General features: G+C 64.9%; 47 protein-coding genes, 2 tRNA genes and 1 pseudogene (1 of these 50 only partly in view). 14 read left to right on the forward strand and 36 right to left on the reverse strand.

Annotated features, from left to right (window positions below):
• Positions 1-317: 317 nt before the first annotated feature.
• Complete coding sequence (queC, locus tag ACFFWD_RS30105) at positions 318-1031, reverse strand: 7-cyano-7-deazaguanine synthase QueC (protein WP_376971531.1); 714 nt, start codon at positions 1029-1031, stop codon at positions 318-320.
• Positions 1032-1216: 185 nt separating this feature from the next.
• Here queC and ACFFWD_RS30110 point away from each other — a divergent pair.
• A pseudogene (locus ACFFWD_RS30110) lies at positions 1217-1300 on the forward strand (nucleoside triphosphate pyrophosphohydrolase); the annotation flags it as partial.
• 103 nt (positions 1301-1403) lie between these two features.
• Here the strand turns inward: ACFFWD_RS30110 and ACFFWD_RS30115 are convergent.
• The gene (locus ACFFWD_RS30115) at positions 1404-1691 is read right to left on the reverse strand and encodes a hypothetical protein (RefSeq protein ID WP_376971533.1); all 288 of its coding nucleotides are present in this window, start codon (positions 1689-1691) and stop codon (positions 1404-1406) included.
• Positions 1692-1810: 119 nt separating this feature from the next.
• On the opposite strand from ACFFWD_RS30115, the gene mazG reads away from it, so the two are divergent.
• Positions 1811-2656, forward strand: a complete 846-nt coding sequence (mazG, locus tag ACFFWD_RS30120) for a nucleoside triphosphate pyrophosphohydrolase (RefSeq protein WP_376971535.1) — start codon at positions 1811-1813, stop codon at positions 2654-2656.
• 214 nt (positions 2657-2870) lie between these two features.
• Here the strand turns inward: mazG and mgtE are convergent, their stop codons facing one another.
• Together mgtE and ACFFWD_RS30130 are read right to left on the reverse strand one after the other, a co-directional pair.
• A complete protein-coding gene (mgtE, locus tag ACFFWD_RS30125; protein WP_376971537.1) occupies positions 2871-4241 on the reverse strand; it encodes a magnesium transporter in 1371 nt (456 codons plus the stop codon).
• A 145-nt stretch (positions 4242-4386) separates the two neighbouring features.
• The gene (locus ACFFWD_RS30130; RefSeq protein ID WP_376971539.1) at positions 4387-5376 is read right to left on the reverse strand and encodes an SMP-30/gluconolactonase/LRE family protein; all 990 of its coding nucleotides are present in this window, start codon (positions 5374-5376) and stop codon (positions 4387-4389) included.
• Between the two features lie 110 nt (positions 5377-5486).
• On the opposite strand from ACFFWD_RS30130, the gene ACFFWD_RS30135 reads away from it, so the two are divergent.
• A complete protein-coding gene (locus tag ACFFWD_RS30135; protein ID WP_376971541.1) occupies positions 5487-6374 on the forward strand; it encodes a LysR substrate-binding domain-containing protein in 888 nt (295 codons plus the stop codon).
• Here ACFFWD_RS30135 and hflX read toward each other — a convergent pair.
• The 7 genes from hflX to dusB form a co-directional block, all read right to left on the reverse strand.
• The gene (gene hflX, locus ACFFWD_RS30140; protein WP_376971543.1) at positions 6364-7773 is read right to left on the reverse strand and encodes a GTPase HflX; all 1410 of its coding nucleotides are present in this window, start codon (positions 7771-7773) and stop codon (positions 6364-6366) included. The two genes, ACFFWD_RS30135 and hflX, sit on opposite strands and share 11 nt — an antisense overlap.
• A gap of 11 nt (positions 7774-7784) precedes the next feature.
• Positions 7785-8033, reverse strand: coding sequence for an RNA chaperone Hfq (gene hfq / locus ACFFWD_RS30145; RefSeq protein WP_006020546.1), 249 nt, complete (start codon positions 8031-8033; stop codon positions 7785-7787).
• 259 nt (positions 8034-8292) lie between these two features.
• Positions 8293-9663 carry a nitrogen assimilation response regulator NtrX gene (gene ntrX / locus ACFFWD_RS30150; protein ID WP_376971548.1) on the reverse strand — a complete coding sequence of 457 codons (1371 nt, stop codon included), beginning with the start codon at positions 9661-9663 and terminating at the stop codon, positions 8293-8295.
• Between the two features lie 17 nt (positions 9664-9680).
• A complete protein-coding gene (locus tag ACFFWD_RS30155) occupies positions 9681-12047 on the reverse strand; it encodes a sensor histidine kinase NtrY-like (protein WP_376971550.1) in 2367 nt (788 codons plus the stop codon).
• A 180-nt stretch (positions 12048-12227) separates the two neighbouring features.
• Complete coding sequence (gene ntrC / locus ACFFWD_RS30160; RefSeq protein ID WP_376971552.1) at positions 12228-13670, reverse strand: nitrogen regulation protein NR(I); 1443 nt, start codon at positions 13668-13670, stop codon at positions 12228-12230.
• A 9-nt stretch (positions 13671-13679) separates the two neighbouring features.
• Positions 13680-14855: a two-component system sensor histidine kinase NtrB gene (locus tag ACFFWD_RS30165; RefSeq protein ID WP_376971554.1), complete on the reverse strand. Its 1176-nt coding sequence runs from the start codon at positions 14853-14855 to the stop codon at positions 13680-13682.
• Positions 14852-15853: a tRNA dihydrouridine synthase DusB gene (dusB, locus tag ACFFWD_RS30170; protein WP_376971647.1), complete on the reverse strand. Its 1002-nt coding sequence runs from the start codon at positions 15851-15853 to the stop codon at positions 14852-14854. Before dusB ends, ACFFWD_RS30165 begins: the two co-directional genes overlap by 4 nt.
• A gap of 286 nt (positions 15854-16139) precedes the next feature.
• On the opposite strand from dusB, the gene ACFFWD_RS30175 reads away from it, so the two are divergent.
• Both ACFFWD_RS30175 and ACFFWD_RS30180 read left to right on the forward strand, forming a co-directional pair.
• Positions 16140-17336 carry a bifunctional 2-C-methyl-D-erythritol 4-phosphate cytidylyltransferase/2-C-methyl-D-erythritol 2,4-cyclodiphosphate synthase gene (locus tag ACFFWD_RS30175; RefSeq protein WP_376971556.1) on the forward strand — a complete coding sequence of 399 codons (1197 nt, stop codon included), beginning with the start codon at positions 16140-16142 and terminating at the stop codon, positions 17334-17336.
• A 1-nt stretch (position 17337) separates the two neighbouring features.
• Complete coding sequence (locus ACFFWD_RS30180) at positions 17338-17940, forward strand: CinA family protein (RefSeq protein WP_376971558.1); 603 nt, start codon at positions 17338-17340, stop codon at positions 17938-17940.
• A 172-nt stretch (positions 17941-18112) separates the two neighbouring features.
• Here the strand turns inward: ACFFWD_RS30180 and ACFFWD_RS30185 are convergent, their stop codons facing one another.
• Positions 18113-19957: a phospholipase C gene (locus ACFFWD_RS30185; protein ID WP_376971563.1), complete on the reverse strand. Its 1845-nt coding sequence runs from the start codon at positions 19955-19957 to the stop codon at positions 18113-18115.
• Positions 19958-20290: 333 nt separating this feature from the next.
• On the opposite strand from ACFFWD_RS30185, the gene ACFFWD_RS30190 reads away from it, so the two are divergent.
• Complete coding sequence (locus ACFFWD_RS30190) at positions 20291-20722, forward strand: hypothetical protein (protein WP_376971565.1); 432 nt, start codon at positions 20291-20293, stop codon at positions 20720-20722.
• A gap of 15 nt (positions 20723-20737) precedes the next feature.
• Here ACFFWD_RS30190 and ACFFWD_RS30195 read toward each other — a convergent pair whose 3' ends face one another.
• Genes ACFFWD_RS30195 through lipA form a run of 3 tightly spaced genes read right to left on the reverse strand, consistent with a single transcriptional unit; the run spans position 20738 to position 22718 of the window.
• Positions 20738-21205, reverse strand: coding sequence for a type II toxin-antitoxin system RatA family toxin (locus ACFFWD_RS30195; RefSeq protein ID WP_376971567.1), 468 nt, complete (start codon positions 21203-21205; stop codon positions 20738-20740).
• On the reverse strand, positions 21205-21744 hold the full coding sequence (locus tag ACFFWD_RS30200; protein ID WP_376971569.1) for a P-loop NTPase family protein: 540 nt from the start codon (positions 21742-21744) through the stop codon (positions 21205-21207). Before ACFFWD_RS30200 ends, ACFFWD_RS30195 begins: the two co-directional genes overlap by 1 nt.
• Before the next feature lie 14 nt (positions 21745-21758).
• Complete coding sequence (lipA, locus tag ACFFWD_RS30205) at positions 21759-22718, reverse strand: lipoyl synthase (RefSeq protein WP_376971571.1); 960 nt, start codon at positions 22716-22718, stop codon at positions 21759-21761.
• A gap of 187 nt (positions 22719-22905) precedes the next feature.
• Here lipA and ACFFWD_RS30210 point away from each other — a divergent pair, with 187 nt between their 5' ends.
• Positions 22906-23511, forward strand: coding sequence for a DNA-3-methyladenine glycosylase (locus ACFFWD_RS30210; RefSeq protein WP_376971573.1), 606 nt, complete (start codon positions 22906-22908; stop codon positions 23509-23511).
• Here the strand turns inward: ACFFWD_RS30210 and ACFFWD_RS30215 are convergent.
• The 9 genes from ACFFWD_RS30215 to ACFFWD_RS30255 form a co-directional block, all read right to left on the reverse strand.
• Positions 23508-23894: a VOC family protein gene (locus ACFFWD_RS30215; RefSeq protein WP_376971575.1), complete on the reverse strand. Its 387-nt coding sequence runs from the start codon at positions 23892-23894 to the stop codon at positions 23508-23510. The genes ACFFWD_RS30210 and ACFFWD_RS30215 overlap by 4 nt on opposite strands.
• A 14-nt stretch (positions 23895-23908) precedes the next feature.
• On the reverse strand, positions 23909-26776 hold the full coding sequence (locus tag ACFFWD_RS30220; RefSeq protein WP_376971577.1) for a valine--tRNA ligase: 2868 nt from the start codon (positions 26774-26776) through the stop codon (positions 23909-23911).
• Between the two features lie 146 nt (positions 26777-26922).
• A complete protein-coding gene (locus ACFFWD_RS30225) occupies positions 26923-27591 on the reverse strand; it encodes a PopZ family protein (RefSeq protein WP_376971579.1) in 669 nt (222 codons plus the stop codon).
• A 321-nt stretch (positions 27592-27912) separates the two neighbouring features.
• On the reverse strand, positions 27913-29295 hold the full coding sequence (locus ACFFWD_RS30230; RefSeq protein ID WP_376971581.1) for a TolC family outer membrane protein: 1383 nt from the start codon (positions 29293-29295) through the stop codon (positions 27913-27915).
• 211 nt (positions 29296-29506) lie between these two features.
• On the reverse strand, positions 29507-30172 hold the full coding sequence (locus ACFFWD_RS30235) for a protein-L-isoaspartate O-methyltransferase family protein (RefSeq protein ID WP_376971583.1): 666 nt from the start codon (positions 30170-30172) through the stop codon (positions 29507-29509).
• 163 nt (positions 30173-30335) lie between these two features.
• The gene (locus ACFFWD_RS30240; protein ID WP_376971585.1) at positions 30336-30530 is read right to left on the reverse strand and encodes a hypothetical protein; all 195 of its coding nucleotides are present in this window, start codon (positions 30528-30530) and stop codon (positions 30336-30338) included.
• Between the two features lie 137 nt (positions 30531-30667).
• A tRNA-Asn gene (locus tag ACFFWD_RS30245) sits at positions 30668-30742 on the reverse strand.
• Positions 30733-31545 (reverse strand): anthrone oxygenase family protein, encoded by an 813-nt coding sequence (locus ACFFWD_RS30250; protein WP_376971587.1) that lies wholly within the window; start codon positions 31543-31545, stop codon positions 30733-30735. Before ACFFWD_RS30250 ends, ACFFWD_RS30245 begins: the two co-directional genes overlap by 10 nt.
• A 5-nt stretch (positions 31546-31550) precedes the next feature.
• Complete coding sequence (locus ACFFWD_RS30255) at positions 31551-32573, reverse strand: hypothetical protein (RefSeq protein ID WP_376971589.1); 1023 nt, start codon at positions 32571-32573, stop codon at positions 31551-31553.
• Positions 32574-33522: 949 nt separating this feature from the next.
• Between ACFFWD_RS30255 and ACFFWD_RS30260 the strand changes: the two genes are divergently transcribed.
• On the forward strand, positions 33523-33705 hold the full coding sequence (locus tag ACFFWD_RS30260) for a hypothetical protein (RefSeq protein WP_376971591.1): 183 nt from the start codon (positions 33523-33525) through the stop codon (positions 33703-33705).
• A 43-nt stretch (positions 33706-33748) separates the two neighbouring features.
• Here ACFFWD_RS30260 and ACFFWD_RS30265 read toward each other — a convergent pair.
• From ACFFWD_RS30265 to ACFFWD_RS30295, 7 genes are all read right to left on the reverse strand, one after another.
• Positions 33749-33822 (reverse strand) — tRNA-Cys (locus ACFFWD_RS30265).
• 54 nt (positions 33823-33876) lie between these two features.
• The gene (locus ACFFWD_RS30270) at positions 33877-34620 is read right to left on the reverse strand and encodes a tRNA-uridine aminocarboxypropyltransferase (protein WP_376971593.1); all 744 of its coding nucleotides are present in this window, start codon (positions 34618-34620) and stop codon (positions 33877-33879) included.
• 35 nt (positions 34621-34655) lie between these two features.
• Positions 34656-37760: an efflux RND transporter permease subunit gene (locus tag ACFFWD_RS30275; RefSeq protein ID WP_376971595.1), complete on the reverse strand. Its 3105-nt coding sequence runs from the start codon at positions 37758-37760 to the stop codon at positions 34656-34658.
• Positions 37757-40885, reverse strand: coding sequence for an efflux RND transporter permease subunit (locus ACFFWD_RS30280; protein ID WP_376971597.1), 3129 nt, complete (start codon positions 40883-40885; stop codon positions 37757-37759). Before ACFFWD_RS30280 ends, ACFFWD_RS30275 begins: the two co-directional genes overlap by 4 nt.
• A gap of 49 nt (positions 40886-40934) precedes the next feature.
• Positions 40935-42338 carry an efflux RND transporter periplasmic adaptor subunit gene (locus ACFFWD_RS30285; protein ID WP_376971599.1) on the reverse strand — a complete coding sequence of 468 codons (1404 nt, stop codon included), beginning with the start codon at positions 42336-42338 and terminating at the stop codon, positions 40935-40937.
• Positions 42328-43794 carry an efflux transporter outer membrane subunit gene (locus ACFFWD_RS30290; RefSeq protein ID WP_376971649.1) on the reverse strand — a complete coding sequence of 489 codons (1467 nt, stop codon included), beginning with the start codon at positions 43792-43794 and terminating at the stop codon, positions 42328-42330. The genes ACFFWD_RS30285 and ACFFWD_RS30290 overlap by 11 nt, the downstream gene beginning before the upstream one ends.
• Before the next feature lie 406 nt (positions 43795-44200).
• On the reverse strand, positions 44201-44434 hold the full coding sequence (locus ACFFWD_RS30295) for a hypothetical protein (RefSeq protein ID WP_376971601.1): 234 nt from the start codon (positions 44432-44434) through the stop codon (positions 44201-44203).
• A gap of 135 nt (positions 44435-44569) precedes the next feature.
• Between ACFFWD_RS30295 and ACFFWD_RS30300 the strand changes: the two genes are divergently transcribed.
• The gene (locus ACFFWD_RS30300; RefSeq protein WP_376971603.1) at positions 44570-45610 is read left to right on the forward strand and encodes a cysteine synthase A; all 1041 of its coding nucleotides are present in this window, start codon (positions 44570-44572) and stop codon (positions 45608-45610) included.
• Positions 45611-45707: 97 nt separating this feature from the next.
• On the opposite strand, the gene ACFFWD_RS30305 is transcribed toward ACFFWD_RS30300, so the two are convergent.
• The 4 genes from ACFFWD_RS30305 to ACFFWD_RS30320 are packed head-to-tail and all read right to left on the reverse strand — an operon-like array spanning position 45708 to position 50231.
• The gene (locus tag ACFFWD_RS30305) at positions 45708-46448 is read right to left on the reverse strand and encodes an amino acid ABC transporter ATP-binding protein (RefSeq protein WP_376971605.1); all 741 of its coding nucleotides are present in this window, start codon (positions 46446-46448) and stop codon (positions 45708-45710) included.
• A gap of 11 nt (positions 46449-46459) precedes the next feature.
• Complete coding sequence (locus ACFFWD_RS30310; protein WP_376971607.1) at positions 46460-47989, reverse strand: amino acid ABC transporter permease; 1530 nt, start codon at positions 47987-47989, stop codon at positions 46460-46462.
• Positions 47989-49191 carry an amino acid ABC transporter permease gene (locus ACFFWD_RS30315; RefSeq protein WP_376971609.1) on the reverse strand — a complete coding sequence of 401 codons (1203 nt, stop codon included), beginning with the start codon at positions 49189-49191 and terminating at the stop codon, positions 47989-47991. The genes ACFFWD_RS30310 and ACFFWD_RS30315 overlap by 1 nt, the downstream gene beginning before the upstream one ends.
• A 23-nt stretch (positions 49192-49214) precedes the next feature.
• Positions 49215-50231, reverse strand: coding sequence for an amino acid ABC transporter substrate-binding protein (locus ACFFWD_RS30320; protein ID WP_376971611.1), 1017 nt, complete (start codon positions 50229-50231; stop codon positions 49215-49217).
• A gap of 312 nt (positions 50232-50543) precedes the next feature.
• Between ACFFWD_RS30320 and metC the strand changes: the two genes are divergently transcribed.
• The 5 genes from metC (at position 50544) to ACFFWD_RS30345 (ending at position 56341) form a co-directional block, all read left to right on the forward strand.
• A complete protein-coding gene (metC, locus tag ACFFWD_RS30325; protein ID WP_376971613.1) occupies positions 50544-51740 on the forward strand; it encodes a cystathionine beta-lyase in 1197 nt (398 codons plus the stop codon).
• Positions 51741-52004: 264 nt separating this feature from the next.
• Positions 52005-52808: a Flp pilus assembly protein CpaB gene (gene cpaB / locus ACFFWD_RS30330; protein WP_376971615.1), complete on the forward strand. Its 804-nt coding sequence runs from the start codon at positions 52005-52007 to the stop codon at positions 52806-52808.
• Positions 52809-52825: 17 nt separating this feature from the next.
• The gene (locus tag ACFFWD_RS30335; RefSeq protein WP_376971617.1) at positions 52826-54301 is read left to right on the forward strand and encodes a type II and III secretion system protein family protein; all 1476 of its coding nucleotides are present in this window, start codon (positions 52826-52828) and stop codon (positions 54299-54301) included.
• Positions 54302-54332: 31 nt separating this feature from the next.
• Positions 54333-55073, forward strand: a complete 741-nt coding sequence (locus ACFFWD_RS30340; RefSeq protein WP_376971619.1) for a CpaD family pilus assembly protein — start codon at positions 54333-54335, stop codon at positions 55071-55073.
• Positions 55070-56341, forward strand: a complete 1272-nt coding sequence (locus tag ACFFWD_RS30345; protein WP_376971621.1) for a CpaE/TadZ family protein — start codon at positions 55070-55072, stop codon at positions 56339-56341. Before ACFFWD_RS30340 ends, ACFFWD_RS30345 begins: the two co-directional genes overlap by 4 nt.
• Before the next feature lie 83 nt (positions 56342-56424).
• On the opposite strand, the gene ACFFWD_RS30350 is transcribed toward ACFFWD_RS30345, so the two are convergent.
• Positions 56425-56658 carry the 3' end of a tetratricopeptide repeat protein gene (locus ACFFWD_RS30350; RefSeq protein ID WP_376971623.1) on the reverse strand. It continues 594 nt past the right edge of the window, so only the last 234 of its 828 coding nucleotides appear in the window; its start codon lies beyond the right edge, outside the window; it ends in the stop codon at positions 56425-56427.

The following is a 56658-nucleotide window of genomic DNA, read 5'->3' on the forward strand; positions in this document are numbered from 1 at the left end:
AACAAAGATGTGTGCATTAGATAGCCGGCGAGACCGGGCTTGTTTGTCACCGTCATCCGCAAGACGCGTTAGCCTCTTGCGGGGAGACACCTGCCACTGGGGCGTCAGGACCACACGATTTCACCGTCCGCTTCACGCGTGCTCGTCAGTCACGCACTTGGCGTCCACCGCATCTCGACCCAACACTCGTGACGATCGCGAAGCGCCCCTCAGGCGGGTGAGACGGGTCGATCTATACACTGATTTGCGATTCCGAAAAACCGAAATATTTTTGCGCCGGGGACTTGCGCCGTCGGGCAAATCAGTGCTTGGGGCGTTCACGTGCTGGCCGCATACTCCCGCCAGCCCTTGGCACGCAGGCTGCACGCCGGGCATTCTCCACAACCGTAGCCCCAGTCGTGCTGCGCGCCGCGTTCGCCGAGATAGCAGGTGTGGGAATGCTCGCGGATCAGGTCGACCAGCCCTACCCCGCCGAGCTCATGCGCGAGCCGCCAGGTCGCGGCCTTGTCGAGCCACATCAGCGGCGTGTGCAATTCGAAGGTCCTAGCCATGCCGAGGCTAACCGCCGACTGCAACGCCTTGATGGTCTCGTCGCGACAATCCGGATAACCGGAGTAATCGGTCTCGCACATGCCGCCGATGATGTGGCGGATGCCGCGACGGTAGGCCAGCGCCGCCGCGAAGGTGAGGAACACCAGGTTGCGGCCGGGCACGAAGGTGTTCGGCAGCCCGTCCTCGCCCATCGCGATCGCGACGTCGCGGGTCAACGCGGTGTCTGAAATCTCCGACAGCGTCGGGATCGCAAGCGTGTGGCTGTCACCGAGCTTGGCCGCCCATTCAGGCCGCAGCGACTTGATACCGGACAACAGGCGATCGCGGCAGTCGAGCTCGATCGCGTGGCGCTGGCCGTAGGAGAAGCCGAGCATCTCGACGCGGGCAAAGCGCGACAATGCCCAGGCAAGGCATGTCGTGGAATCCTGGCCGCCGGAGAACAGCACCAGTGCGGTATCGGAATTGGTCTGATTGCTCATGGAACGCGCTTATAGCGTTTTCGAGCGAAGTGGGCACCGGTTCGCGTGAAGAAAACGCGCCAAATAAGACTCACTTCGGAACGCCACGGCCAATCGGTGGACAGTGCCGCGATTCCGGCGTGTTTTGCTGGGATCGGCGGGGGCGTTTTGGCATAACAGCCCGGTCCCTCACGCGTCGGTGCCTCATGACCCCTTCCCGCGATGTTTCCCGCCTGATCGAGATCATGGCCGCCCTGCGAACGCCGGTGACCGGCTGCCCCTGGGAAGTCTAATCTACATTTTGAGGCTCAATCCGGACCAAAGAAAAAGCCGCCCGGAGGCGGCTGTCATCTGGACGATCAACTCCTCACGCCACTTTCGACCACGAGTGTCCTAAGTTGAATTCGGGAGTGTCCTGATCTGTTGACGAAGCCACGGTATGCCATCGAACGCGGCTTGCTCCGCCTCGCGGGCGGATGCGAAAAGGCCGGATCTCTCGGTCGGCGACCAGTAGACGCCTTCGTATTCGTCCCCCTGAATCTCAGCCTCGCCTCTGTATTCGTAAAACCCATCATGACGTGCAAGGATATAGACCTTCGCCTTGCCATCGGCTCGGTCAATCACCTTGATGCTTTTTGCATGCGTCCACATTGGCTTCCGGAAAGTTGGCGGCTTCTTCATATCATGCCACGCCTGCATGTATGCTGTTTTAGTCCGTCCATAGCCTCCCATTAGCGGCAGTGCATACGCTTGCGATTGAGTTTCGCTATCGGATCAACTAGTTGGATCGAATTACATACATGAAGCCCTCCCGAGACATCTCCCGCCTCATCGAGATCATGGCCGCTTTGCGGGCGCCCGAAGGCGGCTGTCCGTGGGATCTCGAGCAGAACTTTGCGACGATCGCGCCTTATACGATCGAGGAGGCCTATGAGGTCGCGGATGCGATCACGCGCGGCGATTTCGACGACCTACGCGATGAGCTCGGCGATCTCCTGCTGCAGGTCGTCTATCACGCCCGCATGGCGGAGGAGCAGAACGCCTTCGCCTTCGGCGACGTGGTCGAGGCGATCACGACCAAGATGATCCGCCGGCATCCGCATGTGTTTGCCGACGAGGACGGCAACATCCAGCCCGCCGGCGTCAAGAGCGCGTGGGAACGCATCAAGGCCGAGGAGAAGGCCGAACGCGCGGCGCGGCGGCTGCCGGAAGAAACCGCGCACAAATCCCTGCTGGCGAGCGTCAAGGCCGGTCTCCCCGCACTGACGCGCGCGATGGAGCTGCAACGCAAGGCCTCGACCGTCGGCTTCGACTGGAACGACCCGCGCGCGGTTCTGAACAAGATCCGCGAGGAGGCAGACGAGATCGAGGCCGCTCTCGACGGCAAGGACAAGGAGGAGCTTGCGGCAGAGACCGGCGACCTGATGTTCGCCGTCGTCAACCTCGCGCGCCATGTCGGCGCCGATCCGGAGACCGCGTTGCGCGCGACGAATGCGAAATTCGAGCGGCGGTTTGCCTATATCGAGCGGGCCCTGGCGGCGCGCGGCCGTTTGCTTGAGGACGCGACGCTGGAGGAGATGGACGCGCTGTGGAATGAGGCCAAGGCCGCTGTCGTCCCGGCGAAGGCCGGGACCCATACCGCGTGATCCATCGATTGGACGACGTTGCGAGTAACGCGCGCATGACGCCGGCCCTGCGCCAAAGGCGAGCGAGGACGGAACTGCGAGCTTGCGTAACCATGAAGGCCGGTGGTTATGGGTCCCGCCCCCGTGCGCAATTGCGCACTAGGCAGGGACGACGGCGAGTTTGTGGACGCAGCGAGAGCGGGTGGCAGCGGCTTGCCTCCCCCGCTGCCACCCCTCACAGGAGCGTGCCGCGAAGGATGACGGCCGCGACCCCGAAATAGATCACGAGGCCGGTGACGTCGACCAGCGTGGCGACGAAGGGGGCGGACGCGCTGGCGGGATCGAACCCGATGCGCTTGAGGATGAACGGTAGCATCGATCCAGACAGCGACCCGAAGGTCACGATGCCGACCAGCGCGGCGCCGACGGTTGCCGCCACCAGGCCCCAATGGGGGCCGTAGTCGAAGATGCCGAGCGTCTGCCAGAGCGTGATCCGCGTCATGCCGATCACGCCGAGGATGGCGCCGAGCGCGAGCCCGGTCGGCAGCTCGCGCAGGGCGACCCGCCACCAGTCGCGCAGCCGCAGCTCGTGCAGCGCCAGCGCGCGGATCAAAAGCGACGTCGCCTGCGAGCCGGAATTGCCGCCCGAGCTCATAATCAGCGGGATGAACAGCGTCAGGACGATCGCCTTCTCCAGTTCGCTCTGGTAGGTCTGCATGGCGCTGGCGGTCAGCATTTCCGATAGGAACAGCGCACACAGCCAGCCGCCGCGCTTCCTGATCATCTCGGCGAAGCTGATCCGCAAATAAGGCTCGTCGAGCGCTTCCATGCCGCCGAACTTCTGGGCGTCCTCGGTCGATTCCTCGACGATGGTGTCGATGACGTCGTCGACCGTGACGATGCCGAGGATACGGCCCGGACCGTCGACGACCGCGACCGCGAGCAGGTCGTAGCGGGAAATCAGCCGCGCCGCCTCCATGCGGTCGGCTTCCGGCGAGATCATCAGCGGCCGCCGCGCCGGTGCGGCGGTCAGGACATTGGCATGCGGATCGCCCGAGATCAGGCGACGCAGCGGCACCGCCTGGATCAGGGTCTTCTTGACCGGATCGACCACGAAGATCGAGTAGACGGTTTCCCGCGTGCGCTCGACCATGCGGATGTGGTGCAGGACCTCGGCGATGGTCCAGGTCGACGGCACGCTGACGAACTCGGTCGTCATGATGCTGCCGGCCGAACGCTCGGGATAGGCCAATAGCCCCGAGATGACGGCGCGCGTCTCCGGATTGAGCCCGTTGAGCAGCGTGGTCCGTAGCGGCTCGACCAGTTCCTTGAAGATGTCGGCGGCGCGGTCGTCGGAGACGCCGGACAGCAGGGTGACGGCGGTTTGTGTCGGCAGCGCCGAAATGATGTCGCAGGTGTTGGCAAGGCCCGGCAGATCGAGCACCTCGATCGCCTTCTCGGCCGGCAACGACTGCAACATCGCGGCCGCTGCCAAGGGCTCCTGCGTATTCAGCGCCTCGACGATATCGGGCGCCCGCTCGTGAGCAAGGTCCCCGTTTACGTTCGCGGGCTTCTCACCCGCCACGACTTCGCCGGAATTCTGCATCGATCGGCCTCGCCTTTGCGTCCAGCAGCGCAATGGACCAAGGCGATGCGGATTTCAAACAGAAAGTGCGGCGGCTGGTCGCAGGCCGGCGACGTCACGGCGTTGTCATATTTCCGAGTGTGCGGCTGCCGAGGCGCCCAGCCGCTCAGATGGCCGGCGCAAAAATCCCGATCCGCTCCCCGGTGAAACTTCCGACCCATATCTGCTCTCCCACCATCAGCGCTCCCGTCGCGCCGCCGAAACCGCTTGCCGTCGCATCGGCCTCGTCCATGACAATCAGCGGCTCGATTGCAAGGCTCACGGGATCGACCCGCGCGACCTTGAACGCCAGCGGGCAGCGCTCGCCCCTCGCCTCGCAGCCGAACACCGCTTCAGGCCGATCGGCCTGGCCCGCGAGCAGAAGATATCCATCGGAGGTCCAGCGCAGATTGTCCGGCAAGAAGTCGGTCTCCGCGCTCGAGACCGGGCGGCCGTGTTCATCGAGCCGCCACACCCGGCGTGCCGCCCACTCGCAGCCGATGACGGATCGTCCGTCACCCGACACAGCGATCCCATTGGCCCCCGACATCTGAAGGTCGCCGAAGCGGCTCCAGCCCGTCGAAGGCGACCAGCGCCAGACCTGCCCGGTCGCTTCAGCACGCGCGAAACGGGAGAGCTTGTCGTTGTCGGCGGGGTCGAACATGCTGGTCATGACAAAGCCCCCGTCGGGCAGATGAGCGACGGCATTTGCCGACGTCTGGGGCGGTTGCTCGACACGGTCCCCCTCCACAACGACCGGCCCCTCCTGGCGGAGTTCAAGCACCAGCCGATCGATCGCCTCGCCGCCGCCATGGTCGACGACCAGGAGCTCAAAGCGGCCGTCCGCGAGGAGCCGCGCCGCGATCCCGTGCGGATCGAAAATGTGAGGCCCGAGCCGGGCTTTTTCGCCGGCTGTTTCCCAGCGCAATTCGCTTGCGCGTGACGGCCGAGCGGTGTCGACCTTGAACAGGCAACCGGCGTGGCGCGCCGAGCGCATGCCGCTCACGATGACCCACGAGGTGCCCGGAAGCTCGACCAGGTCTTCCGGATTCCAAACGCCTTCGACGAATCCGGTCAGTTCATAGCGCGGGCGGTCAGTGCAGGTCTTGCGGGTCATCGTTCACACCTCGATTTGTTCCGGTCGGATCGAGGATAGAAAGGACATCGCCCGGCATCATCGGGCAGAAACTCGCGACATCAGCGAACAGAATTCGCTAATCTGTATCAATGGAAAGCCCCCCATCGCTGCACACCTTTGTCGCGGTTGCCGAGACCCTGAGCTTTGCGGCTGCCGCGCGAAAGCTCGGCCTGTCACCGTCTGCCACCGGAAAGGCCATCGGCGCGCTGGAAGCGCAGCTCGGCGTCCGCCTGTTCACGCGCACCACGCGACGCGTCTGCCTCACGCCTGAAGGCGAGCTGCTGCTTGGCCGTGCGCGGCGGCTGCAGGATGACTGGCGCGAGACCACCGCGCTGCTGTCGGAATCGACGGGCGAACCGCAGGGATTGCTGCGGATCAGCCTTCCGGCCGTGGGTTATCACCTGCTGGCACCGCATCTTGCGGAGTTCACGCAGGCATATCCGAAGATTCGTCTCGATCTGGATTTTGACGACCGGATGCGGGATTTGGTCGCAGATGGCTTCGATCTCGCGATCCGAAGCGGCGAATTGCCCGATTCGAGCCTGACGTCGCGCAAGCTCGGCACGTTTCGCTTCATCCTGTGCGCCGCGCCCTCTTATCTCGCCGAACACGGAGAACCCCGCGATGCCGCCGAACTGACGAACCATCGCCAGATCCGCTTCCGACACCCCGACACTGACGTGATGCAGGTCTGGCGGATCGCCGGCGGATCGCGCGCGGCTGTCGAGGAGGCAACGCCCTTTGTGGTCTGCTCGAACATGGAGGCCGTGCGTGCGGCCGCGCTCGCGGGGCTCGGACTTGCCTGGTCGCCCGACTTTCTGGTGCGCGATCTCGTTGCCTCCGGAACGCTACGAATTGTGCTGGATGCCGAGGCCGTCGAAGGCGTGTTCTGGCTGCTGTGGCCGTCCGGCAGATACGGTTCGGCGCGACTCCGCGCCTTCCTCGATTTCGCTATCAGCCGGCTGCTTACCGCCTGACGCGCTGCCGCTCAGTTGCGGCTTGATGCGGCACGGCATCGAACCGCGACATCACGATGTCGCGCTTGGTCTCGTCGACGCGGACCGTCATGTCGAAGCGCTCGCCGTGCAGCTCCTTGTTGAGCACCTCGGCATTGCGGTGCAGCCAGCTGATGCCGGCGCCGTCGGAGGCGTCAATCGAGAGATTTAGCGTCATGCGCTTCTTGGCGAGGCGGTCCTCGATCGCGGTCAGGAGCTCGTCGATCCCCTCGCCGGTCGCGGCCGAAACCAGGAAGCACGGCCGCTCCGGCGGGCGGCGCGCGGCGATGTTGCGCAGGTTGTCGCGCTCCTCGGCGTCGAAACGGTCGATCTTGTTCCAGACCTCGATGATGCGCTGGCCGCCATCGGCGTCCGGATCAATGCCGAGCTGGCGCAGCACGGCCTCGACGTCGCGCTCCTGCGCTTCGGCGTCCTCATGCGAGATGTCGCGGACATGCAGGATGATGTCGGCCTCCAGCACCTCCTCCAGCGTGGCGCGGAAGGCGGCGACGAGCTGGGTCGGCAGGTTGGAGATGAAGCCGACGGTATCCGACAGCATCGCCTTGCCGCCATACGGCAGGTGCAGCGCGCGCAAGGTCGGGTCCAGCGTGGCAAACAGCATGTCGGCGGCCTGCACATCCGCCCGCGTCAGTCGGTTGAACAGCGTCGACTTGCCGGCGTTGGTGTAGCCGACCAGCGCAACGACGCGATACGGCACGCGCTGGCGGCCGGCGCGATGCAGCCGCCGCGTCGCCTGCACCTTCTTCAATTCTCCCTCGAGCTTGGTGATGCGCTCGCTGATCAGCCGCCGGTCGGCCTCGATCTGGGTTTCACCGGGACCGCCCATGAAGCCGAAGCCGCCACGCTGGCGCTCGAGATGGGTCCATGACCGCACCAGGCGGCTGCGCTGGTAGTTGAGATGGGCGAGCTCGACCTGCAGCGCGCCCTCCTTGGTCTTGGCGCGGCGGCCGAAGATTTCCAGGATCAGGCCGGTGCGGTCGAGCACCTTGGTGGTCCAGGCCTTCTCGAGGTTGCGCTGCTGGATCGGCGACAGCGCGCAATCCATCACCACGAGCTCGACATGATTGCCGGCAACGAGGCCGGTGATCTCCTCGACCTTGCCCTTGCCGAGATAGGTGGCGGGACGGATCTGGCTGATCGGCGCGACCACCGCCTCGACGACGGCGAGGTCGATGGCGCGCGCAAGACCGGCGGCTTCCTCGATCCGCGCTTCGTAGTCGCGAACAGATGAATCCGTCTGCGCATCGCCGTCGCCGCGGCGCGCACGCAAGTACGGGCCGATGACGATCACCCGCCCGGTGTTGCTGCTCCCCGCCGACCGCGGACGGTCGGCGCCCCCTTCACGGTTGAAGGGTTCCAATCAGTTCACTCTCAAGCCGGCGCATCCTCGCCGCCTTCGAACAGCTGGATCGGAGCGCCCGGCATGATGGTCGAGATCGCATGCTTGTAGACCAGCTGCGAGTGACCGTCGCGCCGCAGCAGCAGACAGAAATTGTCGAACCAGGTGACAATGCCCTGCAGCTTCACTCCGTTGACCAGAAATATCGTCAGTGGCGTTTTGGTTTTACGAACGTGGTTCAGGAAGGTGTCTTGTAGGTTTTGTGCGCGGTCTGCCGCCATTTGTTTTTGTCCCGCAATCTTGTGTTTCTTTTTATTGAACCGGTTGTTGCTCTCTCACGGAGCCTGCCCCGGCTGCCCACCTGCCCTGAGATCCCCCTCCGACAGGCGTAGCGTTAGGATTAGAGGCTACGCGCGCATCTTAGGCAAGCCAGTTCGCGCGCCACTCCGTAGGAACACGGTGGCAATTCTAAGAAAGCACGTGGAAAGAGACGAATATTCTCATTCAAGTGGATGAATTGCCGCCGTCCGGGTCGGCCGCCTAGCCGACCCCGAGTGCCTTCAGCTTGCGATGCAGCGCCGAGCGCTCCATGCCGACGAACTCCGCAGTGCGCGAGATATTGCCGGAGAAGCGGCTGATCTGCGCGATCAGGTAGTCGCGCTCGAACACCTCCCGCGCCTCGCGCAGCGGTAGCCCCATGATGTGCTCGCCATTGTTGGAGGTCGGCATCGCCGGCACCATTGAGCCAACGTCCTGCGGCAGCATGTCGGCGGTGATGATCGCCTCCGGCCCGCCGCCGGCGAGAATCATCACGCGCTCGACGTTGTTGCGGAGCTGGCGGACGTTGCCGGGCCAGACATGCGATTGCAGCACCGCCATCGCATCCTGCCCGATCTGCCGCTTCGGCAGGCCGGTCGCGACCGAGATCTGGTCCATGAAGTAGTCGATCAGCTCCGGAATGTCCTCGCGCCGCTCCGACAGCGGCGGGACGCGGATCGGGACCACGGACAGACGGTGGTAGAGGTCCTCGCGGAAATGACCGGCCGCGATCTCCTCCTCCAGGTTGCGCGCGGTGGAGGAAATGATGCGGACGTCGACATGGACCTTGGTGGTGCCGCCCTGGCGCTGGAAGGTCTGGTCGACCAGCACGCGCAGGATCTTGTTCTGGGTCTCGCGCGGCATGTCGGCGATCTCGTCGATGAACAGCGTGCCGCCATGGGCCTCTTCGAGCGCGCCCGGCTTGCGCTGCTGTTCGCCGTTCGAGCCTTCGATGCCGAACAGCTCGACCTCCATGCGCTCCGGCGTGATCGCCGCCGCGTTGATGACGACGAACGGCCCCTCGGCGCGGGTGGAGGCATTGTGCAGGGTGCGCGCGGCGAGCTCCTTGCCGGCGCCGGAGGGCCCGACGATCAGGATGCGGCTGTTGGCTTTGGCGGCGCGGTCGATGGTCTGGCGGAGCTGGTTCATGCAGGCCGAGCGGCCGGTCAAAACGCTAGCCGCCGGAGCGAGTTGCTTCAATTCCTTCACTTCGCGCTTGAGCCGCGAGGTCTCCAGCGCCCGGGTGGCGACCAGGATCAGCCGGTCGGATTTGAAGGGTTTTTCGATGAAATCATAGGCGCCCCGCTTGATCGCGGCGACGGCGGTCTCGATGTTGCCGTGGCCGGAGATCATCACGACAGGCAGATCGGCATTGTCCTTCTTGATCTGCTCGAGCAGCTGCAGCCCGTCGAGCTTGGAGCCCTGCAGCCAGATGTCGAGAAACACCAGATGCGGGCGGCGGTTGGCGATCTCGGCGAGCGCCGAATCGCTGTCGCGCGCGGTTCGTGTGGAAAATCCCTCATCGTCGAGGATGCCCGCAACGAGATCGCGAATGTCTGCTTCGTCGTCGACAATCAGAATGTCACTTGCCATGGGTTACACCTGCCTTGTCAGTCGCCCGTCGCGGCTTTGATTTTTGGTTCATTGTTGGTCGCTTGTGCCGGGTCGCTGGTCGGCTCCCTCGGCGAGTTTTTTTCAGTGCCCTGTTCGGTCGATTCCGGTTTCGCGTCGGATCCTTGCTCCTTGTGCTCCGGCTTGGCCGCCTGCCCCGACACGGCGAAGCGCAGCCGCATCCAAGCGCCGCGCTGGCCCTCGCGGAAATCAGACGCGTCCTTGAGCTCGATGCGGCCGCCATGGTCTTCCAGCACGCGGCCGACGATCGCAAGCCCAAGGCCGGTGCCCTTCTGCCGCGTCGTCACATAGGGCTCGAGCAGCCGGGCGCGCGCCACCTTGGGCAGGCCGATCCCGTTGTCGACGACGTCGATGATGATGTCGTCCTTCTCGCGCTGGGCGACGACGTCGATGCGTCCCTTGCCGAGCTCCTCGGGCGGGACCTGCTCGATCGCCTCGGTGGCGTTCTTGATGATGTTGGTCAGCGCCTGCGAGATCAGCCGGCGGTCGAACTGCGCAGGCAGCGGGGCCTGCTTGATGTCGGCCTCGATGTCGAGGTCGGGGTGGCCGACCTTCATCAGGAACACCGCCTGCCGCACCACGTCGGCGACATCCTCGCCTTCCATCACGGGCTTCGGCATCCGCGCAAAGCGGGAGAATTCGTCGACCATCCGCCTGATATCGTCGACCTGGCGCACGATGGTGTCGGTGCACTGCTCGAAGATCGACTTGTCCTTCTCCTGGGTGATGGTCTTGCCGAACTTGCGGCGGATGCGCTCGGCGGAGAGCTGGATCGGGGTCAGCGGGTTCTTGATCTCGTGGGCGATGCGGCGGGCGACGTCGCCCCAGGCCGAGGTGCGCTGCGCCGACACCAGCTCGGTGATGTCGTCGAGCGTAATGATGTAGCTGTCGCGCGAGTGGCTGGTCTGCTCGGCCGAAATGCGCACTGACAGGTTCCGCTCATGGCCGTCGCGGCTGATGGTGATCTGGCCCTGCACCAGCCGCTGGGTCCCTTCCCGCGCCGTCTTCATCATGTCGTCGAGCTCGGGCAGCACGTCCGACAGCGGATGGTCGAGCGTCTCGGATTCGGCATGCCCGATCAGCTTCTCGGCCGAGCGGTTGAGGATGCCAACGCTGCCCGAGGCGTCGACGCCGATGATGCCGGCGCTGGCGGAGGACAGCACCGCCTCGATGAACCGGCGGCGGCTATCGATCAGCTCGCTGGCATTGACGAGCTCGTCGCGCTGGGTGCGCAGCTCCTGCGTCATGTTGTTGAAGGTCTGGCCGAGCTGGGCGAGATCGCCCTCGGATTTGACCACCGGCACCTGCACGTGCAGGTCGCCGGTCGAGACCTGGTTGGCCGCGCTCATGATGTTGCGGATCGGCTCGACCAGCCAGTTGGCGAAATTCAGCCCGATCAGCACCGAGGCCATCAGGATGGTCAGCGCGATCACCGCAAACATCAGCGCGAAGGTGACCTGGATGCCGAGCCGGCGCGATTCGATCTGGGCATATTCGGCGACGCTTGCCTCGGTCTGCTTCAATTGGCCGACCACGCGCGGGTCGAGCAGCCGCGCCACGTAGAGAAAGGTGTCGGTATAGGCGCGCAGGCGGATCACCGCGGCGACGTAATTGGCCTCCGGGAACACCGCGATCTGCGGCTCGTTCTCGTCGACATTGGTGAGGAAGTCCGCCGGCGGGCTGGTGAAATCCTGCCTGATGCCGGTCTGCGCCGTCATCAGGACGTTGCCGTCCTTGTCGATCAGCATGGCGCCCGGCAAGTTGCGCGACGCCGCGTTCGCCGTCAGCAATTCGAGGAACGACTTGCGGTCCTGGTCATAGAGCGGCCGGGCATGGGACATGTCGTTGGCCATGCCGAGAATGTCGCCGCGGATCAGCTGGGCGTGCTCGTAGGTGTAGGCGCGCGCCACGATCAGCGAGTTCTGGATCACCTCGCGGGTCGGCCCCGAAAACAGCCGGTCGAGGCCGCGGTCGATGGTCACGTTGGCGACGATGGCGACCAGCACCGCCGGCAGCACCGCGATGATCGAAAACAGGCTGACGATCTGGACGTGCAGCCTTGCCGCCGCCCGGCCACGGCGCCGGGCCTGGATCACCTTCCAAACCTCGCGGACGATGATCCCGACCAGCAGCAAGATGCTGGCGGCATTGATAAGCAGGAAGGAATAGACGACATGCTTGGTCGGCTCGATCGGGGTCAGGCCGCTCAGCACCACGAAGGTCAGAAACGCCGACAGCAGCGCGGTGAAGGCGGCGAACGGCGCCAGCCACCGCCGTAGGGCAAAGCCCTTGGGCGCGGCAAGCGACGTGTCTAGCGTTGAAGCCGTGGTCTCTGCGCTCGTCATTCCGGCAATGGCTAAGGTGAGGGCCTTCCGTCCGTGGGATTTCGGACTGATGCAATCATACCACAATGTTGCCGAATTGCGACATTTCCGCGGCGCCAACTGCGCCGAAGATCGCTCTCCCCAGCGCCATTGCGCCTCATCCGTGAGGAGACCGGACAGATCCGGCCCGGTCGTCGCCCCCTAGCTGCCGCTGCGGTAGACCTGAATATCGAGGTCGCGGATCTTCTTGCGCAGCGTATTCCGGTTGAGCCCAAGCAGATCGGCGGCCCGGATCTGATTGCCGCGGGTGGCGGCCAGCGCCGCGGTGAGCAGCGGCACCTCGATCTCCTTGAGGATGCGGTGATAGAGGCCGGGCGGCGGCACCCCGTTCGGGAAGCCCGAGAAGTGCGAGGACAAATAGGCCTCGACCGCGCCGCCGAGATTGTCGACGCCGACGGTGGCGTTGCCGCCCTGCGCGACGGCCGGCGGCGCCAGCTCGCCGTCGATCACCGACGAGGTGATGACGTCCTGCGGATAGAGCGCGGCGAGCCGCCGGGCGAGGTTTTCCAGCTCGCGGACGTTGCCCGGCCAGCGGTGCTGCTTGAGCCGCTCCAGCGCCTGGGCGTCGAGTTTCTTCGGCGGCAGGCCATCCTTCTCGGCAAGCGAGAAGAAGTGCCGGATCAAGTCAGGCAGATCCTCGATCCGCTCGCGCAACGGCGGCAGCCGCAGCGGCACCACGTTGAGGCGGAAGAACAAATCTTCACGGAACAGCCCCTGCTGGATCAGGATGCGCAGGTCCTTGTTCGAGGCGGCGACGATGCGCACGTCGGTCTTGATCGGGGTGCGACCGCCGACGGTGGTGTATTCGCCCTGCTGCAGCACGCGGAGCAGACGGGTCTGCGCCTCCATCGGCATGTCGCCGATTTCGTCGAGGAACAGCGTGCCGCCTTCGGCCTGCTCGAAGCGGCCGGAGGCGCGGGTGTTGGCGCCGGTGAAGGCGCCGCGCTCATGGCCGAACAGCTCCGACTCGATGAGGTCGCGCGGGATTGCCGCCATGTTGACCGCGACGAACGGGCCGTTGCGGCGCTTGCCATAGTCGTGCAGCGCGCGGGCGACCAGCTCCTTGCCGGTGCCGGATTCACCCGAGATCATCACCGTGAGGTCGGTCTGCATCAGCCGCGCCAGCACGCGGTAGATTTCCTGCATCGCCGGCGACCGGCCAACCAGCGGGATCGAGTCGAATTCGGAATCATCGGCCGGGTTGGCAGCCCGCTCCTTCGGTTCGGCCAGCGCACGGCCGACGATGGTGATCAATTCCTTCAGGTCGAACGGCTTCGGCAGGTACTCATACGCGCCGCGCTCGGAGGCGCGGATCGCGGTCATGAAGGTGTTTTGCGCGCTCATGACGATGACCGGCAGGTTCGGCCGCATCTTCTTGATCCGCGGCAGCAGGTCGAACGCGTTCTCGTCCGGCATCACCACGTCGGTGATGACGAGGTCGCCCTCGCCCTGGCTCACCCAGCGCCACAGCGTTGCGGCATTGCCGGTCAGGCGCACCTCGTAGCCGGCGCGCGAGAGCGCCTGGTTCAGGACAGTCCGGATGGCGGTGTCGTCGTCGGCGACAAGTATGCTACCTGCAGGCATTGGAAATCCTCATCGTGCATCCTGAGAGGCAGGCGACGGCGTACCCGGAACGTCATCGCGGTTGCTTTGGTCGTGTTGCTTGGCGGCGCTGTACATCGGCATCAGCACGCGGAACGTGGTCTTGCGCGGCTGCGACTCGCATTCGATGATGCCGCCGTGATCGCCGACGATCTTGGCGACCAGCGCAAGGCCTAGGCCGCTGCCGGTCTGCTTGGTCGTGACAAAGGGATCGAACAGGTTCGGCAGCAAATCTTCCGGCACGCCGCTGCCATTGTCCTTGACGCAGAACTCCAGCGGCAGCGACACCCGCGACTTCTTGCCCGGGACCGACAGCCGCACGCCCGGCCGGAACGCCGTGGTGAGCTGGATCTCCGCATCGGTGCCGAGATCGGCAACCGCCTCGGCGGCGTTCTTCACCAGGTTGAGGAACACCTGGATCAACTGATCCTGATTGGCCAGCACCGGCGGCAGCGACGGATCGTAGTCCTCGATGAAGCGAACGTTGCGCGCAAAGCCCGATTGCGCGAGCCGCTTTACATGGTCAAGCACGGAATGGATGTTGACCGGCCCGCGCGCCACCGGCCGGTCGTCGCCGAACACCTCCATGCGGTCGACCAGCGTGACGATGCGGTCCGCCTCGTCGCAGATCAGCCGGGTCAGCAGCCGGTCCTCGGAGGAGGCCTGCTGCTCCAGGAGCTGTGCCGCGCCGCGGATGCCCGACAGCGGATTCTTGATCTCATGGGCAAGCATCGCCGCGAGCGCGATCACCGAGCGCGCGGCGCTGCGGTGGGTGAGCTGGCGGTCCATCTTGTCGGCGATGGTGCGCTCCTGCAGCATCACAACGATGTGGCCCGGCCGTTCGGTCAAGGGCGCGACGTGGAGGTCGACCTGGCGGTCGCCGCCGATCCGGGGCGTCCCGAGATCGACCTTGTATTCGTTGACCGGCGAGCCGCTGCTGCGCACCTGCTCGATCAGCGCCAGCAGCGGGCTGCCGAACGGCACGAGCTCCTTGAGCGATTGGCGGCGCAGGAACTGGGTCGAAATCTCGAAGAAGGATTCGGCGGCGATGTTGGCGTCGACGATCCGCCCGTCCGGCGCCACCAGCAGCACGGGATTGGGCAACGCGTTGAGGATCGCCTCGCCGTCGGTCGGCACCGGCCTGCGATGTTCAGCGGCTGACGTCATGCGGCAGCACTCCAGGCAAAATCGTCATAGGCGTGTTCGAGCGCGCGATGCACGGTGGACGGTTCGTCCGAGGTCAGGATCTTCTGCCGCCAGCCTTTCAACGTCGCGGCCGGCGCGCGGCTACAGCCGGCGGCGATCTCGAGCGCCCAGCCGAGATGCTTGCGCGCATGCTTCAGCCCGACGCGGACGCCGTAATGGCTGCAAACCTCGTCGTAGAGCGCGCGGATGTGCTTGAGCTGCTCGGCCAGCGGCGGCGCGACCTCGGTGACGCCGGTCTCGAGCCGGCGGCCGATCTGGCCGGGCAGCCAGGGCTGCCCCTGTGCGCCGCGGCCGATCATGACCGCGTCGGCGCCCGACATCTCGAGCGCCGAGACTGCCTTCTCGAACGAGGTGATGTCGCCGTTGACGACCACGGGGATGGCAACCGCGTCCTTCACCGCACGCACGGCCTTCCAGTCCGCCTCGCCCTTGTAGAACTGGCAGCGGGTGCGGCCGTGCACGGTGATCATCTGGACGCCGGTGGCTTCCGCCCGGCGCGCCAGCTCCGGCGCGTTCAGCGCGCGGTCGTCCCAGCCAAGCCGCATCTTCAAGGTCACCGGCACCTTCACCGCTGATATCGTCGCGTCGATCAGCGTCACCGCATGATCGAGGTCGCGCATCAGCGCCGAACCGGACTGGCCGCCGGTCACGTGACGGGCGGGGCAGCCCATGTTGATGTCGATGATGTCGGCGCCGGCGGCCTCCGCGATCCGGGCCCCCTCCGCCATCCAATGGGTTTCGCAGCCGGCCAGTTGGACGACATGGGGGCCGATTCCTGCCGCTTCGCAGCGCAGTTTGGACATCGGCTTGCCGTTCACGAGATCATCGCTGGCGGTCATCTCGGAGACCACGAGCCCGGCGCCAAGGGCCGCGGCGAGTCGCCGAAAGGGCGCGTCGGTGATCCCCGACATGGGCGCGAGGAGAACCCGGTTGGCGACAGCAATATCGCCTATTGTCAACGGGTTACGAGCTACACTTTGCACGCCGGTCACGGCCGTCTCGTCGTTCTGTCGACCACGTCATTGCAGCCGATGTCGGGTATTCTGAGCACAAATCTTGTGCAGTCAAGCGTCATGCCTACAGTTTAGACAGTTCTAGCATTTGTGCAAGTGCACTGCAACAAAATCTGCTTTTCCCACAGCGATTGGGAAAGCTCTGTTTTTGCGCACCGGGCATGGTAAGGGCTGTGCGCGGCGAGCCCCGCCGTCCCCTCCTCATCCCCGATTCGTCTGTCGTTGGTTCAAAATGCCGAAGTCTGAGCGTACCGCAGCCATCCTTGTCGCAGCCGGGCGTGGATTGCGCGCCGGCGCAGGCGGGCCAAAGCAATACCGGACCATCGGCGGACAGACCGTGATCTATCGTGCGATGGAGGCTTTCTCCGGGCACCCCGACGTGTTTGCGGTGCAGCCTGTGGTCAATCCCGACGACGCCGCGGTGTTCCGCGAGGCCGTCGCGGGACTGCGCCATCGCGCCCCGACCAATGGTGGCGCGACGCGGCAGGCCTCCGTGCATGCCGGGCTCGAGGCGCTCGCAAGCGAGAAGCCGGACATCGTGCTGATCCATGATGCCGCACGCCCCTTCGTCACCCAGACCGTGATCTCGCGCGCGATCGCCGCCGCCGGACGCACCGGTGCCGCGATCCCGGTGATCCCTGTCACCGACACGATCAAGGTCACCGGCGATAGCGGTGACGTCGAGGCGACGCCGGATCGCGCGCGCCTTCGGATCGCGCAGACGCCACAAGCCTTTCGCTTTGACGTGATACTGGAGGCGCATCGTCGCGCGGCGCGCGAGGGCCGCAGCGATTTCACGGATGATGCGGCGCTTGCGGAATGGGCGGGATTGACGGTTGCGACATTTGAAGGTGATCCTGCCAACATGAAACTCACCACACCGGAAGACTTCGTGCGCGAGGAAGCGCGGCTCGCCAGCCAGCTTGGCGACATCAGGACCGGTACCGGCTATGACGTCCACGCCTTCGGCGACGGCGACCACGTGATGATCTGCGGCGTGCGCGTGCCGCACACCAAGGGATTCCTCGCCCATTCCGACGGCGACGTCGGCTTGCATGCACTGGTCGATGCCATTCTCGGCGCGCTGGCCGACGGCGATATCGGCTCGCACTTCCCGCCGAGCGACGCCAAGTGGAAGGGCGCCTCCTCCGACCAATTTCTGAAATATGCCGTCGAGCGCGTCACCGCACGCGGCGGCCGGATCGCCAATCTCGAGGTCACGCTGATCTGCGAGCGGCCGAAGATCGGCCCGTTGCGCGACACCATGCGGGCGAAGATCGCCGAAATCTCCGGCGTCAACGTCTCGCGCGTGGCGGTCAAGGCGACCACCAGCGAGCGGCTCGGCTTCGCCGGCCGCGAGGAAGGCATCGCAGCGACGGCAAGCGCGACCATCCGCTTGCCCTGGGACGACAAAGGCTGGAGCGCGTAACATGGGCGGCAGCGACGCTCGTGCCCTCTCCCGCTCGCTGCTCGACCTGTGCCGGATGCGCAAGCTGACCATCGCGACCGCCGAATCCTGCACCGGCGGCCTGGTCGCGGGCGCGCTCACCGACATACCCGGCTCCTCCGACGTCATCGACCGCGGCTTTGTCACCTATTCCAACGAGGCCAAGCGGATGATGCTTGGCGTGAAGGCGGCGACGCTCGAGACCTTCGGCGCGGTCAGCAAGGAAACCGCGACCGCGATGGCGATCGGTGCCCTGGAAAAGGCCGGCGTCGACCTCGCGGTCTCGATCACCGGCATCGCCGGTCCGGGCGGTGCGACACCGGGCAAGCCGGTGGGTCTCGTGCATTTCGCGGTCGCCGCGCGCGACGGCCGCATCGTTCACCGCGAGCAACGCTTTGGCGCGATCGGCCGCAGCGCGGTGCGCCAGCGCTCGGTGGTCGAGGCGCTGCGTATGTTGATGGAGCTGGCGCGCGGCCCGCAGGCAGCCGTCAAGCCGCGCCGCGAGGCCGCGAGCCGCTTGCGTCCGCGCGTCGCGCGCTCGCCGCGCAGTCACGCCGCGAAGCGCCGGCGTTCGCCGCGCGGATAAGCCGCGACCGTTGAGTCACCTGCGCCGGACGGTTTTGCCTGTGACGCCCGCGCCCGTAGGTGCAGGTCGAAACCATCGGTCCCGCCGTCGACGTGTCTCTCTCGGTCGACTGACGCGACGAGATGCACCGGCGACGCGAACGCGTCACCGGCAGCACCTCGGTCACGCGCAACTAGTGCCGATCGTGATCGTCATCCTCGCCGCGGTTGGAGGCGACGATGGCGCCGGTCTTTTCGTCGAGGATCAGCCGACGCGGTTCGTCCTCGTCGCGACGGTCGAAGTCGAACATGTTGTCGAGCGGGCCGGCGATGGTGTCGAACGAGCCGCCGCGCTGAATGCGTTCGTGATCCAACCAATTGTCTTCGATGAAGCGGAGCACCGAGGTCTGGTCGGTCAGAGTGTGGTCGACATGGTTGCGCTTGGCGAAGGGTGAAATCACGAGCAGCGGCATCCGCGTTCCGTACCCACAACGCCCCCAGGCCGGCTTGCCGGAATTGCCGTTCAGAGGCTTTGCAACGACGGGCTCGTCCTGCTGGAATCCATTGCTGGTCTGGCAGACACCGGGACCGTTGAGCGTGTCGACCGCCGGGTTGAACGAGGGATTGGCGATCGGCGGCATCTGGTGGTCGTACCAGCCGTCGGAGTCGTCGTAGAGGATGATGACGGCGGTGTCAGCCCATTCCGGGCTCTTTTGCAGAGCGTTGACCACCCGCACCAGAAAATGCTGCTCGTCGAGCGGATCCGAATATCCGGCGTGCCCGTCTTCGAAGGCCGCGGCCTTGAGGAAGCTCACCGCTGGCAGCTTATGCGCTTTCAACGCGCTGAAGAAGTCGTTGATGTCGTAGTTATGATTGGCCGGCTCCGGCTTGTTGGTGCCGGGAATGAGGCTGTGCCCGATCGCTTCCACTGAACTCGGCCGCGCATGGGTCGGGTTACGCGTCGACGCATAGTACTGGAACCAGGCGTGGTGCGGGATGTAGTCGACTGAGGTGAACGCCGGCGCGCCCGGGGCAGTCGGATTGGTGTGCCGCGCGCAGCCCGTCGATCCATCGGCGTTGACGACGGTGAGGTCGAAACCGCCCATGAACGAACCCCAGGTGATGCCCTTGGCATTGAGGAGATCACCGATGTTGCGGCCGGCCATCGTGATCTGGTCGAGCTTCGGATTGGAGCAGACGTCCTGCAGCGGATCGCCGTCGCCGATCTCGGTGACATTAGCCGGATCTCGGCTCGCGTCGCCGAAGGCTTCGTGGGTCGGATGCAGCAGCGTCTTTCCAGTGGGGTCCGCGGGATCGAACACGTTCAACGTCGCGGAGAAACCGTTGGTCTGGCCCGAGATCAGGTTGATTGCGCCGGGCGTCGAAGGGCCGAACTGGGTGGTGTAATTGTTGTCGTTCAGGGCGTAGTGCTGGGCGTAGTTCCACATCGCCGTGACGGTGTTGCCGTCGTAGTACCCCATCACCAGCGCCTTGCTGCCGATGCCGACTGGCGGCGGACCCGCGGTGCCGACGAACGCCGGGAAGCCGTCCATCCGTCCATTGTTGTAGGCACTCTCCTCCGGGCTCTCATTGTGTCCCTGGTCCGCGGTCAGGGCCTGCGCAGGCGACAGCCGGAACGGGTTCGACGCACCGGTACCGTTCTGCTTGCTGTTGTTGGGAGCGCCCGGATTGGTCGCGATGCTGTTCGGATTCTTGTTGATGAGGTCGATGCCTGTGAGCGGCTTGAAATCGTGGTTGACGTCGAGCGGCGTGACCAGATTGTTGACCTTCGGTGTCCGCGGCTTCGCCTTGAACGGGGTTTCGCCGCTCAAATTGAGCGCGTTGGGATAAGTTCCGAAATAATGGTCGAAGGAGACGTTTTCCTGGAAGATCACGACGAGGTGCTTGATCGGCGTCGCGGTGTGGACCCGACGGAAATCGTCGGAATTCCGGCCATGCTGATCGTCGGCGACGGCGCCTGCGCTGCCGAGCGTGAGCGCGAGTGCTGAGACCATGCCTAGAGTGACTGGCAATCGCATCGGTATGCCTCCGGATTGGGCGTTGATGTCAGGACAAGAATTGCGAGGAGCGACGAAACGTCGCGACGTCGAATTTTTCAGAGCCCGGTCACAGCGAGACGACGCATTTGTGACGGCGATGGAATCGTTCGCGCTGTTGCGTCCTTGTCCCGCATGACGAGGAGCGGGGTCGAAAGCGGAAATTGGTGAATACTGCACGGCGCTTGCGCCGGTGTTTCACTCTTGCCACGCATTCCGGGACGCGGCCTCGCCTTCATCGATCCGTCAACCGGCTGTCACGCTGTGAGCAATAGTGTGTTCAACGGATCAGATGCCCCTTCATTGTAGGGAGCCATGCGTCTCAAGCGCAAACTTGGCATCGTCGCTGCTTTGCTGGTGGCCGCGGAGATGACCGCACCGGCTGCGTGGGCCGAGGTCCAGGTCGAGGGCGCCCCAAACGCCGTCCATATCGAGGTTCGTCACTCCCCGCTGCGCCAGGTGCTGGACGCCATGCAGGCGAGATTCAATTTGCGCTACCGCACCAACGACGCGCTCGACACGCCGATCACCGGAACTTTTGACGGGCCGCTCCGCCGCGTCGCTGCGCGTGTGCTCGAGGGCTACGACTTTGCGATGACGGTCACATCCGAAGGCATCGATGTCCTTGTCCTGCGGCAAAACCAGCAGGGCCCGGTCGTGGCTGTCCTGCCGGCCGAAAAGCCCGCGCGCCCCAGGGCGATGACGGCACAGGAAGCCAACCGCCGCGAGCGGGGGCTGGTGAAGTAGATATTCGGCAAACGATCAGGACGAGGCCCGTGGCCGCCCGTAGATATGATCCGCCCGTTTCTCGAAGGCGTGGGCAAACCGTCCAAAGGCCGCGTCGAACATCGAGCCCATCAACATCGCGAGCATCCGGCTCTTGAACTCGTAGTTCAGGAAGAAGCCGACGTCGCAGTCGGTCACCGACTTCGGCTCGAAGGTCCAGCGGTTCTCGAGATTGCTGAACGGGCCGCGCAGATATTCGACCAGGATCTTGAGGTTCGGCCGATCGAGCGTCACCTTGCTGGTGAAGGATTCCCGCACCAGCTTGAACGACACGGTCATGTCAGCGACCACGATTTCGGTGCCGTCATCCTTCTGTGTGCGCTGGCGGATCTTCAGCGACTGGCACAGCGGCACGAATTCCGGATAGCGCTCGACATCGGCGACCAGTTCGAACATTTGCGACGCGGTGTGATGAACCCGCCGCTTGCTTGCGAAGCGCGGCATCAGTGGATACTCGCAACGTTCTGCTTGAGCGCGAGGTCCTTCAGATAGTCATCCGCCTGCCCCCGATCGGTAAAGCAGACCAGCGATTGATCGGAACGCAATCCCTCGAAATACGCCAGCAGCTTCGGCCGCTGCTGCTGGCGGTAGGTCCAGACATAACGGAAGAACTCGAGGTCGATCTTCTCCGGACACCCCTCGGCCATCTCCGGTCGGACGCGGCCATAGGTCCTGGCGATCCGGCCCAGGATACCGAGCATGCAGGCCGCGCGCGGCAGGTCGAACCAGATGATCGTGTCCGAGAGCTCACGGCGCAATTCGCCTGCGCCGGTCCGCGTGTAGTTGCCGTCCATGATCCACTTCGGCTGCAGCGCCGCTTCCGTCATCCGGCTCCGGAACTCCTCGGTCTCGGACTCGATCCAGCCCGGCTTCCAGAAAATTGCATCGATCGACACGGTCGGAATGCCCGTGATGTCGGACAACCGTCGCGCAAACGTCGACTTGCCGGACCCTGACGATCCCATCACGAGAACACGTTGCATCGATGTATCCGAGGCTAGCGACCGCGGGCCAGGCGCGCCGCCTGCAGCTTGGCAAAATCTTCGCCGGCATGATGCGACGAGCGGGTCAGAGGGCTCGCCGATACCATCAGGAAGCCCTTGGTATAGGCGACGCGCTCATAGCCACCAAACTCGTCCGGCGGCACATAGCGCATCACGGCATGGTGCTTGCGCGTCGGCTGCAGATACTGACCGATGGTAAGGAAATCGACATCGGCGGAGCGCAGGTCGTCCATCACCTGCAGCACCTCGTGCCGCTCCTCGCCGAGGCCGACCATGATGCCGGACTTGGTGAAGATGGTCGGGTCCATCTCCTTGACCCGCTGCAACAGCCGGATCGAGTGGAAATAGCGCGCGCCGGGGCGCACCGTGAGATAGCGCGACGGCACGGTTTCCAGATTATGGTTGAACACGTCGGGCTTTGCCGCGACCACGCGCTCCAGCGCGCCGTCCTTGCGCAGGAAGTCCGGCGTCAGGATCTCGATCGTGGTGGTCGGGCAGCGCGTGCGGATGGCGCGGATGGTCTGGGCAAAATGCTCGGCGCCGCCGTCAGCGAGATCGTCGCGGTCGACCGAGGTCACGACGACATGGGTCAGGCCGAGTTTGGAGGTCGCCTCTGCGACATAGTCGGGCTCATGGGCTTCGAGCGCGCTGGGCATGCCGGTCTTGACGTTGCAGAACGCACAGGCGCGGGTGCAGGTGTCGCCCATGATCATGAAGGTGGCGTGCTTCTTGTCCCAGCATTCGCCGATATTCGGGCAGCCCGCCTCCTCGCACACCGTGACGAGGCCGTGCTCCTTGACGATCCGGCGCGTGTCGGCATAGCCGCGCGTGTTCGGCGCGCGGACGCGGATCCAGTCCGGCTTCGGCGGCGACACGGCATCCGGCCGGTTCACCTTTTCGGGGTGACGCGGGCGGACCGGTGTTGTTGAGATTGTATCGACGATGGTGACCATAGGCGCCTGCAAGTCGCGACAGCATGATCCGGAAAAGTGGAGGCCGGTTTTCCGAATAGATCATGCTCAAACCAAAGAGCTTAGCTAATCCGTGTTGGCGAAGCCCGCAACCCGGCTCGCGCAACCCTACCAGACTGTGCAAGATATGGGCACCCCAAACGCCTGTTCCCCCGATTCCCACCTCAAAATGGCTCAAAAACCCAGATCAACCGCAGCCGCGGCGCCGCGCCTCGGCAAGCGCCTGAAACGCTCGTTCTTCGACCGCAGCGTGCACGAGGTCGCACCGGACCTGATCGGCGCCACGTTCCTGGTCGATGGCGTCGGCGGCATCATCGTCGAGGTCGAGGCCTACCATCACACCGATCCGGCCGCGCATTCGTTCCGCGGGCCCACCCAGCGCAACCAGGTGATGTTCGGCCCGCCGGGCTTTTCCTACGTCTACCGCTCCTACGGCATCCACTGGTGCGCCAATTTCGTCTGCGAGGAGGCAGGCTCCGCCAGCGCGGTGCTGATCCGGGCGCTCGAGCCGACCCACGGGCTGGCTGCCATGCGCCGGCGACGCGGCCTGGATGATGCGCGCGCGCTCTGTTCGGGGCCCGGCAAGCTCTGCGAAGCGCTCGGCATCAGCATTGCCCACAGCGAGCTGCCGCTCGACCGCCCGCCGATCGCCCTGTTCGCGCGGACTGAGGCGCCCGACATCGTCTCCGGCGTCCGGATCGGCATCACCAAAGCGGTCGACCTGCCCTGGCGCTACGGCGTGAAGGGCTCGAAATTCCTCAGCAAGCGGTTCTAAACCGCGTGATGGCAGACGGCTTCGATCCGGTTGCCGTCGGGGTCGCGCAGGAAGGCGGCGTAATAGGAGGCGTGATTACCGCGCAAGCCCGGCGCGCCGTCATCGGTGCCGCCGGCGGCAATGCCCGCATCCCAGAACGCATCGACCTGGGTGCGCCACTTCGCCTTGAAGCACCAATGGCGGCCGAACGCCTCCTCCGGCTTCGGCCCCTTGCGGATGGTGAGATAGATGCGGTCCGGATAGGCCGCGCGCGCCCGCTCGCCATAGCCGAGCCAGTCGTCGCGGCGGCCGACCTTGACCACCTCGAGCGTCTTCATGATGGCGTCGTAGAAGCGCTCGGCGGCGGCGATGTCGGAAACCGTGATGGAGACGTGATCCAGCATCGCGCGCCCGCTTGTCAGGTTGCCTGCTTCAATCGTTCGAGCGCCTCGACGATCCTGGCCTTGCGCTCGACCGCAACCGCGCGCTTTTCCTTCTCTTCCTCGACGATCTCTTCCTTCGCGTTGGCGACGAATTTCTCGTTCGAGAGCTTGGCGTCGACACGCTTGATGTCGGCGTCGGCCTTGGCCGCTTCCTTCTCCAGCCGCGCCCGCTCGGCCGCGAAATCGATCACGCCCTTCAGCGGCAACGCGACCACCTCGCCGCGCACGACGATCTGCACCGCGCCTTCCGGCGGTCGGTCTGCGAAGGAGATATCCGACAGCCGCGCCAGCCGCTTGATCGTATCGTTCCAGCGCTGCGCGCGATCTCTCGTCTCCGCGGACGCGCCCGCGATCACCAGCGGCGTCAACGTCGACGGCGGGATGTTCATTTCCGCCTTCACCGAGCGCATCGCGGTGACGAGGTCGATCACCCAGCCGATCTCGGCCTCGGCCGCGGGATCGCTGAAATCATCGGCGTCGAGCGCGACGATCACAGGCGGAATGATCTCTCCGTTCGGGCCCGCCATCGCCATCGCGGCCAGCTGCTCGCCGCTGACGGCGGCGGCCTTGCGCGGCCAGGACGCGAGCACCAGAAGGCGGTCGCGCTTGGCCGTTACCGCCCACAGCTCTTCGGTGATGAAGGGCATAAACGGATGCAGCAGCTTGAGGATCTCGTCGCGGGTCCAGGCGATCATCGCCCGGGTCTCGGCCCTCGCCGCGCCCTCCTCGCCCGTCAGCACGGGCTTGGCGAGCTCGAGATACCAGTCGCAGAACACGTTCCACACGAAGCGATAGATCGCGCCTGCCGCATCGTTGAAGCGATAGCCCTCGATCGCCTCGGTCACCTCGCGGGTGACGCGCGAGGTTTCGTGCGCGATCCAGCGGTTCAACGTCTCCTTCGCATGCTTCGGATCGAAATCCGCAGGCTTCTCGCAGCCGTTCATCTCGGCAAAGCGGCAGGCGTTCCAGAACTTGGTCGCGAAGTTGCGGTTGGTTTCGACGAGATGCGACGACAGGCGGATGTCGTGGCCCTGCGCCGCCTCGCGCGTCAGCGCGAAGCGCAGCGCGTCGGCGCCGTAATCGTCGATCACGCCGAGCGGGTCGATGACGTTGCCCTTCGACTTCGACATCTTCGCGCCCTTCTCGTCACGGACGAGGCGGTGGATGTAGACGGTCGAGAATGGCGCTTCCTTCATGAAATGGAGGCTCATCATCATCATCCGCGCAACCCAGAAGAAGATGATGTCAAACCCCGTGACCAGCGTGTTGGTCGGATAGTAGCGCTTCACCTCGGCGGTGTCGTCGGGCCAACCAAGCGTCGAGAACGGCCACAGCGCCGACGAGAACCAGGTGTCGAGCACGTCCTCGTCTCTGACGATGAAGCCCTCGCGCTTGGCGGGGTCCGTGGCCATGTCGTGGCCCTGCTCCGGCGTGATGACTTCCTGCTCAACGTAATAGCCGAGCGCGTGGCCGACCGCCTCTTCCTCGGTCTCGGCGACGAACACCTTGCCGTCGGGCCCGTACCACGCGGGGATCTGATGGCCCCACCAGAGCTGGCGCGAGATGCACCAGGGCTGGATGTTCTCCATCCATTCGAAATAGGTCTTTTCCCAGTTCTTCGGCACGAAGGTGGTGGCACCCGAGCGCACCGCGGCCATCGCCGGCTGCGCGAGCGTCTTGGCGTCGACATACCACTGGTCGGTCAGGCGCGGCTCGATCACGACATTCGAGCGGTCGCCATGCGGCACCATGTGGGTGTTCGGCTCGATCCTCTCGAGGAAGCCGAACTCCTCCAGCCGCGTCACGATCTTCTTGCGCGCGGTGAAGCGCTCGATCTGATGGAACTCCGCGGCGAACTCGGATGCGCCCTCGGGAAGGCCGCGCAGATAATCCTCGTTGTCGACCAGGTTGAGGCAGCCTTCCTGGTCGAGCACGCTGATCTGCGGCAGGCCGTGGCGCTTGCCGATCTCGAAGTCGTTGAAGTCGTGCGCCGGCGTCACCTTGACTGCGCCGGAGCCCTTCTCCGGATCCGAATAGTCGTCGGCGACGATCGGAATCTTGCGGCCGACCAGCGGCAGGATCACGTGCTTGCCGACCAGATCGGCGTAGCGCTCGTCGTCCGGATGCACCGCAACCGCGGTGTCGCCGAGCATCGTCTCCGGTCGCGTGGTCGCGACCACGATGAACGACTTCGGATCATCGGGGCTGAAGCTGCGGCCTTCGATGGGATAGCGCAGGTACCAGAGGCTGCCCTTGACCTCGACCTGCTGCACCTCGAGATCGGAGATCGCCGTGAGCAGCTTCGGGTCCCAGTTGACCAGCCGCTTGTCCTTGTAGATCAGCCCCTCGCGGTGCAGCTCGACGAACACCTTGACGACGGCGCGCGACAGGCCTTCGTCCATGGTGAAGCGCTCGCGCGACCAGTCGCAGGACGCGCCGAGGCGCTTCAACTGGTTGACGATGGTACCGCCGCTCTCGGCCTTCCACTGCCAGACCCGCTCGAGGAAGTTGGCACGGCCCATCTCGCGCCGGCCCGGCTCCTGCCGCTCCATCAATTGCCGTTCGACCACCATCTGGGTGGCGATGCCGGCATGGTCGGTGCCGGGCTGCCAGAGCACGTCGCGGCCGCGCATCCGCTCGAAGCGGCACAGGATGTCCTGCAGCGTGTTGTTGAGGGCGTGGCCCATATGCAGCGAGCCCGTCACGTTCGGCGGCGGGATCACGATGGTGAACGGGTCAGCGTCCTTCCGGTCCGCCCGTCCGGCGTTGAACGCACCGCTGTCCTCCCAGATGCGGGACATGCGGCTCTCGATATCGGCGGGCTGGTAGGTTTTCTCGATCATGGCAATGCAATAAGGGACATGGAAAGGGCTAGAAAGCCGTCCGAACGCACCGAGTCAACCGGACCGGCGTGCGGAAACGGCGATTTGGGCGCCCGATCTAGGACATCCTTGGGTGGCTGAATCAGGGCCGCGGGCCCAACCCTGGGCTATCGCCCGCGCGAAACCCGCTCGATCTCGGCCTTGACGATGCGCTCGACCAGCCCCGGCAGGTTGTCGTCGAGCCAGGATTTCAGCATCGGGCGCAGCATCTCCCGGACCAGGTCCTCGAGCGTCCGCGCATTGTTGCTGAGCACGGTGTTGGCCAGCGAATTGAAGGCGGACTCGACCGCCCGCATGGTCGTTCCGGAGATGATCGGCGGGGCCGGCGCCGTCTCGATCGCCGGCGGCTCATAGTCCGGTTGACGGTTCATCGCCCGCACAGCCGCCGATTCCGTGAATTCCACGTCGTCTTCCGGCTCGACCTTCTGGAACGATGGCGCGGGGGCCGGATCCGGCAGCGCCATCTCGTCGGTAAGCTCGAAGACATCGGCCTCCGGCTGCGGCGCCCTGACCTCGGCCGCCGGTGTCGCCTCGTCCAGGCTGGCGAGCAGCGAATCGATGTCGTCCTGGCTGTTGCTGGCGGCCGGCGCAGGCGGCGGGGCATCCTTCATCGCGGGCTTGGGCGGTGGCAGCGGCTCGACCTTGGGCGGCGCAGCCGCGGCGACCGGCGGCTTCTCGGCTGCGGCCGGCTTCGCCTCGTCATCGGCAATGATGCGGCGGATCGACGCCAGAATCTCCTCCATCGAGGGCTCTTGGACCTTTGCAGGTTGCGTCATCGCCGACTCCACATCGAAACCACTTTATATCAAGCACCACGGGATTTGCTGGTTCCGGATTTTGCAGGCCGGGATTTTCATCACGCGCGCCCGACTTGTCCCCAGATCAAGCCCGCCCGAAGCTCCGTGCGGGGTCCTCTCGCCCCATGACACCAAAGCATTGCGTCAAGTCACGCACCCGGAATCGTCGCGAATCGCTTTGTTGCCCGAAGAAACGGTATGTCAGGGCATTTATCGATTGCAAGCAAACGCGCCCGATCCGTGGTCCTGATTGACTCAGAACCACAGACTAAGCGCGATGAGCGACGTTGATATGGCGGCTTAGCGGCCGTCGGGCGTGCGGACGCCGCCCCAGCTATCGCGAACCTGCTGATAGTGCACGCTCGGATCGTAGACATTCGTCTTCAGGTTCATCACTTGCGGCGACAACCGGCCGATCGCGTTCAGTACCGAGTAGGACGCGACGACGCGATCGTGCTGCGCGGTCACCAGCGAGTTGCGGGCGTTGACGAGCGCCTGCTGCGCGTTCAGCACGTCGAGCGTGGTGCGCTGGCCGGCCTTGGCCTCCTCGCGCACGCCGTTCAACGCGATCTCGGATGCGCTCACTTGCGCCTGCGCGGATGCCACCTGCGCCTTGCCGGCGATCAACTGGCCCCATGCGGTGACGACGTTGGCGCGCGCCTGGTCCCGCGTCTGCTCCAGAACGAGACGCTGCTGCGCCAGCGATTCCTTCGATTGCCGGATCAGCGAGTATTCGGCGCCGCCCTGATAGATCGGCACCGACAACTGAACGTTGGCAGCCGCGTTGAACGTGCGGTATATCGTCAACGTCTGCTCGTAGGACTGGGTCGCCGACGCCTGGAGATTGACCGTCGGGAACAGCGCCCCTTCGTTGACCTTGACCTGCAGGAAGTTGACGTCGACCCCGTACATCGCCGCGGTGACGCTCGGGTTCTGCGTCAGGCCAAGTTCCACCGCGGCGGCGAGCGTCGCCGGCAGGAACCGATCGACCGGTGAGCCGGGTGCGAGATTCTCCGGCTCGCTGCCGATGATGCGGCGGAAGTTCGACCGTGTCGTCGTCAGGTTCGATTCCGCGGTGAGCTGCTGGGTCCTGCCGGCCGCGAGCTGCGCCTCGGATTGCGCGACGTCGGTGCGCGTCACTTCGCCGACATTGAAGCGGTCCTTGGTCTGCTTCAGCGTCTGCTCGAGCACGCGGGTGTTGCTGCGCTGAACTTCCACGATCGCGGAGTCGCGGAGATAGTCCATGTAAATGGTAGCCGCCGACAGCAGCACGGTCTGCTCCAGCACGCGCAAGCCCTCGCGCGCCGATGATACCTGGCTTTCGGCCGCGCGCACCCGGTTCGGGGTCTGCGCGTTGAACAGTGACTGGTTCACCGTGAGACCGGCGCTGCGCGGGATATTCGTGCCGTGAATTGCCGGGGTGCCGGCCGCGAGTTGGGTGTCGGTGTACTGATAACCGCCGCTCGCGGTCAGCGCGACCCTCGGGCGGTAGCCCGACAGCGCCTGCGGCACGTTCTCGTCGGTGGACCGGACCAGCGCACGTTGCGAGTTGAGCTGGGGGTTGTTCTGGTAGGAGCGCACCAGCGCAGCCTCGATTGTATCGGCCAGGGCGGGCATCGGGCCCATCTCAGCCAATAGAAGGACTGCCGCCGCAGCTCCGGTGATAAACTTCACCCCACGCATCCCGAGTAATCCATCCGTTGTATTCGCCGAGCCACGGAACATGCGCCGACGCCGCTTCGCACGAAGTGAGTCCCGCCTCACTTTAGTGCGCAGCTAGGCTCAACGGAACCACCCCGCAACGGAACGCGGTCGAAACTCTTCATGTGGGGCAAACGGGCCACACTTCTGATTCAGCACGGGATTTTATAGGGCCGCCGCGGCGCCGTGGCGGCTAGAAGACGAAGGCCGGAACGCGTTCCAATCCGGGCAATACCGGGGCCGAGGCGTCGAACAGCTCGCGATGGCCGAAATCCCCGTGCGAATGGGTCACCAGGTTGACGCGCGGGGGCTGCGCGAGGGCGAAGACGCCGACCAGCCGGCCGCCCTCTTTCAGTTGGCGATAGACCCCGGCCGGGGTGATCTCGGTGGCGCCGTCGAGGATAATGACGTCAAACGGCGCGTCGGCGGCGTCGCCGTCGGCCGGCACCGCCGTCTTGACCGACGCATTCTGGACGCCAAGCTCGGCCAGCACCGCCCGTGCCTTCGCCGCAAGCGCCGAATCGCTTTCAGTTGCAACGACCTGGCCGGCAAACCGGGCCACCACCGCGGCCGCATAGCCGGTGGCGCAACCGACGACCAGCACCCGGTCGGTGTCCTTGATTTCGGCGGCCTGCAGCATCTTGGCCAGTACCGCCGGCTTGATCAGGCAGCGCGTGGCCGCGCCGGCTTCGGCAACATCGAGATCGAGGTCCAGATAGGCCAGCGCCTGCTTGGCCGCGGGCACAAAGGCCTCGCGGGGAACCGCCAGCATGGCATCGAGGATTCGCGCGTCGGTGACATCGCTCGGACGCACCTGACCATCGACCATTTTCTGGCGCGCGGCGGTAAAACCGGACATTGGCGGGCCCCTGCAAATCGTGCGGCGTTGCCGCGGTGGGAGAGCTGAAACCGGCCGTCTTTTGAAACAAGCTCTGCCAAAACGCAACACGTCGTCGCGGCCGCCGCCCCGGCGGCTGGTCGTCACCGCCCGGGGGGACTCACGGGGTCATGCCGACGAGCGCCTACTCGATGGTCACGGCGAGGCGACCGATCAGCAGCGCGACCTCGTCCAGATGTTCGGAATCCAGATGCTTGGAATCATGGGCCTCGACGGCTTTCGCCAGCCGACGCAGGCACTCATCATCGCTCATGGCCGGGATGTCGCCGGGGACAAGCGTCGGCTCAACACTCGGCGCGTCGGTGTGAACAAGAGACATCAGAATCACCTCTCGAGAACCCCGGCAAGGTTAAGCGTCGAAAGGGATTGAGTCGATTTGGCGGCAATTCGCCCTGCCGGTGGCAATCCACGGGCTTGTGATCCGACGTCCTGATGTCGGGAAAGGCGGGCCATTGCTGGCTCCCCGGGCTGGATTCGAACCAGCGACCATTCGATTAACAGTCGAATGCTCTACCGCTGAGCTACCGAGGAATAGGCGAAACATTCGTTCGCGCGGGGCAGCGTATAACAAAGCCTTCCGGCCTTGCAAAGAACCAAATGACGGCCATGCTTAACTTTAACAGGCAGCGGAAAGCCGCTGTAGTGCAATGGCTTGCCGGAAATTCGGCGCGCTCCGCACTGTCGACCCGGCCACCCTCGTCAAGGCCTGTGGTCGCGCAGGGGTGAAAAATCGCCTCGGCGCGGCGCGGTCGCTGCGCTGCGATTCCACGACGGACGCGTCGGCGCCCGCCCCTCACTCCGCGAAGAACGAAGTCGTCCTGGTGCCACGGTCGTAGCGCGGCCTCATTCTTGCGCGCCGCGATCGCCGCGATGAACAGTGCGCTGGCCGCCGTCGAGGTGATCGTCCGCACGTGATTCCAGAACGTCCAGTCGGTCAGATAGCGCACCCAGACCGACGTGGCCGCCGGGCTCGAGGGATCGACCGCCGCGAGCTGGTTGTTGAGCGGCACCTTGAACACGGCCGTCACCGCGAACATGCCGACGATATAGAGGACGCCGCCGCACGCCATCGCGATCGCGCCCGGCTCCTGCCACCGCAGGCAACCCAGCACCGCAAGCACCGCGCATGCGAGCGTAGTGCCGAGGAAGAACGGCATGAACAGCGAGCGCACGATGTCGACATTGATGGCGTTCATCGCGGAGATGCCGGCCGCCTGATCGACACGGCCGAGCGAGGTCATGACGAAGGTCGAGAATGCGAAATAGAGCCCCGCGAGCAGGCCGCAGCCGATCGCGGCAAACCAGAGCAGCCCGGCGGTCAGGATCTGGCGCATCGACCTCAGCGGGCAGCGTCGCGACTGACCGGACGAACCTGCTGGACAAGATCGCGGACATAGGGAAATGCGAAGCCGGTCACGAATCCGATGACAAGCGACAGAAACGGCTTGCCTGACACGAATTCGTTGAGCAGGACATTCGAGACACCTACCTTGATGATATCGGCCGCCAGAATCGCTGCAAAAATCAGCGCGACAATGGTCGTATTCAGCGCGCGCTGAAACGGCTTCCAGCGCCCGGGATTGATTGCCCGCAGTTGCTCATAGGGAATGTCATCATTGACCCGAAAGATGAACTCGATGAACAGGCCGGCCATCGTTCCGACAGGGATGAGCAGTGCGGCAACAACCAGGGTCTGCCACCCCGCCGTCGCCAGCCAGGGCCATTGACCGAGGTTGTAGCGGAATACAGCCGTCCCGATCCCGCAATAGAGAACTGAGAGCGCCAACAACGTTACGTTCGACCACCAGAGCTTTCCGCGGACGACCGTATAAGCGTCGGCAATGCTGTCCTTGACGTCCTGCAGATTGTCGAGCCCGATCTCGACACTCGACGTCTGGCCGCGAAGTCCCGAGTCTGCCGTGAGGTGAAGCTGCCGGAAGAACTTGTCCAGACGAGTTTTGTCGTCCTGAAACAGGATGCGAACCAGGCGGCAGACATCCTCGATTTGTCGCCTGAGAGCCCGGACGGCCAGCGGAGGTGGCTGCGCAGTAAGAGGCTTGATGAAATCCAGCCGTGGAGGGTCGTCGTCCACGATATCGACCTTCTCGTAGTAGACCGGATGGGATGCCGGCACGTCCACGCTTGGATCTCCGTCGCCTGCGTCGTCGGGTTTCGCGGGGGCTGGCGCAACTTTCGCGCCATCCGGTTTTTTGACCGCGTCATTTGCCGGAGCCGGCGCATCCGCCGGCTGGGCGACCGCGCCGGGACTGTCGGGTTTCGGCGGGGGATTGGCTGCCGGCGCCGTGGCGTCTGGTTTCGGATCAGTCACGGCTCCCGCACCGGAAATGCCATCCGCCGTCATCGTGTCCCTCCCGAAATGTCCTTGCGGTCCCTCGCGTGCTCAGCCCGAGCTCGCGCAGAACAGCTCCAATTCAATGGCGCTAGATGTGAAGACCTACGACTTCACGCGCAACCAGTACTAGCTCAACAAATATACGCACTTTAAGGTAGAGCGCGCAGGATTGTCCAACCTGGGCCTCCTAGCCAGTCCGCGCTTTGGGTCGCGGTTTGCCCTTTGTCGGAGGAGGCTCGTAGTCCTTGGGGACCTGAAGATAGTCCCTGCGAATGTGTAGATCGTCGCTGGGAAAGTCCTTTGCCGGCCGATCGCCTAGTTTCCTTGGTTTGGCCGGCTTGCTCGGCTTCTTGCCCATTCGTGCCATGCGTATCTCCCCACCCCGGACAAACCGCGACTGGAAAGGCTGGGTCTCTGGAATGTCATCAGCTCCGCATCATCGCCGCGGAGGGACGGTTTCCAAGGCTATACCGATCGTTATCGCAATGAATACACGTATTATCAGAAGCAATCAAAGGTAGCAACGATGTGCCGTGCAACGCGACCAGCGGCGACGTTGCCGTCATCGGGCGCGACGCTCGCGTGAGGCATCACCGAACGTCACTGCTCGAACACCGCTGCACGGCAAACATCGACAGGAAAGACCGACCGTGGACGCCCGACCGGCGCGGCTTGTGATTGCCCGACAATCGGACGAAGGTTGTCTTCATGATCGCGTCTTCCTAAGATCAGCTCGATACTGAACGAACTGGCTTGGCCGGGAATTGCGCGAACTAATTTTGTACGAATGTGATTTTTCTCACACCTGGGTTCGGTGCGCCGGACCTAAATTGGAGCGGGGCAGAATTCATTAACCAAGGCGGATACGTTCGCGCTTTTTCTTAAAATTCGAACGATCCGCTCAATCCAGAACGAAGACAGTTTTGCGACCATGCGCTCTCGAACCCCGGAGAGCGTGATGAGCGAAGCCGATTTTGATGTGTTGTTGGACGCCGTGCGAACGGCCGTCGCGCCCATTTCCGAGGAGGATTTCTTGGCCCAGCCCCTGCCCCGCGTTCAGCCGCGTCCGCGCGCCGCCAATGACAACCGCGCGCCCTGGCCGCTCGTCCCTTTTCCAGACGGCTGGTACGCCGCCTGTTAAGGCCGCGTATCATCTCTTCGACGCAAGCTATTGATGGGATGAGTGGAGGCCACGACCAGAATTGAACTGGTGTACACGGTTTTGCAGACCGTTGCGTAACCACTCCGCCACGTGGCCCCACGGGGCGCACTCATATACGCCCTCTCTCCGATAGGCAACCGACCAGCGCGATCAGCCTCGCCTGCGCCTGCGAAAGTCCTTCTTCTTCGGCTTCGGCGCCAGTTCCGGCATTTTGGCCTGAACTTCGCTGAATCTGGCCAGCATCCGCTCAAAGCTCGCGATCAGCGCCTCGGCAATGTCGGGACGCTTTTCCAGGCCGGCCAGGAGCATCGCCGCCGCCTCGATGGTCGACAGGCCATCGCGCCGCGGTTCCCGGCGCAATCGGCCATAGCGCGACGGCCGTTTCGGTCCGAGAATCACCCGCTGACACTTCAGCATCCAGGCGTTGCGCCACCAAAGCGCCTTGGCCTGGCTCCAGGTGCCATCGAGCAGCACGATGCCCTCGATGTCGGCGAGGATGGCTCGCTGTCCCGGTTCCAACTCACCCTTGCGGTTGATCGCGACAATCTCGGCGTCGGTCTCCAGATCCTCGACCTTGGCCGAGCCTAGATAGAGAACCGCCCAGCGCGACGGATCGGCCACCGGCCGACCGAGCGCCTTCGAAAGGCTCGGCCATGACAGGCCGATCCGGACGGCGGCGTTCTTGAAATGCCGTGCGGTCAACCGCGCGGTGCCGAGCGCCCTGTCCTGCTCCTGCGGATGCTGCAGGATCAGAAGCTGGATGCGGCTTTCGATCGGCGTGACGCTGTCGCAGATGCAGAGCGGCATCGGCTTGCCGCAATGCGGGCATTCCGCGAGCATCTCGTCGGCGATTTCTGTGTTGGCCTCGGTGTTGGTTTTGGTCGGTTCGGACATCGGTTCGCTATACGCCCTGGGCCGCCCAATTCAAACTATTCCGCTGGCGCCCGCACCGCCGACGGCGCCGAGCGCTGCCGCAGCCGGTCGATCAGGAGATAGATCACCGGCGTGGTGTAGAGCGTGAGGATCTGCGACACGAACAGGCCGCCGATGATGGTGATGCCGAGCGGCCGGCGCAGCTCGGTGCCGGGGCCAGTCGCGATCACCAGCGGGATGCCGGCGAACAGCGCGGCCATGGTCGTCATCAGGATCGGACGGAAACGGGCGCGGCAGGCCTCGAAGATCGCGTCCCGCGACGCGAATCCCTGATGACGCTCGGCGTCGAGCGCGAAGTCGACCATCATGATGCCGTTCTTCTTCACGATGCCGATCAACAGGATGATGCCGACGAACGCGATCACGGTTAGCGGCGTATTGGTGACCTGCAGCGCGAGCAAAGCGCCGAGCCCGGCCGACGGCAGCGTCGAGATGATCGTGATCGGATGCGCCAGGCTCTCATAGAGCACGCCGAGCACGATATACATCGCGACCAGCGCGCCGAGGATCAAAAGCGGCTGCCGCCCGCTGCTCTTGTTGAAGTCGCCGGCAGTGCCGTCGAAGCTGCCGCGGATACCCTCCGGCATGTGCAGCTCGTTGACCGCCTGCTGGATGTTCGAGGTCGCTACCTCCAGCGGCACGTCGGGCAGCAGGTTGAACGACACCGTCGTCGATGGGAATCCTTGCGAATGATAGACCGCAAGCGCCGACAGTCCGCGCTGATAGTGCACGACCGCCGATAGCGGCACCTGCACGTCATTGGCGCCGGCGACATAGATGCGGTCCAGATTCGACGGGTCGTTCTGGAATTTCGGATCGATCTCGAGCACCACCATGTACTGGTTGCGCTGGGTGTAGACGATCGAGATCTGCCGCTGGGAGAATGCGTTGTTCAGCGCGTTGTCGATGTCCTGCACGCGGACGCCGAGGCTGGAGGCAACCTTGCGGTCGATCACGAGGTTGAGCTGCAACCCGCCGGGATCGCGGTCGGGGGAGATGTCGGTGATGCCTTCCACCGTCTCCATGCGCTTGGCGACGATCGGTGCCCATTTCTGCAACAGGTCGAGGTCGGTCGAGGAGAGCGTGTACTGGTAGTCGGAATCGCTTTGCCGGCCGCCGGCGCGGATGTCCTGGGCTGCGAACATGAACAGGCGGATGCCCGGCACCATGAACAGGTTGCGGCGCAGGCGGTCGATCACCTGCGCGGTCGACAGGCCTCCCCGCTCCTCCGGCGGCTTCAGGCTGATGAACATGACGCCGCGGTTGGAGGTGCCGCCGCCGGGACCACCGGCGCCGCCGAGCGACGAGCCGATGCCGGCGACCGCGGGATCCGCCATCACGATGTCGGCGAGCTGCTGCTGCAATCCCAGCATCGCCTGGAACGAGATATCGGCCGAGGCCCGCGTCGCGCCGATGACAAAGCCCGAGTCGTCGGTCGGGAAATAGCCTTTCGGCGTCTTGATGTAGAGCGTCACCGTCAGCGCGATGGTGGCGAAGAACACCAGCAGCGTCAGCATGGGGAAGCCAAGCGCGATGCGCAGCGTCCAGGTATAGAACGCCACGACCCGCGACAGCGTACCCTCGATGGCGCGGTCGTACCAGGTCGCATGGTCCGACGTCGCTTCCTTGATATAGTGCGCGCAGATCATCGGCGTGATCGTCAACGACACCACGGTCGAGACCACGATCGCAAAGGTCAGGGTCAGCGAGAATTCGCGGAGCAGCCGGCCGACGATCCCGTCCATGAAGATCAGCGGCGTGAAGGCCGCGACCAGCGACAGCGAGATCGACAGCACCGTGAAGCCGATCTGCTTGGCGCCCTCGACTGCCGCCGGATATGGCGCCATGCCGTGCTCGAGATTGCGGTACATGTTCTCGATCATGACGATCGCGTCGTCGACCACGAAGCCCACGGAAATCGCCAGCGCCATCAGCGACAGATTGTCGATCGAGAAGCCGGCGAGCCACATGCCGGCACAGGTGCCGGCCAGCGCCAGCGGCACCGAGACGCCGGCGGCGATCGTCGGCACGATCCGGCGCAGGAACACGAACACCACGACCATGACGAGCACGGCGGTCGCCAGCAGCGTGAGCTGCATGTCCTGTACGCTGGCGCGGATCGTGCCGGTGCGGTCCACCAGGGTGGAAATCTCGACACCGGCCGGAATCCATTCCTTGAGGTCCGGCAGCAGCGCGCGGACGCGGTCAACGGTGTCGATGACGTTGGCGTCGCCCTGCTTGGTGATCTGGATCAGCACCGCCGGCTGCTTGTTGAACCAGGCGATCGAGCGCGAGTTGCGGACGGAATCCTCGACCTCGGCGACATCGGACAGCCGCACGAAGTTGCCGTTCGAGCTCTTGATCATGATGTCGCGGAACTCGGCCGCGGTGCGCATCTGCCTGTTGATCGAGAGCGTCTCGCTCTGGCGGCCGCCGTTGAAGATGCCGACTGGCCCGAGCGAATTGGCGTTGACGATGGCGAGCCGGACGTCGTCGGTCGAAATCCCGGCGTTCGCCAGCGAGACCGGGTTGAGCGAGATACGCACCGCCGGCTGATCGGCGCCGCTGACGATCACCTCGCCCACTCCCGGCACCTGCGAGATGCGCTGCGCCAGCACGGTGTCGGCGACGTCATACATCGCGCTGGTCGAGATCGTTTTCGAGGTCAGCGCCAGCACAAACACCGGTGCCGCCGCCGGATTGGTCTTGCGGAAGCGCGGCAGCGACGGCAGGTCGCCCGGCAAGTCGGCGAGCGAGGCGTTGATCGCGGCCTGCACGTCGCGCGCGGCCCGATCGATATCGCGCCCGATCGAGAACTGCACCTGGATGCTGGTCGAGCCGAGCGAGCTCGTCGACGTGATCTGGTCGACGCCGGCGATGGTGCCGAGCTTCCGCTCCAGGGGAGCCGCGACAGTCGCGGCCATCACCGAGGGATCGGCCCCGGGCCGGGTGGCTGACACCCGGATCATCGGAAAGTCGACATTGGGAACCGAGGAGACCGGCAGGAATTCGTAAGCGACGATCCCGATCAGGAACAGCCCGATCGCAAGCAGCGTGGTGCCCACCGGCCTGCGAATGAAGGGCTCCGAGATCGACATCACTGCATGCCCTCGGTCGCGCCCGCGACCGGCGGGCCGTGGGGACCTGCCTCCGGCACCGCCTTCTCGATCCTCCGGTTCAACCGGTCGAGCGCCAGATAGATCACCGGCGTGGTGTAGAGCGTCAGCAGCTGGCTGAGCAAAAGGCCGCCAATGATCGAGATGCCGAGCGGGAAGCGCAACTCGGCGCCGGTGCCGCTTTCGATCGCGAGCGGCAGCGCGCCGAACAGCGCCGCCAGCGTCGTCATCATGATCGGGCGGAAGCGCAGCAGGCAGGCCTGCACGATCGCATCATAGGACGACATGCCCTTGTGCCGCTCGGCCTCGAGCGCGAAGTCGATCATCATGATCGCGTTCTTCTTGACGATGCCCATCAGCAGAATGATGCCGATCAGGCCGATCACCGAGAGGTCCTGCCCGCATAGCATCAGGGCGAGGATCGCGCCGACGCCGGCCGACGGCAGCGTCGAGAGGATGGTGATCGGGTGAATATAGCTCTCGTAGAGCACCCCCAGCACGATGTAGATCGTGATGATCGCGGCGAGGATCAGCCAGGGCTGCCCGGCCAGCGACTTTGCGAATTCGGCGGCATCGCCGGCATAGATGCCGACAATGCTGTTGGGCATGCCGATCCTGGTCTCGATCGCCTTCAAGGCTTCGACCGCATCGCCGAGCGCTTCGCCGGGCGCGAGGTTGAAGCTGAGCGACACCGAGGGGAATTGCGCCTGGTGCGAGATCGCCAGCGGCGCCGTGGTCCGCATCAAGGTCGCGACCGCCGACAGCGGCACCTGCGCACCGCTGGCGCCGGGCAGATAGAGCTTGTCGAGCACCGACGGATCGCGCTGATACATCGGCAGGGCCTCGAGCACCACGCGGTACTGGTTGGCCTGGCCGTAGATCGTCGAGATCTGGCGCTGCGCGAAGGCATCGTTCAGCGTGTCGGTCACCCCCTGCAGGCTGACGCCGAGCTGGCCGGCGCGCTGACGGTTGATGTCGAGCGCGGCGCGCAATCCGCCGTCCTGCGCCTCCGAGGAGACGTCGCGGAAGATCGGGTCGCGCCGCATCTCGGCGACGAGCTTTTGCGCCCATTTCGACACTTCCGCCGCGTCGGTGCCGTTCAGCGTGTACTGGTACTGCGATCGGCTCGACTGGGTCGAGATCTGCACGTCCTGCACCGGTTGGAAATAGATCGTCATGCCGGGGATCGACGCCACCTTCTGCTTGAGCCGCGCGGTGACGGCGGCGACGTCGTCGCGCCGCTGGTCGCGCGGCTTCAAGGTCATCACGAGGCGACCAACATTGGTGGTCGGATTGACCGAGCCGGCGCCGATCACCGAGACGACGCCGATCACGTCGGGATCGGCCTTGATGATGTCGGCGGCCGCAGTCTGTCGGCTCTGCATCTCCGCGAACGAGACGTCGGGCCCGGCTTCGGTGACCGCCGTGATCGAGGACGTATCCTGCAGCGGCAGGAATCCCTTGGGCGCGATTACATACATCAAAAGCGTCAGCGCGATCGTGGCGAAGGTCACGAGCAAGGTCGCGCGCTGGCGGCGCAAGACCCAGAGCAGCGTGCGGTGGTAGAACGCCACCATGCCGTCGATGAAGCGGCTGACCGCAGCCAGTCCCGGAACCGCGATCTCCTCGTGGATGTTCTTCAGCAGCCGCGAGCACATCATCGGCGTCAGGGTCAGCGAGACGATCGCCGAGGTCACCACCGCAATCGTCAGCGTCAGCGCGAATTCGCGGAACATGCGCCCGACCAGGCCGGACATGAACAGGAGCGGGATGAACACCGCGATCAGCGACACCGTCAGCGAGATCACGGTGAAGCCGATTTCGCTGGCGCCCCTCAGCGAGGCCTCCATCACCGTTTCGCCGCCTTCCATGTGGCGGACGATGTTCTCGATCATCACGATGGCGTCGTCGACGACGAAGCCGGTGCCGATCGTCAGCGCCATCAGCGACAGATTGTCGAGGCTGAAGCCGGCAAAATACATGATGCCGAAGCTCGTGATCAGCGACAGCGGCAGCGCGACGCCCGCGATCAGGGTCGCGCGCAGCGACCGCAGGAACAGCAGCACCACAAGCGTCACCAGCACCACGCTCAGGATCAGCGTGAACTGCACGTCATGGACCGAAGCACGGATCGTCACGGTGCGGTCGGAGACCACGGTGAGGTTGACGCCGGCCGGGATCGACCGCTGCAGCCGCGGGATTTCGGCCCGGATCTGCCGCACCACCTCGATCACGTTGGCGCCCGGCTGGCGCTGGATATCGATGATGACCGCGGGCGTGCCCTGGTACCAGCCGCCGGTGCGGTCGTTCTCCAGCCCGTCCACGATGACTGCGACGTCGCCGATCGTAACCGGCGCACCGTTGCGATAGGCGATGATAACAGGCTTGTAGGCCTCGGCCGCCGCGATCTGGTCATTGGCGGCGATGGTGTAGGACTGCTGCGCGCCGTCGAGCGATCCCTTCGGCCCCGACACATTGGCGCCCGCGATGGCGTTGCGCAGGTCCTCCATGGCGATGCCGTAGGCGGCGAGCCGCGCCAGATCGGCCTGTACCCGCACCGCCGGCTTCAATCCGCCGAGGATCGAGACGCGGCCGACACCGGAGATCTGGCTCAGCCGCTGGCCGAGGATGGTGTCGGCGAGATCGCTCATCGCGCGCAGCGAGATCGTCTCCGAGGTCAGCGCGAGCGTCATGACCGGCGCGTCGGCCGGGTTCACCTTGGCGTAGACGGGCGGATACGGCAGCGTCTTCGGAAGGATGCCGGCCGCGGCGTTGATCGCGGCCTGGACGTCCTGGGTGGCGCCGTCGATGTCGCGGTTGAGGTCGAACTGCAGCGAGATCTGACTGACGCCGAACGAGCTCGTCGAGTTCATCGACGACAGCGACGGGATCTGGCCGAGCTGCCGCTCGAGCGGCGCCGTGATCAGGGAAGCGACGACGTCCGGGCTCGCACCCGGCAGTTGAGTCGTCACCTGCACGGTCGGGAAGTCGACCTGCGGCAGCGCCGACACCGGCAGCGCCCAGTAGCCGAGCGCGCCGCCGATCAGGAGCGCGATCCCGAGCAGCGAGGTCGCGATCGGTCGGCGGATGAACGGTTCAGAGACGCTCATGGCCTAAGTGCTCGCTGCGAAGTCAGACATTACGACGCCGGTCATTCAGTCACTGCGACGACTTCGCCGCGCCGCCTGACTGTTCGCTCCCCGCCGGTCCACCCGGCGCCTTCTGGCCGCCCTCGCCTTGGCCGCGCTTGCCGCGTTGCTCGCCGTCCTTGCCTTGGCCTTGCCCTTGTCCTTGGCCGCCCCCCTTGCCATCCGGGCTGCGGCTGCGCTTGCGCGGCGCGAGATCGGCTGATGGCGTCTGGTCATCCTTGCCGACGACGACCTTGGCGCCATCGGCAAGGTTGGCAAATCCCGTGGTGACGACGCGATCTGACGCCGTCAGGCCGCTTGCGATCACGGCGTCGTGCTCGTTCTGCTGCTTCACCGTCACCGGCTTCGCGGTGACGATATCGCCCTCGCCGATCACGTAGCTGAATGTGCCGGCCGGGCCGCGCTGCACCGCCGATGTCGGCACCACGATCGCCTGCGGCAGCGTCTCGACCTTGAGACGGACATTGACGAACTGCCCAGGCCAGAGCTGGTAGTTCGCGTTGGGGAATTCAGCCTTCAGCTTCAGCGTGCCGGTGGTCGGATCGACCTGGTTATCGATGCCGGTCAGCCTGCCGGTGTCGATCACGGTGACGCCGTCATTGCCGAACACGTCGACCGCGAGCGTGCCCTTGGCGGCCGCGGCGTTGACGCGCACGATCTGCTGTTGCGGCAGGCTGAACCACACCGCGATCGGCTGTAGCTGGGTCAGGATGACCAGCCCGGTCGTGTCGGAGGCGTGGATGATGTTGCCCTGGTCGACCTGCCGCAGGCCGGCGCGGCCCGAGATCGGCGCCACGATCTTGGTGTAGCCGAGCGTCGTCCGCATATTGTCGATCTGGGCCTGATCGGCCTTGATGATGGCCTCCTGCTGCGCGACCAGCGCGCGCTGCGTGTCGGCCTGCTGTTTTGAGCCCGCGTTGCTGGCGGCGAGCTGCTCATAGCGGGCAAGATCGATCTTCTGGTTGGCGAGCAGCGCCTCGTCCTTGGCCTTCGTGGCGACCGCCTGATCGTATTGCGCCTGATAGATTGCCGGATCGATCTCGCCGAGCACATCGCCCTTCTTGACGTCCTGGCCCTCGACGAACTTCACCGCGATCAGCTTGCCGTCGACCTGCGAGCGCACGGTGACCGTGTTCAGCGCCTTCACCGAGCCGACGCCGTCGAGATAGACAGGCATGTCCTGCACACGCGGCATCGCGGCCAGCACCGGCACCGGAAGGTCGGGCCGCGCACCATTGCCGCGGCCGCCATTCTGCTTCTGCTGGAAGGCGAGCCAGCCGATATAGCCGAGACCGCCGAGGATCACGAGGGTGACGGTCAGCGACACTATGCGCCTCAGCAGCCGCGAGGCAAGGCTCGGCTTGCGCGGCACGGCGGTGTCCTTGTCGTCCTTGGTGTCGGGCTTAAAGAGCATCGACCGGTCTTTCCATCTTCGGCTCCCAGCCGCCCCCCAGCGCCTGATACAGGCTGACGATCGCCTGCAACCGGGCCAGCTGGGCCTGGGAGTAGGCATCTTCCGCCTGGAACAGGGTCAGCTGTGTATTTAGCACAGTTACGATGTCGGCCGTTCCGGCCCGCAACTGCTGCTCCGCCAGTTCAAACGCCCGGCGCGACGCCGTCACCACGACGCGCTGCAGCTGCAGCTTCCTCGTGGTCTCGCGAATCGCCACCAGCGCATTGTCGACGTCGCTGAACGACTGGATCACGGTCTTGCGATAGGTTTGCAGCAGCTCGTCCTGCTTCGCCTTGGTGAATTCGAAATTGCCGAGGATTTTGCCGCCGTCGAAGATCGGCTGCGTCGCACTGCCGACCAGGCTGAAGAACGCCGCGTGCGGCTGGAACAGCGACACCAGCGCCGAGCTCTGGTAGCCGCCCTGCCCGGTGAGCTGGATGCTCGGGAAGAATTGGGCCCGCGCGCTGCCGACATTGGCGGTGGCGGACGCAAGCTGCGCCTCCTGGCGGCGGATGTCCGGCCGCTGCGTCAGCAATTCCGACGGCAGGCCCGGCGTGACGCGCGGGATCGCGATGGCGTTGAGCGTGCCGCCCGCGACCCGCACGCTTTCCGGCGGCCGCGACACCAGCACCGCGAGCGCATTGACGTTCTGGTCGAGCGCCTGCCGCAGCGGCGGCACCAGCGCCCGTTGGTTGGCGAGCACGCTCTCCTGCTGGGCGACGTCGAGATCAGTGCCGGTGCCGGCCTTGAAGCGGTCCTTGATCGCGTTGAGGATCCGCTCGGCGCTGGCGATGTTGCGCTGGGCAGTGCGCAGCCGATCCTGCGACGCCAGCACCGTGAAATAGGCGTTCGCCAGCGTCGTCAGCGAGGTCAGCGCCACCACCTCGCGGTCGAACCGGTTGGCGACCGCGGTCTCCTCCGCCGCCTGCGCGGCGTCGCGATTCTGTCCCCAGAAATCGAGCTGGTAGCTAGCGCTCAACGAGGCGCTGAAATTCACCACTTCGCGCCCGCCATTGGTCAGGCCGCTGGCGCTGGAGCCGGAGGTCCGCGAATAGGTCTCCGATCCACCGGCGGACACGCTCGGCAGCAGCGCTGCCCCCGCCACCCGCGCCTGCGCGTCGGCCTGGCGAAACCGTGCAACGGCTGCCGCGATGTCGAGATTGACGGTCTGCGCCTCCTCCATCAGTTGCGTCAGCTCTTTCGAGCGGAAGCCGCGCCACCAGTCCAGCGTCGGCGTCGCATCGCCCGGCCTCGTGAGCCGCGCAGCCTTGTAGCCCTGCGGCACGTCCAGCGCCGGATCGGGAATGTCCTGGGTCAGGATGCAGCCGGCGGAACTTGCGACCACACCGAATGCTGCAAGCGACCGCAGCAGACGGCGCCAGCCGGCAACGAGGCCAGTCCGGCCCTCACGCGCCATCACGGAGGCGGGCTCGGTCACACCCCCACTCCCGGACACGCAGACTCCGCCCGTGGCGTACAAATGACGCTTTCGGATATGGTCTGCGAGACATTCACGGTGGTGCTTCCGGTTGAGCCGAGCCGCCATATTATCCCCGGGAACATGGAGCGGACAGTCCTCTCGGGCTGCGCGGACGGTCGGGAAAAGCGTGATCGCAGGACAACGGAACTCCAACTTCCCCTTATTTTTCGGGCCTTACTGCGATTCTGACAGCGTTGGAGCAATCCCAAATCTTACAAAGATTTCATGGGGATTATCCACCGTCGTGGCGCCGCATCCGCAGGCCGCGAGCTACCACCGCACAGCCGGTTTCCATCGGCTTGCGGCAGTCGTCCTCACGGCTGCGCGACATCGCCCGGCGCCATTACCGACAATGCCGTCGGGACCTGTCGTCGATCGGCCAGCGCTTTTCGATGAACAGGTATTCCGCTTCGCGGCGCGGCCAGTTCTGCTTGCATCGCGATCCCCGCGATCGACTCCAACAAAATCCAACGATCGTCCAGAATTGATCGTCGAAGGCCGCGCGGATGATCTCGCGCGAAACGGCAATATCAAGCAAGATTCTGCCAGAAAGCGCGCCGACGCCAAAAGCAATCATCTGCGCAATTTCGCAGGCCCCTTATCGCGATAGGCCAACCCACTTCCGCCTCAGTGCAAAAGCCTTCCCCTTTTGCGATCCGCACACTAGTTTCGGACCGGAGCAACCCACTGACCGGCAAAGATTACCCCTGACATGATATTCAACAAAGACGTCGTCGAAGCGATCGGCAATACGCCGCTGATCAAGTTGAAGCGCGCTTCCGAACTGACCGGCTGCACCATCCTCGGCAAAGCCGAATTCATGAATCCCGGGCAGTCGGTCAAGGATCGTGCCGGCAAGTGGATGATCCTGGAGGCAGAGAAGCGCGGCGATCTCAAGCCGGGCGGGCTCGTGGTCGAGTCGACCGCGGGCAATACCGGCATCGGGCTCGCGGTCGTGGCGAGCGCGCGCGGCTACCGCACCCTGATCGTCATCCCGGAGACGCAGAGCCAGGAAAAGAAGGACATGCTGCGGCTGTGCGGCGCCGAGCTCGTCGAATCACCGGCGCTTCCCTTCTCCAACCCGAACAACTATCAGCATCTCGGCAGGCGTCTCGCCGAGCAGCTGCGCAAGACCGAACCGAACGGCGTACTATTCGCCGACCAGTGGAACAACCTCGACAACCCCAAGGCGCATTACGACTCGACCGGACCGGAAATCTGGCAGCAGACCGACGGCAAGGTGGACGGCTTCATCTGCTCGGTCGGCACCGGCGGCACGCTGGCTGGGGTCAGTCGGTACCTGAAGGAAAAGAACAAAGACATCGTCACCGCCTGCGCCGACCCGCACGGCTTCGCCATGTACGAACTGTTCAAGCATGGTCAGGTCAAATCGACGCCAGGCGACTCGATCACAGAAGGCATCGGACTCGGGCGCAAGACGTCGGTCATCGAGACCGCAAACGTCGACGACGCGTTCCTGATCTCCGACGAGGAAGCCGTGACGATCATCTATGAGCTGCTGGAGCACGAGGGCCTGTGCCTCGGCGGCTCGACCGGCATCAACATCGCGGGTGCGATCCGGCTCGCCAAAGAGCTTGGTCCCGGCAAGACCATCGTCACGATCCTCGCCGATTCCGGCAACCGCTATCAGTCGAAGCTGTTCAACCCGGCCTTCATGCGCTCGAAGAACCTGCCGGTGCCGGAGTGGCTCGAGAAGCGCACGCAGATCGAGCTGCCGATGGTAAAGACGTGAACGCGGCGTGATTGCGAGGAGCGACAGCGACGAAGCAATCCATACGTCTTCGGAACCGAGATGGGTTGCTTCGCTTCGCTCGCAATGACGGCGAAAATCATCGCAAAATCTGACTGAGGAACAGCTTCGACCGCGCGTGCTGCGGATTGGCGAAGAATTCCTGCGGCGTGTTCGACTCGATGATCTGGCCGGCGTCCATGAACACGACGCGGTTGGCCACCTCGCGGGCAAAGCCCATTTCATGGGTGACGACAAGCATGGTCATGCCCTCCCTGGCGAGGTCGACCATGGTATCGAGCACCTCCTTGACCATTTCCGGATCGAGCGCCGAGGTCGGCTCGTCGAACAGCATGACCTTCGGGTTCATGGTCAGTGCGCGGGCGATCGCGACGCGCTGCTGCTGGCCACCCGACATCTGGCCGGGAAACTTGTTGGCCTGATGCGGAATCTTGACCCGCTCCAGGAACTTCATCGCGGCCGCCTCGGCATCCTTCTTCGGGATGTTGCGTACCCAGATCGGCGCCAGCGTGCAATTGTCGAGCACGGTGAGATGCGGAAACAGGTTGAAGCTCTGGAACACCATGCCGACCTCGCGGCGGACCTCGTCGACGCGCCGCAGGTTCGGCCCCAGCTCGATGCCGTCGACGACGATCTCGCCCTCCTGGAACTCCTCCAGCGCATTGATGCAGCGGATCAGGGTCGACTTGCCGGAACCCGACGGGCCGCAGATCACGATGCGCTCGCCCTTGCCGACGTCGAGATTGATGTCGCGCAGCACGTGGAAGTCGCCGTACCATTTGTTGAGACTGGAGATGTTGACGATCGGATCGGTGGACATGGTGCCCCTGTTCAGTTGCGACGGTGGGCGTTGAGCCGGTTTTCGACGAAGAGAGAGTAGCGCGACATTCCAAAGCAGAACACGAAATAGATCAGCCCGGTGAAGGCAAAGCCGGTGAAGGCCGTCGACGGCGTCGACCAGACCGGGTCGCTGAAGGCAGCGCGCAGCTGCCCGAGCAGGTCGAACAGTGCCACGATCGAGACCAGCGAGGTATCCTTGAATAGCGCGATGAAGCTGTTGACGAGGCCGGGAATGACGTGGCGCAGCGCCTGCGGCATGACGATCAGGGCCGTGGTCTTCCACCAGGACAGGCCGAGCGCATTCGCCGCCTCGCCCTGCCCACGCGGGATCGCCTGCAATCCGCCGCGGACGACCTCGGCCTGATAGGCGCCGGCGAACAGCGCGATGCCGATCAGCGCCCGCATCAGGCCGTCGATGGTGAATCCCGTCGGGACGAACAGCGGCAGCATATAGGTCGCGAAGAACAGCACCGTGATCAGCGGCACGCCGCGCCAGAATTCGATGAATGCGATCGAGAAGATTCGGATCAGGGGGATCGCCGAGCGCCTGCCGAGCGCGAGCGCGATGCCGACCGGCATCGAGGTGACGATACCGGTCACCGACACCACCAGCGTCACCAGAAGCCCGCCCCACAGCCTTGTGTCGACGATCGGCAGCCCGCCACGATCGAGCCCCATCGCCAGAATGACGAGCGCGATCCCGGCGAATGTCGAAAGACTCGTGACCAGTGCACGCCCGCCGCTGCGGACGCCGCCGCCGAGGATGAACATCAGCAGCGAAACGATCACCGTGGTCAGTGCAAGGTCGGCCCAGACCGGCCGCCCCGCTGCCTGGATCTGTTGGCGCAGCCAGGTCAGCGGCCACAGGATCCAGGACAAAACCGTGCCGACCAATGCGATCAGCTGGCCGAGCAGATGTAACAGCGGGCCGATGACGCCGGTCGAGCCGCCCGCCGCCGCGAGCTTGCTACCGCCTTCGCCGATGCTGTCGGCAAATCCGGACAACAGCGCCGAAATCCAGCTCACGGCAAACCCGTCGAGCCCGCCGCCATGCAGCAGAAAGAACGCCACCGCAGGAAAGGCCAGGAAGAACAGGCCGGCATTGAGACCCTTGCCGGGCAGCCGCGGGATCAGCAATGGCAGCAGCAGCACCGCGGCGAGGATGAAAGTCAGGTTGACCCGCCAGCGTTCGGCGTCCGGATAGAAACCGTAGACGAACTGGCTGAGCTTGGCCTGGATGAACGGCCAGCAGGCGCCGACCGCATGCCCGGCATTCTCGGCGAGACAGGCCTTGCGGTCGGTCCCGCTCCAGACCGCGTCGACCAGCAGAAACTGGAGCGCGGGCACCAGCAGGACCCAAAGCAGGAGCGCACAAACGATCGTGATCAGGATGTTGGTCGGTGAATTGAACAACCGCGTCCGCAAGAAGCCGGCCAAGCCCGTGGTTCCCACTGGCGCGGCGCGCTCGGGGACGAGCTCCTTGCGGACGAACGCTGACGGGGATGGCGCGAACTCGCTCATCAGCCCATGCTCCGTGCGATCCGCCATCCGTACAGGTTCATGATCGCGCTGGTCACCAGCGAGATCAGCAGATACACGCCCATCGTGATGCCGATGATCTCGATCGCCTGCCCGGTCTGGCTCAGTGTCGTGCCGGCGAAGACCGAGACAAGGTCGGGATAGCCGATCGCAACCGCAAGCGACGAGTTCTTCGTGAGATTGAGGTACTGGTTGGTGAGCGGCGGCAGGATCACCCGCAACGCCTGCGGAATCACGATCAGCCGCAGCACCGTGCCGCGCTGCAGGCCGAGCGAGGAGCCCGCCTCCATCTGCCCCTTGTGCACGGAGAGGATGCCGGCGCGGACGATCTCGGCGATGAAGGCCGCGGTATAGGTCGACAACGCCAGCGTCAGCGCCACGAATTCGGGAATCAGCCGCGAGCCGCCGGCGAAGTTGAAGCCCTTCAGGACCGGGATCTCAAACGTCATCGGCGTGCCGAAAATCAGCGCCGCCAGAAGCGGCAGGCCGATCAGCAGCGCGAGCATATAGGGCCAGCTCCGGATCATGTGGCCATACAGGTAGAGCTGGCGCCGCGCATAGCGCCACAGCACGATGCTGGCGACGAACGCGATCAACACCGCGACGACAAAGGGCTCGAAACCCGGATTGCCGATCGGGCGCGGGATCACCAGGCCGCGGTTGCTGAGGAAGAACACCCCGAAGATCGAGATGCTCTGGCGCGGATTGGGCAGGGCCGCGAGCACCGCGAGGTACCAGAACAGGATCTGGAACAAGACCGGCAGATTGCGCACCACCTCGACATAGGCGCCGGCGATCCGCGACAACAGCCAGTTCGGCGACAGTCGTCCGAGCGCCACCATGAAGCCGAGCACGGTCGCGAAGAAGATACCGATGACCGAGACCAGCAATGTGTTGAGCAGGCCGACCAGGAAGACGCGGGTATAGCTGTCAGAACCCGCATAGGGAATCAGGTTCTGGTTGACGTCGAACCCCGCCGTGTTCTGCAGGAAGGCAAAGCCGGCGGTGATCCGTTGCGCCTGCAGATTGGCGCGGGCATTGGCGACGATCTCGTAGGCGAGCCAGGCGAGGACGGCGACGAACACGAGCTGGACGGCGAAGCCGCTCCAGCCCGCCCGGCCCCCAAGCGCGCGTTGCAGTTGGATCACGAACTGCGACGGTGGTTTCCGGGGCTCGATGGTCATCGCCGCGCTCCGGCGGTCGGCGATCAGCGGATCGGCGGCGCGTACTGAATGCCACCCTTGTTCCAGAGATTGTTCAGACCTCGGGCGATCCCGAGCTTGGAGCCCGCGCCGACATTGCGCTCGAAGGTCTCACCGTAATTGCCGACCGTCTTGACGATCCGGATCACCCAATCCTTGGTCAGTCCGAGCTGTTCGCCGAGATTGCCGTCAGTGCCCAGAACCCGCTTCATTTCCGGCTTGTCCGATTTCGCCATCTCGTCGACGTTGTTCTGGGTGATGCCGAGCTCCTCGGCGGTGATCATCGCAAACAGCGTCCACTTCACGATGTCAAACCATTGGTCGTCGCCATGGCGCACCATCGGGCCGAGCGGCTCCTTCGAGATCACTTCCGGTAGCACCACGTGATCGGCCGGGTTCGCAAGCTTGAGGCGGTCGGCATAAAGCCCCGAGACGTCGGTGGTGAACACGTCGCAGCGTCCGGATTCGTAGGCCTTGACGGCCTCGTCGTTGGTGCCGAACGCGATCACCTCGTACTTCATGTTGTTGCCCTTGAAGTAGTCGGCGAGATTCTGCTCGGTGGTCGTGCCGGTCTGCACGCAGACCGAGGCGCTGTTCAACTCGAGCGCCGAATTCACCTTGAGCGACTTCTTCACCATGAAGCCCTGGCCATCGTAATAGGTCACGCCGGTGAAATTGGCGCCGAGCGAGGTGTCGCGCGAGATCGTCCAGGTGGTGTTGCGCGACAGCACGTCGATTTCACCTGATTGCAGCGCGGTGAAGCGGTCCTTGGCCGACAGTGGCACGTACTTGACCTTGGTCGGGTCGTTGAACAGGGCAGCCGCGATCGCCCGGCACACGTCGACATCGAGCCCGGTCCAGTTGCCCTTGTCGTCCGGCGACGAGAAGCCCGGCAGGCCCTGGCTGACGCCGCAGGACAGCAGGCCCCGGTCCTTGACCGTCTTGAGGGTTTGCGCCGAGGCGGCCTGCGCCGACAGGGCGGCGGCAGCGGCAAGGGTCAGAGCCAGGGAAACGCGTTTCATGGGCAGGCCTTTCAGGGTCGTCGTTGCTTTTGATCGCCTGGCGCCAACGGGCCAACCCGATGATCCCCTGCAGCAAAACGACTGGCCCGATCGGCAGTTTGACGTGCAAATCGGTCAGGCAACGGATCGAAGGTCGCGGCAGGCCCCTCAACGTGCGGCGACTGGATAGTTGCGGCGCATCACATAGCGACTGACGGGCCGGGTCAAGGGGTTGACGTGCCTCTTCTGTGTCCTGTTAGTAACAAGCCCCGGAGCGACCCGTCTTCCCGACGCGTCGTGGCTGCGGCAAAAAGTCTTGAACGGCGACGACGCATGAACTCCTCCGACGGCAATGGACCATCCAACCCGCAGCAGGCCGAGACCCGATTGGTGACGGCCGGCCGTGACACCAAGGCGCAAAAGGGCTTCGTCAATCCGCCGGTGTTTCGCGGTTCCACCGTGCTTTATCCGACCGCGGAGGACCTGCACGCGCATCGCGCCGAATTTACCTATGGCCGCCACGGCACGCCGACCACGCGGGCGCTGCAGGATGTGCTGAAGTCGCTGGAAGGTCCGCAATGCGCCGGCGTCGGCCTCACCCCGTCGGGATTGGCCGCCATCTCCACCACGCTGCTGTCGGTGCTGAAGGCAGGCGATCATCTTTTGGTGTGCGACAACGCCTATCGTCCCACGCGGAATTTCTGCAACGGCATGCTGACGCGCTATGGCGTCGAGACCAGCTATTTCGATCCACTGATCGGCGCCGGCATCGAGAAGCTGTTCAAGCCGAACACCAAGGCGGTGCTGGTCGAAGCGCCCGGCTCGCAATCCTTCGAGATGCCGGACATCCCGGCCATTGCGGCTGTCGCCCATGCGCGCGGCGCGCTCGTGATCGATGACAACACATGGGCGACCCCGCTCTACCACCGCTCGCTCGACCAGGGCGTCGACATCAGCATGCAGGCCGCGACCAAATATATCGGCGGCCATTCCGACATCATGTTCGGCACCATCTCCGCCAACGCCAAGGCCTGGCCAGAGATCACGGAGGGCATCCGCCTGCTCGGCGTCTGTGCCGGGCCCGACGATGTCTATCTGGCGCTGCGCGGCGTGCGCACGCTCGCGGTGCGGCTCGCGCAGCACCATCGCTCCGGGCTCGAGATGGCGCGCTGGCTCGCCGCACGGCCGGAAGTCGATCGCGTGCTGCACCCTGCCCTCGAGACCGACCCCGGGCACGCGATCTGGAGGCGCGACTTCACCGGCGCCTCCGGCCTGTTCAGCATCGTGCTGAAACCGGTGCCGCTGAAGGCGGTCGACGCCCTGCTTAATACCGTCACGCTGTTTGGCATGGGCTTTTCCTGGGGCGGCTTCGAAAGCCTCATCATCCCCTTCGACTGCAACGACTATCGCACCGCGACCAAATGGGCGCCCGGCGGACCGACGCTGCGGCTCCATATCGGGCTCGAAAGCCTTGACGACCTCAAGGCCGACCTTGATCGCGGATTCGCGGCGCTGAAGGCCGCGCTCTGATCCAGCGCGGCGCGACGCAGGCCGCCGATTGCAAATGCCGGCGCTACGGGCGTGACGCCTCGCACGGGCATCGGGATATCCGGGATTTTGCGGGGTTGCGATCGGCTGCGATAACCAGCCGTTCACCATCCCCACCAATCGATTAACATCGCCGACCGCCTATCAAGTTCCCTTACACTTTTGCTGCCGTAGTCATGCTCCCGGGAAGGGCTGTCCGCTCCGCACGGCGCGACATCCCGGCGTTAAGGGTTGGCAGTAAATCGCATGAAGACGGCACGTATCTTGGTCCTGGCCATCGCTGGCGTTTCAGGCCTGGTGGCCATGTATCTCGCAAGCGGAAGCGACACAAAACCGCCTTCCGCCGTCGCGCCGGTCGCACAGCTTCCGACGGTCGAGGTGTTGGTGGCGAAGTCCGACATCGGCCTCGGTCAGGCGGTCAAAGCGGAAGACCTGCAGTGGCAGAGCTGGCCGGCAGCGACCGCAAGCGGCAGCTTCATGCGCCGCGACAACAATGCAGACGCCATGAAGGATGTCATCGGGTCGATCGCGCGGGCCCCCTTCATCATGGGCGAGCCGATCCGTGAGCAGAAGCTCGTGAAGGCCAACGGAAGCGGCTTCATGGCCGCGATCCTGCCCTCCGGCATGCGTGCGATCTCCACTGAGATCTCGCCCGAGACCGGCGCTGGCGGCTTCATCCTGCCGAACGACCGCGTCGACGTGATCCTCTCCCGGCGTGAAAAGAGCCCGGATCGCAGCGGGGCTCCCGACAACGTCACCTCCGAAATCGTGCTCGCCAATGTCCGCGTGCTCGCCATCGACCAGGCGCCCAAGGAGAAGGAAGGCAGCAACTCGCTGGTCGGCAAGACCGTGACGCTCGAGCTCAAGCCCGAGCAGGCCGAGACGCTCGCCCGCGCCCGGCAAAGCGGCACCCTGGCGCTCGCGCTGCGCAGCATCGCCGACAACGCAAGCTCGGTCGAGACCTCGACCGACGACCAGGCCCCGAAGCGGGGCGACAGCATCAGTGTGGTTCGCTTCGGCGTCCTCAGCTCGACGACGACACAGAAGTGATCAAGGGGATATCGAACATGAAAAGCGGTGCAAAACAACTGACGGTGCGGACTGCGCTGGCTCGCCTGCTGTCGTTCTCGGCGGTCGCCGCGCTGATGCTCGCCCCGGCCTGGTCGCCGGCGGTCGCGGCCGATCCTGACAAGAGCCAGGATCCGCTGGTCACCAGCAGCATCCCGGTCAAGACCCGTTTCGTCTCGCTCGGCGTCGGCAAGTCGGTGGTGGTCGACCTGCCCCGCGAAGCCAAGGACGTGCTGGTCGCGGACCCCAAGATCGCCAACGCGGTGATCCGCTCGTCGCAGCGCGCCTACATCATTGGCGCGGCGGTCGGCCAGACCAACGTGGTGTTCTTCGACGCCGACGGCCAGCAGGTCGCCTCCTACGACATCGCCATCAAGCGCGATCTCAACGGCGTGCGCGCGGCGCTCCAGCAGGCGCTTCCCGGCGTCCATATCGAGGGGGTCGGCGATAGCGTGCTCCTGACCGGCACGGTGTCGAGCCCGGTCGAGGCGCAGCAGGCCGGCGACGTTGCGGCAAAGCTGGTCGGCAATCCAGACAAGGTCGTCAACTCGATCATCGTGCGCGGCCGCGACCAGGTGATGCTGAAGGTCACCGTCGCCGAAGTGCGGCGCGACATCGTCAAGCAGTTGGGTGTCGACCTCAGCGCCAACATGAACTACGGCACCGCGGCGGTGGTCTTCAACAATTCAAATCCGTTTACCGCGAACAGTGCGCCGCTCGTCTCCGGCAATGCGCTGGCCGCCGCGGCGTTGAACAAAGCGGGCCTCCCATCGGTCACCGCGACCCTGCGCGCGATGGAAAGCGCGGGCGTGGTGAAGACGCTGGCCGAGCCGAATCTGACGGCGATTTCAGGTGAATCGGCGACGTTCATCTCGGGTGGCGAATTCCCAATTCCGACCGGCGTCACCTGCCAGACGACGACAAACGGCGCGATCGGAAACTGCGTCCAGACCGTCTCCTTCAAGAAGTTCGGCATCTCGCTCAACTTCACACCGGTGGTGCTGTCCGAGGGCCGCATCAGCCTGAAGGTGATGACCGAAGTGTCGGAAGTATCGAGCGAGAACGCGCTGACCGGCGGTGCCGGTGGAACGACGATCCCCTCGATCAAGACCCGCCGTGCCGACACCACGCTCGAGGTGCCGTCAGGCGGCTCGATCGCGATGGCCGGACTGATCCAGGAGCAGACCAAGCAGGCCATCAACGGCCTGCCCGGCGCGGACCAGATTCCGATCCTCGGGCAACTGTTCAGGAGCCAGGACTTCGTCAATCACGAGACCGAGCTGATGGTCATCGTGACGCCCTATGTCGTGCGCGCGGTGGCGCAGAAGGAGCTGTCGCGTCCGGATGACGGATTTGCGCCCGCCTCCGACTCGCAGTCGGCGCTGCTCGCCCGCATCAACCGCATCTACGGCGTTGCCGCCCGGGGCGAGCCGATCGGCGCCACGCCGGCCAATTTCGGCTTCATCATCGACTGACACGGGTGTTTGGGGGTTGGGGGATCAAACGATGACACGCAAGACACACGGCGGCCGCTTCGCCACATTGCCGCTCTATGGCGCCCTCCTCGTCGGCACGATCGCGCTCGGGGGCTGCAACCTCGTGACGTCGGACGTCGTGACCGGGACCGTCCCGGACGATTACCGGCAACGCCATCCGATCGCGGTCACCGAGGGCGAACAGTCGATCGTGGTGTTCGTCGGCCATGCCCGCGGCAACCTGACCGAGACGCAGCGCGACGACGTTATGGGGCTGGCACGGAGCTGGCGTCGCGAGGGCACCGGTTCGATCACCGCCGACGTGCCGGTGGACACGCGGAACTCCCGCGCCGCTTCGGCGGTGTACCAGGAGATCCGCGGCTTGCTCGCATCGATGGGCGTGCCCGCCCACGCTATCACCAAGCGCACCTACAACGTCGACGATCCGCGCGCGCTCGCCACCATCCGCCTGAGCTATCCCAAGATGGCCGCCGTCGCCGGACCCTGCGGCGTGTGGCCGGCCGATCTCGGTCCCTCGATCTACAACCCGGCCTATATCGAGAACAAGCAGTACTACAATTTCGGCTGCGCCACGCAGCGCAATCTGGCGGCGATGATCGACAATCCGGCCGATCTCGAGCAGCCGCGCAGCGAGACCGCCGCCTATGCGCCGCGCCGCTCGGTCGCGTTCGACCGCTACCGCAAGGGTCAGACCACCGCAACCTCCTATCCCGAAGCCGAAAAGGCCAAGCTGAGCGACACAGGCAAATGAGCGCCCAACAACAAGACCAACCGCCGCACGCCGACGATTATATCGCGCCCGCCCCGCGCATCTCGGTACAGGCCTTCTGCGCAAGCGTGGCGACCGCGACGGCCGCGCGCGGTGCCGCCGAAGACCGCCGGCTCGCCAAGGCCCATCTCTCCGTCCACATGGGCGGCATCGCGGCCGCGATCGACGCCTACCACAAGGCGCCGACGCCCAACGTCATCATGCTCGAAACCGAGCCGGACTGCGACATCCTTGCCGGCCTCGACGAACTCGCCACCGTGTGTGATCCTGGAACCCGCGTCGTCGTGCTCGGCAATCCGTCCGACGTCGCGCCCTATCGCGAGCTGGTGCGCCGCGGCGTCAACGATTATGTCGTCGGCCCGTTCACGGTGATCGACATCGTGCGCACGATCTGCAGCCTGTTCACGGCGTCGGAATCGGTCTCTGTCGGCCGCCTGATCGCAGTTGTCGGAGCCAAGGGCGGCGTCGGTGCCTCCACCGTCGCCCACAACGTCGGCTGGACCATCGCGCGCGACCTCGGCATGGACTCCGTGGTCGTCGATCTCGACCTCGCCTTCGGCACGGCCGGCCTCGACTACAACCAGGATCCCGTGCAGGGCATCGCCAATGCGGTGTTCTCGCCCGAACGTCCCGATTCGGCCTATATGGAGCGCTTGCTTGCCAAGTGCAGCGACCATCTCAGCCTGCTGGCGGCACCCGCGACCCTCGACCAGGTCTATGATTTCGGTGCCGACGCGTTCGACGCGATCTTCGACACGATGCGCATGACGACGTCTTGTATCGTGCTCGACGTGCCCCATCAGTGGACTGCCTGGACCAAGCGCGTGCTGGTCGGCGCCGACGACATCCTGATCGTCGCCGAGCCCGATCTCGCCAACATGCGCAACACCAAGAACATGTTGAACCTGTTGAAGGCGTCGCGTCCGAACGACCGGCCGCCGCTGTACTGCCTGAACCAGGTCGACATGCCGAAGCGGCCGGAGATCGAGGTCAAGGAGTTCGCCAAGACCATCGAATCCCAGCCGATCGCGGCCATTCCGTTCGATAGCCGTTTGTTCGGTGAGGCGGCCAACAATGGCCAGATGATCGCGGAAGTGTCCGCCCGTCATCGCACCACCCGCACCTTCCTGCAGATGGCGCAGCGGCTGACCGGTCGTCCCGATCTCGCCGATCAGCGCGAATCGTTCCTGTCGCCGATCATCAAGAAGTTGCAGGGTGGGCGCGGCGGCGGTCGCAGGGCCGCTGGCTGATGGACGCCAGGGCATGGAAGATCATGCTCTGGACGTGAGGCCAGAGCGCGATCGGCGCTTTAGGACCAGCTTCTGCGCGCGGCTCAGTCGGCGCGACGGCTCGACGCGACCGGGATCTTGTCGGTGTCGGCGCGGCCGGCCTCCTTGCGCGCCAATAGCTTCTTCAGCGCCGCGACATTGGCGGCGCCTTCCTGCGGCGGCAGGTCGGCCTTCATGATGGTCTCGGCTTCGGACTGGCGGCCCTGCAGGCCGATCACGACGGCGAGATTGGTCCGCACCCGCATGTCGCCCGGCGCGCGCTCTCGCGCCCGCCGCAG

Source organism: Bradyrhizobium erythrophlei (genome assembly GCF_042430365.1).
GTDB lineage: Bacteria > Pseudomonadota > Alphaproteobacteria > Rhizobiales > Xanthobacteraceae > Bradyrhizobium > Bradyrhizobium erythrophlei.

What these genes read in the sequence shown, in the direction of transcription:
- queC (WP_376971531.1), bottom strand. Translation starts at nt 1,031, where the DNA reads ATGAGCAATCAGACCAATTCCGATACCGCACTGGTGCTGTTCTCCGGC.
- ACFFWD_RS30115 (WP_376971533.1), bottom strand. Translation starts at nt 1,691, where the DNA reads ATGAAGAAGCCGCCAACTTTCCGGAAGCCAATGTGGACGCATGCAAAA.
- mazG (WP_376971535.1), top strand. Translation starts at nt 1,811, where the DNA reads ATGAAGCCCTCCCGAGACATCTCCCGCCTCATCGAGATCATGGCCGCT.
- mgtE (WP_376971537.1), bottom strand. Translation starts at nt 4,241, where the DNA reads ATGCAGAATTCCGGCGAAGTCGTGGCGGGTGAGAAGCCCGCGAACGTA.
- ACFFWD_RS30130 (WP_376971539.1), bottom strand. Translation starts at nt 5,376, where the DNA reads ATGACCCGCAAGACCTGCACTGACCGCCCGCGCTATGAACTGACCGGA.
- ACFFWD_RS30135 (WP_376971541.1), top strand. Translation starts at nt 5,487, where the DNA reads ATGGAAAGCCCCCCATCGCTGCACACCTTTGTCGCGGTTGCCGAGACC.
- hfq (WP_006020546.1), bottom strand. Translation starts at nt 8,033, where the DNA reads ATGGCGGCAGACCGCGCACAAAACCTACAAGACACCTTCCTGAACCAC.
- ntrX (WP_376971548.1), bottom strand. Translation starts at nt 9,663, where the DNA reads ATGGCAAGTGACATTCTGATTGTCGACGACGAAGCAGACATTCGCGAT.
- ACFFWD_RS30155 (WP_376971550.1), bottom strand. Translation starts at nt 12,047, where the DNA reads ATGACGAGCGCAGAGACCACGGCTTCAACGCTAGACACGTCGCTTGCC.
- ntrC (WP_376971552.1), bottom strand. Translation starts at nt 13,670, where the DNA reads ATGCCTGCAGGTAGCATACTTGTCGCCGACGACGACACCGCCATCCGG.
- ACFFWD_RS30165 (WP_376971554.1), bottom strand. Translation starts at nt 14,855, where the DNA reads ATGACGTCAGCCGCTGAACATCGCAGGCCGGTGCCGACCGACGGCGAG.
- ACFFWD_RS30175 (WP_376971556.1), top strand. Translation starts at nt 16,140, where the DNA reads ATGCCGAAGTCTGAGCGTACCGCAGCCATCCTTGTCGCAGCCGGGCGT.
- ACFFWD_RS30180 (WP_376971558.1), top strand. Translation starts at nt 17,338, where the DNA reads ATGGGCGGCAGCGACGCTCGTGCCCTCTCCCGCTCGCTGCTCGACCTG.
- ACFFWD_RS30185 (WP_376971563.1), bottom strand. Translation starts at nt 19,957, where the DNA reads ATGCGATTGCCAGTCACTCTAGGCATGGTCTCAGCACTCGCGCTCACG.
- ACFFWD_RS30190 (WP_376971565.1), top strand. Translation starts at nt 20,291, where the DNA reads ATGCGTCTCAAGCGCAAACTTGGCATCGTCGCTGCTTTGCTGGTGGCC.
- ACFFWD_RS30195 (WP_376971567.1), bottom strand. Translation starts at nt 21,205, where the DNA reads ATGCCGCGCTTCGCAAGCAAGCGGCGGGTTCATCACACCGCGTCGCAA.
- ACFFWD_RS30200 (WP_376971569.1), bottom strand. Translation starts at nt 21,744, where the DNA reads ATGCAACGTGTTCTCGTGATGGGATCGTCAGGGTCCGGCAAGTCGACG.
- lipA (WP_376971571.1), bottom strand. Translation starts at nt 22,718, where the DNA reads ATGGTCACCATCGTCGATACAATCTCAACAACACCGGTCCGCCCGCGT.
- ACFFWD_RS30210 (WP_376971573.1), top strand. Translation starts at nt 22,906, where the DNA reads ATGGCTCAAAAACCCAGATCAACCGCAGCCGCGGCGCCGCGCCTCGGC.
- ACFFWD_RS30215 (WP_376971575.1), bottom strand. Translation starts at nt 23,894, where the DNA reads ATGCTGGATCACGTCTCCATCACGGTTTCCGACATCGCCGCCGCCGAG.
- ACFFWD_RS30220 (WP_376971577.1), bottom strand. Translation starts at nt 26,776, where the DNA reads ATGATCGAGAAAACCTACCAGCCCGCCGATATCGAGAGCCGCATGTCC.
- ACFFWD_RS30225 (WP_376971579.1), bottom strand. Translation starts at nt 27,591, where the DNA reads ATGACGCAACCTGCAAAGGTCCAAGAGCCCTCGATGGAGGAGATTCTG.
- ACFFWD_RS30230 (WP_376971581.1), bottom strand. Translation starts at nt 29,295, where the DNA reads ATGCGTGGGGTGAAGTTTATCACCGGAGCTGCGGCGGCAGTCCTTCTA.
- ACFFWD_RS30235 (WP_376971583.1), bottom strand. Translation starts at nt 30,172, where the DNA reads ATGTCCGGTTTTACCGCCGCGCGCCAGAAAATGGTCGATGGTCAGGTG.
- ACFFWD_RS30240 (WP_376971585.1), bottom strand. Translation starts at nt 30,530, where the DNA reads ATGTCTCTTGTTCACACCGACGCGCCGAGTGTTGAGCCGACGCTTGTC.
- ACFFWD_RS30250 (WP_376971587.1), bottom strand. Translation starts at nt 31,545, where the DNA reads ATGCGCCAGATCCTGACCGCCGGGCTGCTCTGGTTTGCCGCGATCGGC.
- ACFFWD_RS30255 (WP_376971589.1), bottom strand. Translation starts at nt 32,573, where the DNA reads ATGACGGCGGATGGCATTTCCGGTGCGGGAGCCGTGACTGATCCGAAA.
- ACFFWD_RS30260 (WP_376971591.1), top strand. Translation starts at nt 33,523, where the DNA reads ATGAGCGAAGCCGATTTTGATGTGTTGTTGGACGCCGTGCGAACGGCC.
- ACFFWD_RS30270 (WP_376971593.1), bottom strand. Translation starts at nt 34,620, where the DNA reads ATGTCCGAACCGACCAAAACCAACACCGAGGCCAACACAGAAATCGCC.
- ACFFWD_RS30280 (WP_376971597.1), bottom strand. Translation starts at nt 40,885, where the DNA reads ATGAGCGTCTCTGAACCGTTCATCCGCCGACCGATCGCGACCTCGCTG.
- ACFFWD_RS30285 (WP_376971599.1), bottom strand. Translation starts at nt 42,338, where the DNA reads ATGCTCTTTAAGCCCGACACCAAGGACGACAAGGACACCGCCGTGCCG.
- ACFFWD_RS30290 (WP_376971649.1), bottom strand. Translation starts at nt 43,794, where the DNA reads ATGGCGCGTGAGGGCCGGACTGGCCTCGTTGCCGGCTGGCGCCGTCTG.
- ACFFWD_RS30295 (WP_376971601.1), bottom strand. Translation starts at nt 44,434, where the DNA reads ATGATTGCTTTTGGCGTCGGCGCGCTTTCTGGCAGAATCTTGCTTGAT.
- ACFFWD_RS30300 (WP_376971603.1), top strand. Translation starts at nt 44,570, where the DNA reads ATGATATTCAACAAAGACGTCGTCGAAGCGATCGGCAATACGCCGCTG.
- ACFFWD_RS30305 (WP_376971605.1), bottom strand. Translation starts at nt 46,448, where the DNA reads ATGTCCACCGATCCGATCGTCAACATCTCCAGTCTCAACAAATGGTAC.
- ACFFWD_RS30310 (WP_376971607.1), bottom strand. Translation starts at nt 47,989, where the DNA reads ATGAGCGAGTTCGCGCCATCCCCGTCAGCGTTCGTCCGCAAGGAGCTC.
- ACFFWD_RS30315 (WP_376971609.1), bottom strand. Translation starts at nt 49,191, where the DNA reads ATGACCATCGAGCCCCGGAAACCACCGTCGCAGTTCGTGATCCAACTG.
- ACFFWD_RS30320 (WP_376971611.1), bottom strand. Translation starts at nt 50,231, where the DNA reads ATGAAACGCGTTTCCCTGGCTCTGACCCTTGCCGCTGCCGCCGCCCTG.
- metC (WP_376971613.1), top strand. Translation starts at nt 50,544, where the DNA reads ATGAACTCCTCCGACGGCAATGGACCATCCAACCCGCAGCAGGCCGAG.
- cpaB (WP_376971615.1), top strand. Translation starts at nt 52,005, where the DNA reads ATGAAGACGGCACGTATCTTGGTCCTGGCCATCGCTGGCGTTTCAGGC.
- ACFFWD_RS30335 (WP_376971617.1), top strand. Translation starts at nt 52,826, where the DNA reads ATGAAAAGCGGTGCAAAACAACTGACGGTGCGGACTGCGCTGGCTCGC.
- ACFFWD_RS30340 (WP_376971619.1), top strand. Translation starts at nt 54,333, where the DNA reads ATGACACGCAAGACACACGGCGGCCGCTTCGCCACATTGCCGCTCTAT.
- ACFFWD_RS30345 (WP_376971621.1), top strand. Translation starts at nt 55,070, where the DNA reads ATGAGCGCCCAACAACAAGACCAACCGCCGCACGCCGACGATTATATC.